The sequence below is a fragment of the uncultured Corynebacterium sp. genome (assembly GCF_947253065.1).
In the GTDB taxonomy this organism is placed as follows: Bacteria; Actinomycetota; Actinomycetes; order Mycobacteriales; family Mycobacteriaceae; genus Corynebacterium.
Window position 1 is genome coordinate 1 of record NZ_CAMXWS010000001.1, and the last position, 57545, is coordinate 57545.

Below are 57545 nucleotides of genomic sequence, written 5' to 3' on the forward strand. Positions count from 1 at the left end.
TCTTTGCTGGTTTCGTGTACATAGTGAAGAATTTTGATCTTCAGCCACCAAAGTCCAGCAGCGGGCTGGGCGGCCCTAGAATGGGGTCCGACTTCTCTTAACTGCAATGCAAAACACCCCTCCGACCTGCGTCGAAAGGGTGTTGTTTTGTGCCCGAGGGGGGACTTGAACCCCCACGTCCGTTAATAGGACACTAGCACCTCAAGCTAGCGCGTCTGCCATTCCGCCACCCGGGCTTTGGGTGTTTCAGCCTTGCGGCTGGGCACTCGTAGAACTATAGGACGAAGCGCACCGCTCCGGCAAATCGCCACGTCAAACGATAGATCACGGTACAAAGGAAACATGACTGTTTCGTATGTATCCGACCGTTTCCCCGGCCCAGACCCGTACGCACCGCTGGTCAGCGTCCCAGCATTTCCCGTCACCTCCACCGACCTGGTCGATGGGGACAAGCTTCCTGACGCACAGACTGGAGACACAGGCATCTCCCCGCAGCTCGCCTGGTCTGATCTGCCGGAAGGTACCAAGAGCATTGCCATCACCTGCTTCGACCCCGACGCACCAACAGCCTCAGGCTTCTGGCACTGGGCAGCGTTCAATATTCCTGTTGACGTGACGGAACTGCCCACGGATGCAGGCTCCAAGGACGGTCTTGGCGTCGGCGCTGTTGTCCTCACCGGAGATTCCGGCGTGCAGGGCTACTACGGCTCAAACCCGCCCGCAGGACACGGCCCGCACCGTTACCTCTTCGCGGTGCACGCAGTAGACACGGAGCTCCCAGCAGAGATCGCTAACCCGACCCAGCTTGGGTTCAACCTGAACTTCCATTCTCTGGGTCGCGCGATCATTTGGGGTTGGGACGAGAACTAATTTTTCCAGCCCAGTCCACTGCCCACGGCTTCGCTGATCGAGCTCAGGCCGTGGGCTTCGACCTGCTTCGCCAACCCGCGGTGGATACGACGGATCCAGCCGAGTCCGCCGTAAATGAACGGCGTGTAGCCCTGTAGCAGGCTCGCGCCAGCGGCGATGCGTTCCCACGCCTGCTCCGGCGTCGAAATACCGCCGACACTAACCAAGACAAGTTTGCCGCCCACACGCGCGTTCAGTTGCTTGAGCACTTCCAAAGATCGCTTCTCGACGGGCGCCCCCGAGATTCCTCCCGCACCCATCTCTTCCACTTCAGTGCGATCCGTGGCTAGGCCTTCGCGACTGATCGTGGTGTTCGTGGCCACGATCCCGTCGAGTCCAAGTTCCACGGCGAGGTCTGCGACGGCATCGATGTCCTCGTCGCTGAGGTCCGGTGCAATCTTGACCAGCACCGGTGTATCAGTCGACTCCTTGACGGCCGTCAGGATCGGACGCAACTCCTCAATGGCCTGAAGGTCACGCAAGCCGGGCGTATTAGGGGAGGAGACATTCACCACCAGGTAATCTGCCAGCGGGCCCAGAAGACTTGCTCCGGTGCGGTAATCACGCACCGCATCATCCGAGGTCTTGTTCTTACCGATGTTGATGCCCACCACATCATTCGACTTACGGCGCTCCAGATTCTTCGCCACCGTCAAAGCTCCGTCATTATTGAAACCCATCCGGTTCAAAATCGCCTTGTCGGCAGGCAGGCGGTACAGACGTGGCGCCGGATTTCCTGGTTGCGGTCGGGGAGTGACCGTGCCCAACTCGGCATAACCGAAACCGAGCGCACCCCAAGCATCGATCGCCGTCGCATTCTTATCAAAGCCTGCTGCCAGTCCCAGTGGTGCAGGGAAACGCACGCCAAAAAGGTTTTGCTCGAGACGCTTGTCATGAACGCGCACGACCTTTTCCATCGCACGATTAGCAGGTGCAACGGAGCTCAACAACCCGACAGCACCGCTGATGATGCCGTGAATACGCTCCGGCGGGAGCAAGAACATGACCTTCAGGAGTGCGTCGTATGCGCGCATGAGACTGACTTCCAATCCTTTAATTTTCTGGAGTGACGATGTGCAGGCCGGCACCGGAGGCGGAACCGATGAGAAGTGTGCCGTCGTCAAGCGACACCATGTTTTGTGCGTCCGCAACTGTGCTTACCTTGCGCTGCTCGCGCGGCACGCCCTTCGAAATATCGTAAGCGGTAGCCGTATTGGCCTCTGTCGATGTGATCCATGCGAACTTGTGCGCCGGATCCCACGCGACCGCCCACGGGGTGGCGTCCGTGGGAACCGTCTGGTGCAGACGCACGACCTCACCCGTCGTGTACACCAACAGCTGGTCACCCGTCGCGTCAGATGCGAGCACCAAACCGTCCTCGCCGAATGCCGCCTGGCCGACGCCAAGCCCCACGCGCAAGGTGCCGCCCTGGCGACTTTTCGCCAGCTGGATGTCCTGAATCGTCGTATCAAATCGGTTCAGACGCACCACCGTGTCCTGTTGTGCAAGGACGAAATCCGATGGACGTGCGACCGTGATGCCGTCAGTCTTCGTCCCATCGGCGTCGTACACCCAGACCTTTGGCTCGTCGACAGAACCGGCGATGACCGCGCCGTTGGGAAGCGCTGCTGCAACCGTGACCGGATCCTCAGGCGTGAACGAATTCTTCTCTGTGCCCTTGAAAACGCGTACCTCGCCATCGCACACCGTCACGAACGCACCGACATTTGCCGTGACATCCCCGCACGACTCCGGGAGCTCGTGCGATGTCCCTGAGCCGTCCTTGATTTCCTCCAACGAGCCAATTTGCAGCTTGCCATCAGCACGAATACCGATGGTGCCGTCCGTGACCTCAATATCTTCGACAGCCGGGAAATCCAACACCTCGCCATTCAACTCACCAGTCGGGGGCGACTGCGCCGGCTCCGCATTGCCCATATCCGGCACCTCCTGCGGCACTCCCGGCGGCTGCGAACACCCAGCAAGAAGCAATGTTGAACCGGCAAGAACAGTCAAAAAACGGCGAAGTTTCACAGCGCTTACCTTATCAAGACCCAGCAGTTTCACCGCGTCGCGCTACGGCCACCGTGCGTGGGAGCTGTAGTGTGTCCCTCTGTGATCGCAGCAAACCCAGAAACCATGTCATGGCTCCAGGTGATCGTCCTATCCATCGTCCAGGGCCTCACTGAATTTCTGCCTGTGTCCTCCTCCGGACACCTGCGCATCGTCTCCCAGCTGTTCTGGGGCCAAGACGCCGGCGCGAGCTTCACCGCCGTGATCCAACTCGGCACAGAGCTCGCTGTCCTCGTATTCTTCGCTAAAGAGATCTGGCAGATTCTCTCCGGCTGGTTCCGCGGCCTAGTCAACAAAGAGGCGCGTGGCTTCGATTACCGCATGGGCTGGATGGTCATTGTCGGCACCATCCCGGTTGCTGTGCTCGGTTTGCTGCTCAAGGACCTGATCCGTGAGAATTTCCGCAACCTTTGGATCACCGCTGCAGTGCTCATCCTGTTCTCTTTCGTGTTCATCTTCGCTGAGCGTTTCGGCAATAAAACCCGTGGCTACGAAGAACTGACCATGAAAGACGCCCTTGTCATGGGCCTGTGGCAGTGCCTTGCGCTCATCCCGGGCGTATCCCGCTCTGGCGGCACCATCTCCGGTGGCCTTTTCCTCGGTCTTGACCGCGAAGTCGCCACTCGCTTCAGCTTCCTGCTCGCCATTCCGGCAGTTCTCGCTTCAGGGCTCTTTTCGCTTCCCGACGCCTTCGCTCCCCAAGCCGGCCAATCCGCCACCGGTGCCCAGTTACTCGTGGGCTCGATCGTCGCGTTCGCCCTTGGCTATGCCTCGATCGCCTGGCTTCTGAAGTTCGTCTCTAATAACTCCTTTGCCTGGTTCGCTGCATACCGCATCCCGCTGGGCATCATCGTGATGATTCTGCTCGCCACCGGGGTGATGAGCGCCGCTGGATAATTTCGGACCCCTGTGGATAACTTCGGTTTGTCCACAGGGGTTTTGTTGTGCGCTTTTCTTGGGGGCCCTCGTCGGTTTAGGTTTTGGGGCATGACACCTTTTACCGCGATGTTGGCCCCGCTTGGTGGGCCGCTTGATGCCCTGGCGCATTTTGACCGCCAGGAAGCCATCGATGCTGGCATCGATCCGGTCGCGGTAGACAAATGGGCCGAGCTTCACACGGTGTATTTCGGTGCGACGCGTGCGACGCGTAAGCAAGCCCAAGCTCTTCGTATTGCGCGTTCGACGTCGAAGTCGTTGGATCAGCTGGTGTTTATTGAGCAGCAGGTCAAAAAGGCCAAGGATCCGTGGAAGACGCGTTTGGCCCTGTTGTCGGTGGAGGGGAACTACGCGACGTTGAAGCGTCGCGCAAAAGACATCGTCGAAGTCCCCGAGAAGCCTGCCCCGAAGACGTCGGTGCGGTTTACTAAATCGCGTAAAGGCAAGCGGTCGTTTACTGCTACGGGTTCTGAGCGTGATATCGCTGCCCTGGAACACGCCCTGCGCCAGAACCTGGATGCCACCCGGCCTGAGGGTCCGCAGATGTATGAGGCGTTTGCCCGCCTGTTGCGTTCTGGTGGTGGGGTGGCCTCTGCGGTGCCACGGCCGTTGGTGGTCGTCCCTCTGGCAGATCATATTTCGATCCTCGGTGGCCGCGGCGATGAAACGATTCTTGGGTTGTCGGATGGCACCACCATGACGGGGGCGGAATACCTTGCCCAGCTTCATGGTGCTGAGCTTGAGGTGGCGTTGTTCCACCCGGCGGAAGGTGCGGTGAACCTGTACCGCACGCAGCGTTTTGCCAACAGCAAGCAAAGAGACCTAGCCCGGGCAACAATGACGACGTGTCCGGTGCCGGGGTGCCGGCATGCTGCGGATCATTGCGAGATCCACCACATCACTGCCTGGGTGCATGGTGGTGAGACGAATATGGCCAATTTGGCGCCGGTGTGTAGGTATCACAACCGCACTAATGATGATGACCCATGGCGCACACACCGCGGGCGCATACGAAGACGACGCGGCAGCCCGATCTGGGTTTCACCACGAGGAAAACCGGTGCCGAATACCACCCACCGGTACGGAGCCATGCACCTACTGTTCGGAGAAGGTGGCGCATAGCACCCACGGCCACGTTGTCATGCCGTAAACCAGCAGCAGGAGGGCGTTCGACCTGCCCTTATTACGTCTGTGCATGCTTGTCTCATCGTGAGCTGTAGGGTGGGCTGCATGCATTCTTGGCCTACTCCTGCGGTTCCGTCGGTTGCTGGTACTCCTGTGCCGCTCGCGTTGTATGACACGGCGGATGGGGGTGTAAGGGTCGTCGATACGCGTGGTGATGAAGTCGGCCTTTATGTTTGCGGCATCACCCCGTACGACTCGACTCACCTTGGTCACGCGGCGACGTATCTCACTTTCGACCTTGTATACCGCCAACTGCTGGCCAACGGGCACAAGGTTCACTATGTGCAGAACATTACGGATGTCGACGACCCGCTCTTTGAGCGTGCTGAGCGTGACGGAGTGGACTGGCGCGAGCTCGGCACCAGCCAGATCGACCTGTTTCGCAGCGACATGGAGATTCTCTCGGTCATCCCGCCGCGCGACTACATCGGCGCGATGGAAGCCATCGACGAAGTCATCGAGATGGTGCAAACGCTGCTGGATAAGGGCATCGCATATACGCTTATCGACGACACCTCCGGCGCCACCGACATCTACGCCCCCATCACCGCGACCGAGCAGTTCGGCTACGAGTCGAACCTGGACCGCGAAGCAATGGAAAAATTCTTCGCTGAACGTGGCGGCGATCCCGACCGCGCAGGCAAACGCGACCCACTCGACGCCCTTTTGTGGCGGGGCCACAGGGAAGGGGAGCCGGCGTGGGATTCTCCCTTCGGTGCAGGTCGTCCTGGCTGGCATATTGAGTGCTCTGCGATTGCGACGAACCGCCTCGGGACCACGTTTGCAATCCAGGGCGGCGGAAGCGACCTGGCTTTCCCGCACCACGAATTCTCCGCGGCGCACGCTGAGGCGACGTACGACATCGACCGCATGGCCGGCCACTACGTACATACGGGCATGATTGCTCTCGACGGCGTGAAGATGTCCAAGTCGCTGGGCAACCTTGTCTTTGTTCACAAGCTCTCCGAAGAGGGACACGAACCCTCCGCGATCCGCCTTGCAGTTTTTGCGGGTCATTACCGCCAGGACCGCGACTTCTCGTACGAGGTCCTCAAGGAAGCAGAAACTCGTTTGTCTACCTGGCGCGAGGCGCTCAAGCAAGAGGTGAGTGAAGGGGAGGCGACGGGGGTCGTCGATAAGCTGCGTGCAGCGCTTGCCGACGATCTCGACACCGTTTCCGCCCTCAACATCGTCGACGAAGCCACCGGCGACCACAACGGAATCATTGCTGATGCGCTCGACGGCTTACTTGGCGTGCAGCTCCGCTGAACTTGGGGAATGATAGCGGGCATGACCATTCGCGCTCAGTTCCAATCCGACGTCGACGAATTCATCGATGACCTGACCACCTTCGCCACCGGCTCCTACCTTCAAGAAAGCGACAAGGAGCTGTGGGAGGAACCTTTCGACCCGGCAGTGCTGCCTGATCTGAAAAAGCTGATCGAAATGTACCTCGACGCGCTGGATCTCCTCGGCGATGATCCGGATGGGCCGAAGCTGCTCTCGGTTGTAGAGCCGTTTTTCAATAACCTCAACGAGTTCAACGCCAAGCATGCTGACGCGGTGCTTGAACCGGAAGAAAAGGCTGACCTGCAGGATCTTGCGTACCGCACGGCCGCTGCGACCGGCGCGGACGATGACGCTTTGAACTCGCTTCCTGAGCTTGACTAGGCCAGCAGCACCCAGCGCTGTTTTCTGGGACATGGACGGCACCATGGTGGACACGGAGCCACTGTGGGGGATTGCGACGTATGAGCTGTCGGAACGTCTTGGTCGACGACTCAGCGCCGAGAAGCGTGAGGAGACAGTCGGCGGCAGCTTCGCCAACACGTTGCGCGTGTGCGCGGATTGGGCGGGCATTTCGCTTGACGACGCCGCCTACACCTCCCACCGCCAATGGATGTACCGCCGCATGGCGCAACTGTTAGAGGGCTCTCTCGAGCCGAACCCGGGTATCCGGGAAGTCTTGTCTTCACTGAAGGCGGCTGGTGTTCCCATGTTCGTGACCACGAACACCGAGCGTGAATTGGCTGACCGCTGCATCGACGCGGTCGGTAGGGACTTCTTCACCGGCTCGGTGACAGGCGATGAGGTGGAACACCCTAAGCCAGCTCCAGACATGTACCTCAAAGCTGCTGCATTGGTGGGTAAAGACCCCACCGAATGCTTGGTGTTCGAGGACTCGTGGGCCGGTATGTCTGCTGCCGCTGCAGCCGGATGTGTCGTTCTCGGCCTCGTCGGGGTCGACCCAGTAACAGGACCGAAAGCTCCGGTTCCTGCAGGCGTCACGCCCTTCGATGCCGGTCACTTTATCGGAGCTACGGCAGAAGACGTCGCTGCCTGGTTCCACGACGCAGCCACCGTCTAGACGCAGCCACCGTCTAGACGCAGTTTGGCGCCGACACCAACACCCGCTTGTCTCAGCAGTTCACTTCAACCTTTTGTGCAGGTCGCCAGAGCTGCACGCTAGGTTTTCAGCGGCTGGGTCGAAGGTTTGTTCATTTCGCTTGGTATGGCATGGATCACGGAAAGAACTTCTAGGTTAAAGTGATCTGCGTGAAGAATTTCGACGATCTTTTTGCTGAATTGACTACGAAGGCTGCCGAACGACCGGAGGGGTCGGGAACGGTGGAGGCGCTTGATAAGGGCGCGCACTTCATTGGCAAGAAGATCATCGAGGAAGCTGGCGAGGTGTGGATCGCTTCCGAGTATCAGTCGGACGCTGAGCTCGCTGAGGAAATGAGCCAGCTGATGTATTGGACCCAGGTGATGATGCTTCACCGTGGTCTGACCCCTGACGATATTTACAAGTACCTCTAGAGGAGCACCCACTTCACCATGATCAAGATTGCTGTGCCCAATAAGGGCTCTTTGTCTGAGGCCGCCACGGGAATTCTGAAGGAGGCTGGCTACAAGGGGCGCGGTGTGAGCAAGGCTCTGAACATCGTCGATGAGGCGAATGATGTGGAGTTCTTCTTCCTGCGCCCGAAGGACATCGCTATCTATGTTGCGGCCGGCCACCTTGATCTCGGTATCACGGGGCGTGATCTTGCGCTGGATTCCCGTGCAGACGTGGAGGAGGTGCTCGAGCTTGGCTTTGGTGGCTCGACGTTCCGTTTCGCAGCACCTGCGGGGCAGAATTGGTCGATTGAGGATCTTGAGGGCAAGCGCTTAGCGACGAGTTACCCCCACCTCGCCGAAGATTACCTCTCTGCGCGTGGCATCAACGCGGAAGTGATTCGTTTGGACGGGGCAGTGGAGATCTCCATCAAATTGGGGGTAGCGGACGCTATTGCTGATGTGGTCTCCACGGGGGCGACCCTTCGCCAGCAGGGTTTGGAGCCTTTCGGGGAGCCGATTGTGGCGAGTGAGGCGGTCGTCGTGAAGCAAAAAGGCCGTGACCTGTCTGAAAACGACGAGGTGCTGTTGTCGCGTATTCGCGGGATCTTGACGGCGCACAATTTCGTGATGCTCGACTACAACATTTCGCGCGATAATTTGGATGCGGCGGTGTCGGTGACCCCTGGTTTGACGGGGCCGACTGTTTCCCCACTTCAGCGTGATAATTGGGTGGCGGTTCGTGCGATGGTTCCGCGGAAAGAAGCGAATCTGTTGATGGACCGTCTCGCTGCCACTGGCGCCGAGGCGATCCTTGCGACGGAGCTACAGATCGCGCGAATCTAACATTCTCTACACTGGAGCCCATGGGTTACAGAACAGAAGAAGACCTGCTGGGCACCGTTGAGGTTCCTAACGATAAGTACTACGGCGTGCACACGATGCGCGCTATCGACAACTTCCAGATTTCTTCGGCAAAGATCCAGGACTACCCGGATTTTGTCCGTGGCATGGTCATGGTGAAAAAGGCTGCCGCGATGGCGAACCGTCGCCTGCACACATTGCCGAAGGAGAAGGCTGACGCGATCATCGCTGCGTGCGACAAGATCATCGACGAAGGTCGCTGCATGGATCAGTTCCCGACGGATGCCTACCAGGGTGGTGCGGGCACCTCGGTGAACATGAACACCAATGAGGTTGTGGCGAACCTTGCCTTGGAGATCCTGGGCGAGGAGAAGGGCAACTACGACGTCATCAACCCGAATGATGACGTGAACATGTCCCAGTCCACGAACGATGCGTACCCGACCGGTTTCCGCCTTGGTCTGTACCACTCGATGCAGACCCTGATTGCTGAGTTCGATGAGCTGCAGCGTGCGTTCCGTGCAAAGGGCGATGAGTTCGCTGACATCCTCAAGATGGGTCGCACCCAGCTGCAGGATGCTGTACCGATGACGCTGGGCCAGGAGTTCACTGCTTTCGGTGCGAATCTTGCTGAGGAGCAGGACAAGCTTCAGCAGGCTGCTGCTGATCTGCTCGAGGTCAACTTGGGCGCTACTGCGATCGGCACTGGCGTGAACACCCCGGGTGGATACCGTGACCAGGTTATCGCAGCGCTCCGTGAGGTCACCAGTCTGCCGATTTCCACGTCTCCTGACCTGATTGAGGCAACCTCCGACACCGGTAGCTATGTCATGGCGCACTCGGCACTTAAGCGTGCGGCCATGAAGCTGTCCAAGACCTGTAACGATCTGCGTTTGCTCTCCTCGGGTCCGCGCGCGGGTCTGAATGAGATCAACCTGCCGGAACGTCAGGCTGGTTCGTCGATCATGCCGGCAAAGGTCAACCCGGTGATCCCGGAAGTGGTCAACCAGGTTTGCTTCAAGGTCTTCGGCAATGATGTCACCGTCTCCATGGCGGCTGAGGCAGGTCAGCTGCAGCTGAACGTGATGGAGCCGGTCATCGCGCGCAGCCTGTTCGGCTCGATTGAGCTGCTGCGCAACGCGGCGAAGACGCTGCGTGAGAAGTGCGTCGTGGGCATCACCGCCAACGAGGATGTGTGCCAGAGCTACGTGGACAACTCGATCGGCATCATTACCTACCTGAACCCGTTCATTGGTCACCACAATGGTGATTTGATCGGCAAGGAGGCTGCCGCAACGGGCAAGGGTGTGCGTGAGCTTGTGCTGGAGAAGGAGCTTCTCGACGAAGACACGCTCGACCAGATCCTCTCCAAGGAAAACCTCATGCACCCGGAGTTCCGTGGAAAGCTCTACCTCGACTAGTTCCGCCCAGCAGCTTTAAATAGCTCAAAGCTGTTATTCCGGACACAAAAACGCATTAATCCGCCCAGCCGTCTTGGTAGGGCGGATTAATGCGTTTCATACTGGATAACGATGTGGTCGCCAGACCGCGGCGGCCCGGGACACAACTGAAAGGTTCCCTCGATGTTGCTCGTTATTCAGCTCATCATTTTGTTCGGCGCGATCGTTCTCGGTGCGCGCTACGGTTCTATCGCGATCGGTTTCGCAGGCGGTTTGGGTGTCCTCTTGCTGGGCGTCACCGGTATGACGGTGTCAGCGGAGGACATTCCTTTTGATGTTATTGGCATCATCATGTGTGTCATCGCTGCTATTTCGGCGATGCAGCTTGCTGGCGGTATGGATTATCTCGTCTATTTGGCCGAGAAATTCCTGCGCCGGGATCCGAAGCGAATCACTCTCTACGCTCCGATCGTGACCTGGTTGATGACGGTGCTCGCAGGTACCGGTCACACCGCATTTTCGACGCTGCCAGTGATTGTCGAGGTGGCGAAGGAAGGCAAGGTTCGGCCGTCACGTCCGTTGTCTGTCGCCGTGATTGCCTCTCAGATGGCTATTGTGGCTTCGCCGATCTCTGCAGCCGTCGTGTTCATGGCTAGCATTCTTGAGCCACTTGGCGTTGGCTACCTCCAGCTTCTCGGAGTGATGCTCCCTGCGACCTTCCTGGCTATTTTCCCGACGGCCTGGATCGCGAACCGCATGGGCAAGGATCTCGTGGATGATCCGATCTACCAGAAGCGACTTGCGGACGGTTTGGTGCGCCCGCCGGCGTCGGAAAGCGGGTATGCGCCGACCAAGGCAGCGAAGGCGTCGGTAAGCATTTTCTTGATCGCGATCGTGGTGGTCATGTTCTACGCGACGCTGATCTCTGAGCAGGTCGGTTTGATCACGGATCCGTCGATCCCGCGTAACGAGGCGATCATGGCGATCATGCTTGCTGCTGCCACCATCATCGTCATCGTGACCAAGATTTCCGCCGCTGAAATCCTGGGCACGCAGGTCTTCCGTTCGGGCATGTCGGCAACCGTGTGTGTGCTGGGTGTCGCATGGTTGGGCACGACGTTCATTAACCACTACATCGAAGACATTCAGAAGATTTCCGGTGACATTCTGCACGCACAGCCGTGGCTGCTCGCTGTGGTGCTGTTCGTTGCGGCGTCGCTGCTGTACTCGCAGGCAGCGACGGCGAAGGCGCTTATGCCTGCGGCTCTTGCGATCGGCGTCAGCCCGCTTACTGCGGTGGCTGCTTTTCCTGCGGTATCTGCGCTGTTCGTCCTGCCGACGTACCCGACGCTGCTTGCCGCTGTGGAGATGGACGATACGGGGTCGACCCGCATTGGCAAGTATGTTTTCGATCACCCATTCATCGTCCCTGGTGTCATTTGCATCGTGATTTCGGTGTTGCTCGGCTACGGCTTCGGCGCAGTCCTCATCTAGGGGAGTTCGGCACCAGTCTGGCCTAGGCTGGGGTGTATGACGCAACCGAAGACTGACGTAGAAATCGCGCAAGCACACACTCTCGAACCGATTGGGGACATCGCGGCTAAAGCTGGGGTGCCTGATGACGCTTTGATCCCGTACGGCCGCTCGATGGCCAAGGTGGATGTGTCGCAGCTTGAGGGCCAACCGGAGGGCAAACTCGTGCTCGTTACTGGCGTTTCTCCGACGCCAGCGGGCGAGGGGAAGTCGACGGTGTTGATCGGGTTGACTGATGCGCTGGCAAGGCTCGGTCATTCGGCTGCGGTGGCGCTGCGCGAGCCGTCGCTCGGCCCTGTCATGGGTATCAAAGGCGGTGCCGCTGGTGGTGGCTATTCGCAGGTGGTGCCGATGGAGAATATCAATCTGCACTTCACCGGCGATTTCCATGCGATTACCAGTGCGAATAATACGCTCGCGGCCATCGTCGACAACCACATTCAGCATGGCAACGAATTGCGTATCGACGCCCGCCGCATCACCTGGCAGCGCTGTCTCGACGTCAACGACCGTTCGCTGCGCAACGTCGTCACCGGACTTGGCGGACCGGGCAGTGGCTCGCCCGCTGAGACTGGCTTCACCATCACCGCCGCCAGCGAGATCATGGCAATTCTCGGCCTGGCCACAGATCTTGAGGATCTGAAGGCCCGTCTTGCACGCATCACCGTCGGCTTGACCTATGACAAGGAGCCGGTCACCGCTGGCGATCTGAAGGCTGAAGGCGCAATGGCCGCGCTGCTTAAGGATGCGATCAACCCGAACCTGGTGCAGACACTCGGTGGGACACCTGCATTCATTCACGGCGGGCCTTTCGCGAATATCGCTCACGGCTGCAACACACTCGTGGCCACTCAGACTGCGCGCAAATGCGCCGATATCGTCCTGACTGAGGCTGGCTTTGGCTCTGATCTGGGCGCTGAGAAGTTCTTCGATATCAAGGCTCGTTACGGTGAACTTGATGTCGCCGGCGCAGTGATCGTTGCGACGATTCGTTCCCTCAAATACAACGGCGGTGTGCCGAAGCAAAAGCTAACCGACGAGAACATCGACGCCCTCAAGTCCGGCGTGGTCAACCTCGAGCGTCACGTGGAGAATATCCGGAAGTTCGGTGTTGAGCCGGTAGTCGCACTCAACCTGTTCACCTCAGATACAGAAGCTGAACGCGAATTCATGCGCACATGGGCCACCGATTTCGGTGTTGCTCTCGAGGAAGCAGATGTCTGGGCCAAGGGTGGCGAGGGAGCGACAGAGCTCGCGGAGACACTCGTCGGCAAGCTTGTTTCGGGATCCTCGAAGCAGCTCTACGACCCGGCGGAGGGCACTGAGGCGTCCATCGAAACCGTCGCTCGTGAGATCTACCGTGCGGACGACGTGCAGTACTCCGCTGCGGCCTTGCGCGACCTGCAGATGCTTAAGGACAATGGTTGGGACACGCTGCCGGTGTGTATCTCGAAGACGCAGTACTCCTTCTCGGATGATCCGACTGCTCTCGGCGCCCCGGAAGGCCACACCCTGCACGTGCAGCGTTTGTTGCCGCGTACGGGTGCAGGATTCGTCGTTGTGCTTACCGGCGATGTGATGACCATGCCGGGTCTGCCGAAGGTGCCTGCGGCCAACAACATCGACGTTGCTGCCGACGGCACGGTCAGCGGTCTGTTCTAAGACTCCGCTGGATCCGCTGTCGACCCTGGCCAACCGGGGTACGGCGGCGGCGTGCCGTCAAAAGCGGGGCAAAGCTCCTGGAATGCGCACCAATTGCACAGCTTGGATGTCTTCGGGCGGAAGTTTCCAGAACGGCCGTCTGCTTCGATTTTCTCCCACAGATCGCCGAGGTCGCGTTCGAAGTATTCGAGTTCCTCCCGCGAGGGGCTAAGGAACATGGAGTCCATGACCTTCAGGTACATCAGGCGCAGTTGGTGCGGGATGGTGCCAAACAGACGCCAGTACACCAGCGCGTAGAAACGCATCTGAAACTGTGCCTCGGCGGAATAGCGGGGCAGTGGTTTCTTGCCGGTCTTATAGTCCACGACACGGATTTCTCCGGTGGGGGCAATGTCGACTCGGTCGATGAACCCGCGGACGGGAACTCCGTTGGGCAGGACAGTATCCACGTACATTTCCTGTTCGTGAGAGTCGAAGCCGAGCGGGTTTTCCATGTGGAAGTAGCCGCGGAGGAGATCGCGGGCGTCGACAAGCAGTTGGTGCTCGTCGGTGATGGGATCGGCGGCGGTGGGGTCGTCGTCGATTAGCTTTGCCCAGGCTGGCTTGAGCCGCTTGACCGCGGCGGGGAAGGTGCGCTGATCGCGTGGCCACGCGTGCATTTCTTCTAGCACCGCGTGGACGAGAGTTCCTTTGACTTGCGCCTCTGTTTTTGGTTCCGGGATGCGGTCGATCGCGCGGAGACGGTATTTCAGCGGGCATTGCTGGTAGTCGTTGGCGCGGGAGGGGGAGAGGGCTAGTGGTCGTGGTGTCATATCGGTCTACATCCTAGAGTAGGGCTCATGCAGATCAGCGATTTCGCAGACTTCCTGGCGGCGAGTCCGAGCGCGTTCCACGCGGCGGAGAATGTGCGCGATGAGCTCGTCGCAGCGGGATTCAGTGAGGACACAGGGACGCAGCCGGGCGGCCATGTGATGGTGCAAGGTGGCGCGGTCATTGCGTGGTGGGTACCGGAGGACCCGCGGCCCGCGTTGCGCATCATTGGTTCCCACACGGATTCACCTGGGTTGATGCTCAAGCCGGACCCTGATGTTGTGCGCGAGGGGTTCCGCCAGCTTGCCGTTGAAGTGTACGGCGGGCCGATCTTGAGCTCCTGGTTCGATCGCGAGTTACGGTTCGCAGGACGCGTCGCGCTTATCGACGGCACCACCCACACCGTTTCCACCCCTCCCATCGCCCGGGTTCCGCATTTGGCGATTCACCTTTACCGGGGTGATATGCCGGAGATCGACCGGCAGGTGCACATGCAACCCGTCATGGGAGTTGACCGGCCGGTCATGGAGATCGTGGCGGCACAGCTGAGGGCAGATGGTGTCGATGTGAAGGCAGAAGACATCGTCGCCCACGAGCTCATCTCTTCTGACGCGCAGCGCCCGGAGGTTCTCGGTGACACCCTGGCTGCTGGACGGATGGATAATTTGAGCAGTGTCCATGCATCGCTGCGTGCGATGTTGGCTGCAGCCCAGGCGGGACAGACGCGGGACGTGCTGGTTCTGGCAGCATTCAACCACGAAGAGGTCGGCTCCGCGTCGACGACTGGTGCTGGCGGCCCGCTGCTCGAGCGCGTCCTGGCGAAGCTCGCCGACGCGATCGGTGATCCCGTTGAGGTGTACGCGAATTCTCTGCTCGTCTCGGCTGACGCAGCGCACGCCGTGCATCCGAACTACCCGGGAAAGCATGATCCGACGCACCGCCCGCTGATGAACCGCGGCCCTGTGCTGAAGATCAATGCGAACCAGCGTTACGCCTCAGATGCTGTGACCGAGGCTGCGTGGATCCGCGCCTGCCGTGCTGCTGATGTGCCGGTGCAGACTTTTGTGGGGCACAACGCGGTGCCATGTGGCTCGACCATCGGGCCGATTTCAGCGACGCGTCTGGGCATCCCAACGGTCGATGTGGGGGTGCCGCTTTTGTCCATGCACTCCGCGCGCGAGCTCGTCGGTATCCAGGACCAACTATGGTTCACCGACGCTCTTACGGCATACTTTTCTGGTTCTTAAAACCACCACGCGCCTGTCCGATTCTTTTAAAGGAGACCGATGTATTCCGGACCGTTCCAACCTGGCGATAAAGTCCAGCTGACTGATGCGAAGCGTCGTCATTTCACCATCGAGCTCACACCCGGTGGGCAGTTCCACTCGCACAAGGGAATCGTGAGCCACGACGACATCATCGGTGCAGACGAAGGAACGGTAGCGAAGTCGACGCTTGGGGCAGACTTCCTTTGCTTCCGTCATTTGCTCGTCGACCATGTCTTGTCGATGCCGCGTGGCGCCGCCGTGATTTACCCGAAGGACGCAGGTCAGATCCTGGTTGAGGGCGATATTTTCATGGGTGCTCGTGTCCTTGAGGCTGGTGCTGGTTCAGGCGCGTTGACCATGTCGCTTCTCCGCGCAGTTGGTCCGCAAGGGCATGTCTTCTCTTACGAGATTCGTGATGACCACCTTGCGTATGCCCGAGATAATGTGGCGGATTATTTCGGCGGTGAGCCGGAGTGGTGGACTCCGAAGCTCGGAGACTTCGGTGAAATCACTACCGAGGAGCTCGGTGGGCCGGTCGATCGAGTGATCTTGGACATGGTGGAGCCATGGCACTTCATCGACACCGTGAAGGACGTGCTCATTCCGGGCGGCGTGTTCATGACCTACGTGGCTACGGTGCCGCAACTGATGAATATCGTGGAAACGATCCGCGAGGCCAAGTGCTTCACCGAACCCCGTTCCTGGGAGACCTTGCTGCGTGAATGGAAGGTCGAAGGGTTGGCGACGCGGCCGGAGCACCGGATGAATGCGCACACTGCCTTTTTGGTGTGGACACGCCGGCTTGCTGATGGGGTGACCCCGCCGCGGCCGCAGCGGAGGGCTCGTCGATAAGCTGGGTTGGTATGACCCGCCCACAAAGCAGTACCGATGGAATCTCTCTTTCTGAGCTGAAAGCTCAAAACCGTGCTCTTTCTGCACGGAATAAGCAATTGGCGGAATTGCTGAAGTCTTCGCGCGATAAGCTGCAGGACCTCAATGCCCAGGTGGAAGCACTTGGCGAGCCTGCGTCGACGTACGGTATCTACCTTGCTCCTGCGCGCCGTGGCACCGAGGCTGAGGTGTTTACGTCGGGCCGCAGAATGCGTCTGCATGTTTCGCCCGCGGTGGAACCGGGAACACTCACTCCGGGTGGTTTGGTGCGCCTTGGCGAAGGTTCAGTTGTCGTCGAGGCCTGCGGGTATTCAAAGACGGGCCACCTCGTCACGCTGTCGGAGCGCATTGGGCACGACCGTGCGATTGTGGCGGATATGCAAGGCACTGAGCAGGTCGTCCACCTGACGCAGGCTCTGCAGGAAAAAGCTCGCGCAGGCGATACGCTGCTCATCGACCCGAAGGCTGGCTACGCATTCGAGCGGATCCCGAAGACGGAGGTCAACCAGCTTTCGCTCGAGGAGATCCCCGACGTCACGTACGACGATATCGGTGGTCTGCGCACACAGATTGAGACCATCCGTGACTCGGTGGAGCTCCCGTTCACACACCCGGATCTGTACAAGACGTATGACTTGAAACCACCGAAAGGTGTACTGCTGTATGGCCCGCCGGGCTGTGGCAAGACACTGATTGCCAAGGCGGTTGCGAATTCGCTCTCCGCTCGCATCGGTGATGGTGGGAAGGCACACTTCCTCAACGTCAAGGGTCCGGAGCTGTTGAATAAGTTCGTGGGCGAGACGGAGCGTCGCATTCGATTGATTTTCGAGCGTGCGCGGGAGCTCGCCGGCGAAGGTCGCCCAGTGATCATCTTCTTCGATGAGATGGAGTCGATCTTCCGTACTCGCGGTTCGGGTGTTTCCTCAGACATGGAGACTACGGTTGTTCCGCAGTTGCTCACGGAGATCGACGGTGTAGAGGACATCGCCAATGTCATCGTGATCGGCGCGACGAACCGTGAGGAGCTCATTGATCCGGCGATTCTTCGTCCGGGACGTCTGGACATCAAGATCCGCATCGATCGACCGAACCGTGAGGAGGCACGGGAGATCTTCGCGCGATACCTCACCGAGGGCGTCCCGCATGAGGAAAGCACTGAGGAGCTTATCGACGCGGCCGTCGACAAGCTTTTTGCCCCTCGTCCCTTTGTAAAACTGACGCTGGTGGATGGCAGTGAGGAGACCTTGCACTATGCAGACTTTGTCTCGGGCGCGATGATCGCGAATATCGTCGATCGTGCCAAGAAGCTAGCGATCAAGGACCAGATCGATGGTGTCGGAAAGGGGGTATCGGCCGATCATCTGCGTCTGGCTGTTCGTGCAGAGCAGGATGAAAGCGAGGACATGCCGAATGTGTCCAACCCGGATGAGTGGGCGCGGATAACTGGCCGTACCGGCAAGCGTGTCGTCGCAGCTGAAGTGCTATAGCAGGGGATTGCCAGGCTTTTGTTATCAAAACTTTAAGTCGATTTGGTTCACAAAAGTACCTCGTAACCGTATCGTGACAAAACAAGTTCGCAAGACCAATTGCGGATGGATACAGTCCAACGAACTGGGCACCCCGCCCGGAATAAAGGAGAACCACATGAAGGCCACCAAACTTACGACTGGAATCGTCGCAGGTCTGCTGACCGCATCCCTCGCTGTCGCGCCGCAGGCAACCGCTGAGACCACCGACAATGGCGGCTCCAGCGACAACACCAACATCAGCGAGGCACTGGGCAAGCTCTCCTCCAAGGATGGCGAGGGCGATGCTAACAACGGTGAGGGTTCCAGCAACGCTGGCGATGGCAAGGGCTCCAGCCTCGATGACAAGCAGAAGAAGATCCTCGGTGGCGTTCTGGGCGGCATCGCTGGTCTGGCACTGCTCGCAGCTCTCTTCAACGTTGTAAAGAGCGGCAAGCTGCCGGTCAACATCCCCCTCTAATTCATAGTTCGGAGTCGAAAACTTTCAGGACCCGGTTGAAATCGGGTTCGGTGAGGTGAGCGAAGCTAAGAATGAGGCCGTCGTCGCGCCCTGTCCACAGGGTGTCGAGGCGGCCGATTTCTATGCCATGAGCCGCTAGCTCATTTGCAAAAGCATCGCGCGCCTTTGGCGTGTTGAAGGTGACGGCCAGGTCCGCTCCGTTGGCCTCCGCCATTTCAGTGACCACAGCACCACGCTGGGATAAACGGGGGATGATCTCAGAGGCGATGATTTCTCGGCGACGGGCCAGGCGGTTATGCACAGCTTTTGTATTCCTGCGTACATGTCCATTTCGGAGGAGATGAGCGATTGCGAGCTGCGTGACGGCAGAAACGGGCATGCCCAGAATCTTGCGTGTGTTCGAGATTTCTGTAGCGAGCTGACCAGAAGTGGCAACGTACCCGGCCGCCACAGCCCTGTTCAAAAGTGTCGAAAACGTACCGAGGGTGATCACGTTCGCCTCGCCGCCTAGTGATCCGAGCGGGGGCACGGGGGATGTGCGGTAGCGAAGTTCCGCATTGAAATCGTCCTCGATGAGCGCTGTTTTTGTCCGTGTGGCCCATGCCAGCAGCTCATTGCGCCTGCCAGCAGGCATGGATGCGCCAAGTGGGTATTGGAAAGATGGGGTCACCAGGAGGGCGTCTAGGTCGTCTGGAAGCGTGTGAATGGACACGCCATCCTCATTAACTGGGCACGGTACGAGAACGTGTCCGGTCATGTCGATGACATTACGCAGCCCTGGGTGTCCTGGATCTTCGATACCGACACGTAGCTTTTTGCCACGCCCAAGAGCCATGAGAACCAGTTGGAGGCCCTCGCGGGTGCCACCTGTGATGACGATATTTCCCGAACTCACTTTCATGCCTCGCCCCATCCGCAAGTGCTCTGCGATCTCGTGGCGAAGAAACTGTTGGCCGGTCGGTTCGGTGACAAGGTGAGGGTCGGCGGCAGCTTCCCGCCAAGCGTGACGCCATGCGGCGGGACGGATGGCGCCGGCGTGGCCTGAGGAAGGCTTCAGGGAAATTATCTGCTTGCGGCGGCGAGGGTTGCTGGTGGAAAGAGATTCCGGTGTGTCTGTTTCTTTCGCGCCACTGGTTGGCACTGTGAGCGCCGGGTTGACGCAGGTCGGGGCGCCTTGGGTGGCTACTAAATATCCTTCACTGACCAATTGGTTGTATGCGGTGACGATCGTGCCGCGGGAGATCCCTGCCTGCCGTGCGAGTTCACGGGTTGACGGGACTTCGTCCCCGGGACGCAGCTCGCCGTTTGAGATCGCGGTGCGGATTGAGGCGGCGACTTGGGTGGTAAGCGGGATGGGGAGGGAGCGGGAGACGTCGATAAGCAAGGCAACTGGTCCAAAGAAATAGTGATCTGCTGGCTCTTGGAATCTACCAGTTGGAGGTGCAGGCTTGTGCCTATGACTTTTTCAACTCAACTGGATAAGACGGAACTGACGGAGACGTTCAAGGGTGGTGTGATCATGGATGTGGTCACTCCTGAGCAGGCGAAGATCGCGGCGGATGCGGGCGCTGTCGCTGTGATGGCTCTGGAGCGCGTGCCGGCTGATATTCGTGCACAGGGTGGCGTTGCTCGTATGTCGGATCCGGACCTGATCGAGGGCATCCTTGGGGCTGTCGAAATTCCGGTGATGGCGAAAGCGCGCATTGGTCACACTGTGGAGGCACAGATCCTGCAGCACCTGGGCGTGCACTACGTCGATGAGTCGGAGGTGCTCAGCCCGGCGGACTACGTCAATCACATCGACAAGCGTTCCTTCGATGTCCCATTCGTGTGCGGAGCGACCAACTTGGGCGAAGCGCTGCGCCGCATCAATGAGGGTGCCGCGATGATCCGCTCTAAGGGTGAGGCTGGCACGGGCGATGTCTCTGAGGCGACGAAGCATCTGCGCACAATCACTGCGGAAATCGCTGGTCTGCAGGCCTTGTGGAATGGCAACCGTGATGAGCTTTTCGTGGCAGCGAAGAACCTGCAGGCCCCGTACGACCTGGTCGCATGGGTGGCAGAGCATGGCCGTCTCCCGGTTCCGCTCTTCGTTGCTGGTGGTGTGGCCACCCCGGCGGATGCTGCGCTGATGATGCAGCTGGGTGCGGATGGTGTGTTCGTCGGTTCCGGCATCTTCAAGTCCGGCAAACCTGCTGAGCGCGCCGCTGCTGTGGTGAAGGCGACGAAGAACTACGACGACATCGCTGCCGTCGCGGAAGCTTCCCGCGGCCTCGGCGAAGCGATGGTGGGCATCAACGTTGCTGATCTGCCTGCACCGCACCGCTTGGCAGAGCGCGGCTGGTAGTCGGACGAGAGCGCTGCCATCTACCAGGGTGCGCAGCGCTGCCCGATAAGGTTGAACCCATGACGCGTTTCATGGGCACTGAGACTGAATACGGGATTACTACTCCGGATGATCTTTCGTTGAGTCCGATCGTGAGCTCGACGCATGCTGTTGTGGCGTATGCGGCAATGCATACGGCAGCTCGTGCACGCTGGGATTATCAGGATGAGCACCCGCTGAAGGATTCGCGCGGTTTTGATTTAAAGCGCTACCAGACGGTTCCGATTGTCGCGCCGAATGCTGTGGGTGTGGCGAATGTGGTGACGGCGAACGGCGCGCGTTTCTATGTGGACCATGCGCACCCCGAGTACTCGTCACCGGAAGTCGCTGATGCGTATAGCGCGATGGTCTATGACGCAGCGGGGGATTTGGTGCTGCGTCAGGCAGCGGAGCGTGTTGCGCAGCTGTATGACGAGGGCGTGTCTGTTCTACAGGGCCATGAGCCGTGCCCACCGTTGAAGATCTACAAGAACAATGTCGATGGCAAGGGCGCATCGTACGGTTCGCACGAGAACTATCAGTACTCGCGCGAGACACCATTTGAGGATATTGCGGCGGGGTTGATTCCGTTCTTCGTCACACGTCAGATTTTCGCTGGCGCAGGTCGCGTGGGCATCGGAGAAGAAGGCGAGCGGGACGGTTTCCAGCTTTCACAGCGGGCGGATTATTTCTTCCAGGAGGTCTCCCTTGAGACGACGCTGAACCGCGGGATCATCAATACGCGTGATGAGCCGCACGCGGATGCGACACAATTCGGGCGCCTGCACGTCATCATCGGTGATGCGAACATGTCGCATTACGCGAATTTCCTCAAGCTCGGCACGACGAAACTTGTGCTCGATGCGATTGAAAAAGGCGTGGATTTCAGCGACCTGCGCCTCAAAGAGCCGGTTGAGGAGCTCAAGAACGTCTCGCGTGATCTTTCGCTTAACCACGAGCTTTCGCTTATCGACGGCTCCACCTGCACCCCCATCGCCCTCCAACGGGAGTATCTGAGGCTAGTGAGTGCGAAGGGAGATGTGGATAAGCGTGTTGTTGAACTCTGGCGCGAGATCCTCGACGACCTAGAACGCGATCCGTTGAGTACTGCGGACCGTTTGGACTGGGCGGCGAAGTATGCGCTGATCAAGGGGTATGTGGATCGTGGTCTGTCGTGGAGTAACGCGAAGCTGAAGGCGGTGGATCTGCAGTATGCCGATATTGATCCGGCGAAGTCGCTGTACCACGCGCTTGTTCGTGCTGGCCGGATGAAGACGTTGGCTACGGATGAGGAGATCGTGGCTGCTGCTGCGTATCCGCCGGAGAATTCACGTGCGTATTTCCGTGGCCGCGTTGCTGCGGAATTCGGTGAGCATGTGATCGCGTCGAGTTGGCAGTCGATTCAATTCGATACGGCGGAAGGCGCACGGACCGTCCCGCTCAATGCTGTTGATGGTTTCACCCGCGCTGATGTGGGTGAGTTGCTTGATAATGCGACGACGCCGGATGAGCTCGTCGCTGCGCTCGTTGATGGAAAGTAGGGTGGAGGTATGGCTCAAGATCAGATCAATATTTCTGGCGGCGGTGGCGACGACTCCGATTCCGGTGACGCCCAGAACGCTGGCCAGGTGAATGTGAATACCACTGGCACGGACGACTTGCTCGATGAGATCGATTCCTTGCTGGACACCAATGCTGAGGAATTCGTTCGTTCTTACGTGCAAAAGGGTGGCCAATAGTGGCAGATCACGCCGCTGAAACATCTACTGCTGAAACACCTACTGTTTATCCACGCCGCATCATGGGCGTGGAGACGGAATTCGGGCTGACAGCTACGCGCGATGGCGCACCTGTTTTGCGTCCGGAAGAGATCGCGCGCTACCTGTTCCGTCCTGTGGTCACTCAGTACAAGAGCACGAATATCTTCACGGAGAATGCCGCTCGGCTCTATCTGGATGTCGGCGCACATCCGGAATACGCCACGGCGGAGTGCGATTCGTTGACCCAGCTGCTCAACCACGACAAGGCTGGCGAGCTGCTGTTTAACGACATGGCGGTGCAAGCGCAGGAGGCACTGGCCTCCGAAGGCATCGGTGGTGATGTCTACCTGTTCAAAAACAATGTGGACTCTGCCGGGAATTCTTATGGCACGCATGAGAACTACCTGATTAGTCGTGAGCTGTCGCTGAAACACTTCGGTAAACGCCTTTTGCCGTTCCTGATCACGCGTCAGCTGCTGTGTGGTGCAGGAATGATCAATAAGGACGGCCAGTTTGTGCTGTCTCAGCGTGCTGATCAGGTGTGGGAAGGTGTGTCTTCGGCGACGACGAGGACACGACCGATCATCAATACCCGTGATGAACCGCATGGTGATTCGAGCCGTTTCCGCCGCATGCACGTCATCGTTGGCGACTCGAATATGGCGGAGCCGACATTTGCACTGAAGGTGGGCTCCACCCAGCTGGTCATTGAGATGCTCGAAGCCGACTGGGAGATGCCGGCCTTTGATGTAGCTGATCCGATCGAGCACATCAAGGAAATCGCACTCGACCCGTCTGGTCAGACTCCACTCACGCTCAAAGATGGTTCCACGGTCACTGCCCTCGAAGTACAGCAGGCTATCTACGCCGCTGCTGAAAAGTGGCTTGCGCAGCGTCCCGATGAGGGCACCCCGAATGAAGAGCTAGCCCAGGTGGTTGAGCTATGGGGACGGGTGCTGGGGTGCGTCGAAAAGCAAGATTTCAGTGCTGTCGCAACCGAGATTGACTGGGTGATCAAGCGCGACTTGTTGGAGCGCTACCGTGCGCGTTTGGGTGGTGATTGGAAGCATCCGAAGCTCGCACAGATTGACCTTGCGTATCACGACATCAACCGCGACCGTGGCTTGTTCTATCTCCTGCAGCGCAAGGGCATGGTGAAGCGGTGGACCACTGATGAGGCGATCGCTGAAGCTGCTGTAACCGCCCCGCAGACGACTCGTGCGGCGCTGCGTGCGAAATTCCTCGCGCGTGCCCGCGAGCTCGGTGCCCGCTACACGGTGGATTGGGTGCATTTGAAGGTGGACCGCCCGGAGCCACAGACGGTTGATCTGCAGGATCCTTTCGCGACGTCCGACGAGCGCGTAGATGATCTGCTTAGCTATATGGAAGCGCACCGTGATCATTTGAATGATGCACCAGGAGGGATTCGTGGCTGAGCAGACCGGCGTTGTCGAGAGGTTGACTAATCTGACCTTCGCTTTGCTCGGTTCCACAAAACCTCGTGAATATGAGTGGGTGCGCGACCATGTTGAGGGATATAAGGACCGCACCGATATCGCTTTGACCAGGATGCTTAACCGTGACGTGCGTTCGCTGCGTCGCGCTGGGGTTCCTGCCCGGATGGAAAATGGTCTGCTCTGGGTGGATAAGGATATCTACGAGCTCCCCCCGATCTCTTTCACTGACGAGGAAGCCTTCGTGCTGGGTCTTGCTGGTGATCTTGGTACCGCCGGAAGTCTCGGCGCTTTTGCGCGCTCAGGATGGACGAAGATCGCTGCGGGTGGTGCGACCCGCACCTTTGATGCGCCACCGATTTCGGCCCTGGACAACGATATTTCGCGTCTGGATGCAGATATCGTCACCGCCGTAACCGCCTGCGTCCGCTCGAATACGCGCATGCGTTTCACGTACCGTCCGTCGCCCTTTGCTCAGACGCAGACACGCACGATGGATCCGTGGGGAATCATCGCACTAAATAATCGCGCATATGTCGTCGGCTACGACGTCGAACGCGATGCTGAACGCAGCTTCCGCGCTGTTCGGGTGAGCGATGTCCGGAAAGTGCAGGCTCACGATTTCCACCAGCCCGACCGGCCTTTACAGGAGGTCGTCGAGGATTCGCTCCGTGGACCGACGGTTGATGCAGTTGTTTCCGTTGACCAAGGAACAGCCCACGAGCTGACTTCAGCGGGCACAGTGCGTGAAGATGGCCGCGTCCAACTCCACAATGTCGAACGAGATTGGTTGGTGCGCACAGCGGCGAGCTTTGCGCCTTTCGCCGTGGTCGAAGAACCCGAGGATGTGCGTGCAGATGTAGCTGCGCTCCTGCGCGCTGCCGCAGAAAATGGGGAAGGGGAGTAGACAGATGGCCGGAGCACGCAAGGACAGCCCCGAGAAGCTCGCCGCTCTAGTGCGCGCACTGAATCTCATTCCGTATGTTCACCAGCACCCGCATGCCACGCCGATGGAGATTGCCCGCGATTTAGGCCACAGTCCGGCAGAGGTGATGGAGGATCTGCGGCGCCTGCAGATGTCCGGGGTGGGCAATGGTCCAGGTGAGTTGATTGATTTGGCAGCAGAATGGACCGGCGTCACTGTCATCGATGATCAGGGGCTGAACAGGCCGTTGCGTCTGACGCCGACCGAGGCGAACGCACTGTTGCTCACTTTGGAGTCTTTGGAGACTATGCCAGGGCTTGTGGATCAAAGCGCTGTGACGTCGGCCGCGCAGAAACTCCGCGAGGTTATGCGCACGGGCGTGCCGGACGCGGAACATCCGCAAACAACAGGCCCGGCTGAGGTGATATCGCAAGCATTGGCGCAGCGTCGGATGCTGGAGCTGACGTATTATTCAGCAACCTCGGACACGTTGCGTACCCGCAAGGTTTCCCCAGTCGGGCTATTCCACCGCGACGGAAACACGTATCTCTCGGCATTCGAGGACGGTGCTGCAAAGACCTTCCGCTTCGATCGCATCAATAAAGCAACGCTTCTCGACGCCCCGTCCACCCCCGCCGATCAGACCCCGTACGACGTTGATGATCCATTTGGGTTCCGACAAGCTAATGTCGCCAAACTGCGGGTTAAGAAGGACGCGACATGGTTGGCGGATTACTGGCAGATTGATATTGATGAGGCCAGCACACAGTCCAACGGCACCTCAGAAAGCGAATGGGTGACCGCGTCGATGCCGTATGGCTCCGATGATTGGCTGATCCGTTTCTGTCTCAGCCAAGCTGATCGTGTCCAGGTAGTTTCACCTTCGCACATCGCCGAGAAGATTGTCGCTCGCAGTAATGCGGCGCTTGGACGTTATGCTTAGTGTTTAATTAATGCGCATCACGCTCAGTTGAGCGAGAACCTCTTCTTTGAAAGGAACTCCAATGCCGAATCTTGGCCCAATGGAAATCCTCCTGATCGTCTTCGTTGTCCTGCTGCTCTTTGGCTCTGCCAAGCTGCCGGACCTGGCTCGTTCTGTCGGGCGGTCGGCACGCATCTTCAAGTCTGAGGTCAACGAGATGCAGAAGGACGGCAAGAAGGGTGATTCTGCTGCCGCTGCGGCAGACGAGACTGCGCAGCAGAACGTCGCACCGCAGCGCGAGATCACCTCTGGCCAGCAGGGCGAGGGCACTGCATGGCAGAAGACGGCTGAGCAGAGCTTCTGGAACCAGCCGCAGAACCAGCAGAACCCACAGCCGGGTTCGAACCCGAACGCTTAAACCCTGGCCCGCATAAGTGACTGTGGGACAAAACATCGAGGGACAACGCCCGAAGAGACAGGGTAAGTCGCGCCGGCGACGTGATCCGGAAGGAATTATGAGCCTGACGGAGCACCTCCAGGAGCTCCGTCGCCGCGTGATCATTTCCTTGCTGGCTGTCCTTGGCGGAACGATCCTTGGGTTCATTTGGTACCAGTGGGCACCTGGTTCGGTCATGCCCCTGGGTGAAATCATTCGCCGGCCGTATTGTTCGCTGCCGGAAGAGCTGCGTGCGGATCTCACATCGGATGGTTCATGTCGCCTGATTGCGACAACACCGTTTGAAATGTTCATGCTCCGTTTGAAGGTCGGCTTCTTGGCAGGCTTGGTCTTCTCCTCACCGGTGTGGCTGTTGCAGATCTGGTCGTTCATTACCCCTGGTCTGCACAAGAATGAGCGACGTTGGACGCTGAGCTTTGTCACGTGCGCTGTGACGCTTTTCGTCGCTGGCGCGGTTCTGGCGTATTTCATCGTTGACCAGGGCCTCCACGTGCTGATGTCGATTGGTCGGGAGTACCAGATCGCGGCGCTTTCAGGTGGGCAGTACTACAGCTTCGTTCTCGCGCTCATCGTGATCTTTGGTGTCAGCTTCGAGGTCCCGCTCGTGATCATCATGCTGAATCTTGCTGGGCTTTTGCAGTATGAGCAGGTCAAGGACAAGCGCCGGATTATCATCGTGGTGCTGTTCATTTTCGCGGCGTTCATGACTCCGGGCCAGGACCCGTTCTCCATGGTCGTTCTCGCATTGTCGTTGACGCTTCTTGTGGAGCTGGCGTTCCAGTTCTGCCGTATCCACGACAAACGGCAAGCCAAGCGAGGCAACGAGTGGGCATCGCTTGACGACGATGAGGCGTCCGGCCCCATCGCAGCCCCCACCCCTGTTGGCGCTGCATCAGGCATCGGCGCGACCGCTCCGATTCAAGATGCACCCACAGTGAGTGCACCAGGGCCGATTGGGGCACCGCAGGAGCGAAATAGGGGAAACGGTGGGGCGTCGATAAGCGAACGCGCTGATATGCCGAACTTCTTCGACGACGTGCTCTAACACTTCAGTTAGGGTGGTGTGCATGCACCTCGATGAGTTCCGCGCGAGCAAACCTTTTCCCCTCGATGATTTTCAGATCGAGGCGTGCGAAGCCGTCGAAGCCGATCGTGGCGTTCTTGTCTGTGCACCCACAGGGTCGGGTAAGACCGTGGTCGGCGAGTTTGCTGTATCGCTCGCGCTGTCACGTGGCACAAAGTGTTTCTACACCACCCCGATTAAGGCTTTAAGCAACCAGAAGTACCACGACCTGGTTGCAGAACATGGCGAGGATGCTGTCGGTCTGCTCACGGGCGATACGAGCATTAATGGCAATGCGGAGATCGTGGTGATGACCACCGAGGTCTTGCGCAACATGATCTATGCGGAATCGCCTGCACTTGATCGGCTTTCACACGTGGTCATGGATGAAATCCACTATCTCGCTGACCGTGACCGCGGTGCGGTGTGGGAAGAGATCATCCTCAACCTGGCGGAATCTGCGCGCATCATTGGGCTTTCCGCAACTGTGTCGAATTCGGAAGAATTCGGTGAGTGGCTCGATGAGGTCCGTGGTGATACCGCCGTGATCGTGTCTGAAAAGCGCCCCGTTCCTTTGAATCAGTTCATGATGGTGCAGCGCAAGATTATGCCGCTGTTTGAGCCTGGTACCGACGAGGTGAACCGCGATCTTGAACGCGCCATTGAACGGATCGAAACCGGCGCAGATGAAGGCCGCCGCGACTTCGAGGAAGGCCGAGGCTTCAGGTCTCGTTCGCGCGGCGCGCACCGTAGTGGGGACCGTCGCCCGCAAGATCGTGTGCGCCCTGTTGGACGGCCGGAAGTCGTTGAAGCTCTCAAGGGACGCGACATGCTTCCCGCGATCGTGTTCATCTTTTCGCGTGCTGGTTGCGATGGCGCGCTTTTCCAATGCCTGCGCTCCCGCAAGGAATTGACCACGCACGAAGAAGCTGAACGCATCCGTCAGATCGCCGATGAGGGAGTGGAGGGCATCCCCGAAGAAGACCTCGAAGTGCTCAATTTCCGCCAGCTGCGCACCGCGTGGTCTCGTGGTTTCGCTGCGCACCACGCAGGTATGCTGCCGGCATTCAAGCACATCGTGGAGCAGCTGTTCGTTGAAGGGCTTGTGCGCGTTGTCTTCGCCACGGAGACACTTGCGCTCGGCATTAATATGCCTGCACGCACGGTCGTGCTGGAGAAGATGGTCAAATTCAACGGCGACGCCCATGTGGATCTCACTCCGGGGCAATACACACAGCTCACTGGGCGTGCTGGTCGCCGCGGGATCGACACGATTGGCAATGCCGTCGTGCAGTGGGCACCCGCGATGGATCCGCGTCAGGTCGCAGGACTTGCCTCCACGCGTACGTATCCCCTGATCTCTCTATTCACTCCGGGTTACAACATGGCGATCAACATGTTGCAGATGAACGGCTTTGACGACTCCATCCGTCTGATTGAGAAGTCTTTCGCCCAGTTCCAGACTGACCGCAGTGTGGTTGGGGAAGTGCGCAAGATTGAACGCCAGAAGAATATCGTGGACAAACTCCGTGACGAACTCGATGCGGCGGTAGAGGAGCTCGGCTTCGGTGAGGCCGACGACGATATTGCTGGTCTGCTCGTTGACTACACGGGCCTGCGTCGCGACTTGGCTGATGAAGAGAAGAAAGCCAAGAAGAATTCAATCGACGAGCGGCACAAAGAGATCCAGAAGGTCCTCGGCCGGCTTCAGGTCGGTGAGGTGATCGCTTTGCCGTCGAAGCGCCGCCCAGAGCTCGCTGCCGTGGTGGCACCCGCTGGGCGTAAGGACGATCCGCGCCCGTGGATCACTACGGAGCGTGGATGGTCCGGCCGCATCGACGCCGCATCTTTCGGGAACGCTCCCGTCGTCGTCGGTCGGATCAAGGTCCCGCGCGATATCACGCACAAACCACGCCGCCACACACGCAGGGTCGTGCAAGAACTCCACCGTGGTCATTTCAAGACGCCGAAGAATTTGAAGGAGAAAGCGAGGACGCGGACGTCGAAAAGCGTGCTAAAGCTTCGCGATGCCATCCGTGCCCACCCCGTCCACTCCTGGCCTGCAGCTGACCGTGAGCGGCTGGCGCGGATCGGGGAAGATTTGGTGCGGGAGGAACGCGCGCTCGATAAGGCGCAGGCAAGCGTGGACACCCAGACTGACACCCTCGGCCGCATGTTTGAGCGCATCATTGGGTTGCTCACGGAGATGGACTACGTCGAGCTTGTCGACGGCGAACCCACCGTCACCGACGAAGGTGAACGCCTCGCGCGGATCCATAATGTGTCGGACTTGCTGGTCGCGCAGTGTTTGAAGCGTGGCATTTGGGATGAGCTCGATCCTGCGGAACTCGCTGGCGTGGCGTCGATGTGCGTGTTCGAAAACCGCAAAGCGACGGGCGGTTATCCTGAGGCCGCTACGGATCGCATGGCTGATGCGATGAATGCGACGCAGCGCATCTACGGCGAGCTGGCCAGCGATGAGCAACGCCATCGCCTCCCACCGACCAATATCCCGGATCCGGGCTTCGCACTGTCTCTTCACCAGTGGGCCGCTGGCGCGCCGTTGGGTTATGCGTTGGCTGCCGCCGCTGAATCTGGTGCAGAGCTCACCCCCGGTGATTTCGTGCGCTGGTGCCGCCAAGTCATTGATCTGCTCGAACAGATCGTGCAGACCGGCTACACCGACGAGATCAAGCACAACGCTCGCCGCGCGGTTGAGGCGATCCGACGTGGCGTGGTGGCGATCGGAAACTAGCGCGCCTGCAACTCTTCCACCAATGCTTGTGGCAGAAGGTTCACCATCGCCAGGTGTGTGTTCCACCCAAACGGATCGACGATGAGCGACTGAATTCCGACGATTTTTCCGTCCGCCAGTACCGGTCCACCGGAATCGCCTTTTCGGGCCGGTCTGCGGTTGAACACGATTCCTGCTGGTCTGACAAGTGAACCGGTGCGCGAGATGGCGATGGGCAGAGGAATGATCAGGTGCCCATCACGTGCCTGGATTCTCCGTGCACGACCGCCGAAACCGAACGTCACTGTGGGCGTACCTGGCCTAGGGATCGCGCTTGCGAGTGAAGGAAATCGAGCATTTTTTAAGTGCTCAAATGGTCGGATCCGGACAATCGCGATGTCTGTTCCAGCGATGTGTTCGACGGCAGTGATCGTCCTGATCTGATTTCCAGCGCGCGCGGTGGCATTGGCTGCATGGTCGCGAAAGAAGTGGTGGCAGGTCAATACCGTGTCCGGGGCGAGCAACGTACCGCTGCAATATGCGCCGCGAGCGGCGATGCGAACGAGCACGTCAGGAAACATGCACCCGATGGTAGGCGGAGGCGTTCTACGATGAATGGCATGACTGAACGAAACGGTTCTGCAGCCTTGCCCGTGACTTTCCCGCCGGCTATCTACCGCCAGCGACTGAGCCGTGTCCAGGCGCTTGTCCATGAGCGTGGGCTCGGTGGGGCGATTATCGGTACCGGGGCTGAACTGGCGTATCTGACCGGCTCGTGGACGTCGTCTCATGAACGGTTGACCGCGCTGGTCGTGCCACCAGCGGGGGACATCCGTCTTCTGGCTCCCACTACTGATGCCACAGCGCTTGGGCCTGTAGCTGAAGAAATCGGCATCCAACTGTCTACCTGGCGTGACGGCGAGAACCCATATGTACTCGCAGAAAAAGTCTGTGGCAGTGGCCGCATCGCTGTTGGGTCCTCGTTGACCGCAGATCATGTTCTACGCCTGCAAGAAGTCGCTGGGGACGTAGTGCTCGCTACCGACGTTCTCGCGGAAGCATTCATGGTCAAGGGGACAGAAGAGATTGAACAGCTCGCATTCGCTGCAGCGGCGATCGACCGTGTTCATGACCAGGTGCCTGATCTGCTTCAGGCTGGCCGAACGGAACGTGAGGTCGCGGCAGACCTGGATGAATTGATTCTTCGCGAGCACTCTCGCACAGATTTCATCATCGTTGGTTCGGGACCACATGGGGCAGACCCGCACCATGACTTCTCTGACCGAGTGCTCGAGGAAGGCGTCCCGGTGGTGGTGGATATCGGTGGCACCGTCGGTGCGGGTTATCACTCGGATTGCACGCGCACATTCGTCGTGGGCGGTAAAGAGAAAGCTTCAGCTGAGTTTTCGCGTGCTTATGACGAACTGCGCCGTGCACAGGCTGATGCTGTGGCGGCAGCCCGACCAGGAATGACGGCTGGAGACCTTGATGCGGTTGCACGCGGGCGGATCAATGAGGCAGGTTACGGTACCTATTTCACCCATCGTCTTGGGCACGGCATTGGGCTTGGGCTGCACGAAGAACCTTTCATCATTGCCCGCAGCGAGATGGTCCTTCAGCCCGGAATGGTCTTTTCTATCGAGCCGGGCATCTACATTCCTGGGAAGTGGGGCATGCGGATTGAGGACATCGTTGTTCTGGAGGATGGCGGCGCGCGGAGTTTGAACGCAACGCCGAAATAGAGCTCGAAAGATAGAGTTAACCAGCATGACTTCGAAAGACCACGACTCATCAACGGTTTTGCTGCTTGGCGGCACCAGTGACATTGGCGGGGAGATCGCTGAGCGGATCTGCAATGGCCATAACGTGGTGCTCGCGGCACGGAATGTGGGGGCGCTGGGGGACGTCGAAAAGCGAATGCGTGACGCTGGTGCTTTGAGTGTCCGTGCGGTCAAATTCGATGCTGTGAACCTGGATTCACACCGCGAAGTGGTGGAAGAAGTCGCGAAATCAGGGCCGATCACCGCCGCGATCGTGGCTTTCGGGATCTTGGGCGACCAAGCGCGCGCGGAGCACGATGAGGCACATGCCGCGCAGATCGCCCTTGTCGATTACGCAGCACAAGTGAGCATGCTGACAGTGCTTGCCGACGTCATGGATTCCGGCCACATTTTCGCCTTCTCATCTATTGCTGGCTGGCGTGCCCGGCGAGCCAATTATGTCTACGGCTCCACCAAGGCAGGTCTGGATGCGTTCTGCCAAGGACTCGCTGACCGGTTGCACGGTACTGATCTCTCGCTGATCACCGCGCGCCCGGGATTCGTGATCGGATCGATGACTGAAGGCATGAAGCCAGCCCCTCTTTCAGTCACCCCCGACCAGGTCGCCGATGCTGTCGTGGGAGCAATGGGGAAGGGGAGCCGCACCATTTGGATCCCACGCGCATTGCAGCTTCTCGCGTGGGTGATGCGCTGTGTTCCGCGCCCCATCTGGCGTCGCATGCCACGTTGAGAGCTTTCGGGCAGGTAGTCTGTGCCTCATGCCTCTACTCGCGTATTTCCTCATTGAAGCCCTCGCGTTTTGGGGAGTGAGCCAGCTCATCGGCGTCGGTTGGGCCCTCGTCGGTATTTTCGCGCTCATGCTCATCGGCGGCCTGACGGCTTCGAGCGCGCTGCGTTCAGAGCTTGAACGTGCTTCTGCTGGCTCCGGCACCGTGGGACAGTTCGCCGGCGGTACAGCATTGGTGGCGGCAGGTTGGGCGCTGGCGATCCTTCCTGGCTATGTCACCTCGATTACCGGTTTGCTGCTTTTGATTCGACCTGTCCGCGAGCTGGTCCGGAAGTCCATGGCTAATTCGTTGCGCAAGCGGATCGAGGACTTCGGCGTACAGGTTTATGAAGCTTCACCAATGACACGCCGTAGCACCTCATATGGCTCTTTCGGCGATAGCAATACCGTGATCGACGTCGAACCTGATCCGAGCGATGAGGATATTGAGAGCTGGTCGCAGCACGCACGCCCGGAGGATTTCGGGGATCCACAGAAATGACGACTGCGCTCAAGGCTGAACCTCAACCCGATTTTTCCGCTCGCGTGTTCATACTCGCCCGAACTCTGCTCGCTGGTCTTGGTGGCGTATTCGTTTATTTCTCTTACGAGCCACACGGTATTGCCGCTGCGGGCATCGCGGGCATCATGCTGTTCTATGTGGCGCTCGCCCCATGGCCGCTTAACGACGACAACCCAGTCCCCAGCCCTTCCGGCAAAGCCGGCGCGCTCATTGGCTTCGTGCATGGCTTCTGTGCCTACGTTCTGTTGCTTCCGTGGGTAGGGGAATTCGTCGGTGCTTTGCCATGGATCGCGTTGTCCATCACGTTGGCTCTCTGGTCTATCGCTACTGGGGTTTTCGGTGTCTTGGTGACCCGCTGGCGCTTAGGCTACATCGCTTTCGCTTTTGTCTACGTCACCGTTGAATTCCTGCTTTCTTCTTTCCCGTTCGGCGGATTCTCCTGGGTGCGTCTTGCTTGGGGCCAGATCAATGGGCCGCTGGCGCATCTAGCGCCGTGGGGTGGGCCAGCATTGATCACTTTCTCCGCATCACTTCTTGGTGCGGCCTTCGGTGCGCTCTTTCTCTCTCTGTTGAGGAGAAAAGCGCACAGTATTCAGTTATCCGGTGCGGTGGCTTCCCTGGTTATTGGTTTAAGCCTGTTGGCTGGATTGGCAGTGAATAAGCCAAGTGCAACCACTGGGGAAGTCACTGTTGCAGCGGTGCAGGGAAATGTTCCCCGCATGGGGCTTGATTTCAACGCTCAGCGTCGCGCTGTGCTGAACAACCATGTGAATGTGACAAAGGAACTCGGGGCAAGTGGTGCGAATGCTGACCTGGTTTTCTGGCCCGAGAATGCTTCAGATGTGAACCCTTTCCGTGACCGGGAAGCACGCGACCTGATCACTGGTGCGGTTCAAGCCGTCGATGCACCAGTTCTCGTGGGAACCTTGACTGTAGATGAGGTCGGGGACCGCAACACGGCGGTCGTTTTCGATCCAGATACTGGCGCAGGGGATATCCACCACAAGCGTTACCTGCAGCCTTTCGGCGAATGGATGCCGATGCGCGACTTCTTCCGTTTGTTCTCCTCCTATGTGGACATGGCGGGTGATTTCAAGCCAGGTAACGGCGATGGAACAGTCCACATGGGCGACCACGTTGTCGGTGTGGCGACCTGTTACGAGGTGGCTTTCGACGCTGCCTACCGCGATGCAGTGAAAGCGGGCGCACAGATCCTGACGACTCCGACGAACAACGCTACTTTCGGCTTCACCGACATGACCTACCAGCAGCTAGCGATGAGCCGGATGCGCGCCATGGAGACTGATAGGGCAGTAGTTGTTGCTGCGACATCTGGTGTCTCAGCGATTGTTCATCCCGACGGTTCTGTGTCGCAGGAAACGGAGATTTTCAAGCCGGGTTATCTCGTCGAAAAGCTTCCGCTGCGTGACTCGACGACGTTTGCCGTGCGCTATGGACAGTTCATCCAGTGGTTGCTGGCGCTCGGTGGTGCTGCAGTGATGCTCACCGCAGGGCTACGTGCACGACGGGGGTATGCTTCAAACAGGAGTCAGGCACCGTCTAACTAGCGGTGTTCTGACAAGGAAAGATTTCATGACCCATTGAGGGCGAACGAAACGGAGACACAGTGGCAGAGAAACCGACCGACTCGACTCTGGTGATCATTCCGACTTACAACGAGGTAGAGAACCTGCCTTTGATCACTGGGCGTGTGCGTGAAGCGACTCCGGATGTGGACATTCTCGTCGTTGACGACAATTCCCCGGACGGCACGGGCGAGAAGGCCGATCAGATGGCGGCAGAGGATAGCCACATCCACGTCATCCACCGTGAAGAGAAGACCGGTCTTCTCGGCGCATACACCGCAGGCTTCAACTGGGGGCTGGAGCGCGACTACGCGGTCCTGTGCCAGATGGATGCAGATGGTTCTCACGCGCCTGAGCAGCTGCCGCGTTTGCTGTCTGCGATTGATGAGGGAGCTGATCTGGTCATTGGTTCCCGCTACGTTGATGGCGGAGAGGCAGTCAATTGGCCAAAGGAGCGTTACCTGTTGTCCAAGCTGGGCAACCTGTACATCTCCCTTGCGCTTGGTGATGACGTTGCAGACATGACGGCTGGCTATCGCGCGTTCCGCCGTGAGGTGCTTGAGACTGTCGATCTGGAGACTTTGTCCAAGAAGGGCTACATCTTCCAGGTTGAGCTCGCTGACCGTGCTGTCCAGGAGGGCTTCGATGTCCGCGAGGTCCCGATCACCTTCGTCGATCGCGAACTGGGTGAATCGAAGCTGGACGCAAGCTTCGCCGGCGAATCTCTCGCTGAGGTGTCCAAGTGGGGCTGGCAACGTCGCTCCAGCCAGGTCGCTGAGGTGGCAAGTGAGCTTGCTCGTCTGGGCCGCTACCAGCTCGATGAGCTCGGTGTGAAGAAGGTTCCGGGTAAGGTTTCCCGCGCGTTCACCATGGCTGGCGACCTCGTCGAGGAAGGCGTCAAGCTGGCGAAGTACGAGCTGAATCGCTCCGTGCAGAACCGCCACTAAGAAGGCAAACTGAAAGCCGGCAGGGAAGTGGCCCTGCCGGCTTCTTTATGTGCAGTTAGCACAGCTTATTTGCTGTTTTCCTGAGCTTCCTTCTGCTCCTTAGCGATGCGTGCGGCGGCACGACGACGCTTACGCAGCTGCTCGAGACGCTCTTCGAGGAGCTCGTCGAGCTCTTCGAGGCTACGGCGTTCACGGAGCATGTCCCAGTGGGTACGCGGTGGCTTGACCGGCTTCGATTCGACGCCTTCACCTTCAACCAGGGTGCCCACCTGACCGTTCTTGCACGGCCATTCTTCGGGAATCTCAGCGTCGTCAGCGAACGGGATCTCAAAGACCTCGCCGTTCGGGGTGCGGTATTTCGCCATCCTGCGCGGCGCAAGATCGTGGTCACGATCAGTTTCGTAGCTTACTGCGCCCATGCGGCTACCACGTAGCACCCGATCAGCCATGCTGTATCTTTCCCTTCGTCGATTATTTGTCGCGAGCCTTGATTATAACGGCCGTGATGTTCAACGTGCCGAACGCGTGGTTTGTTCCACGATGGCTATGATGAACCGCGATCATGAAGCAGCTTATCGACGACACGCCGAAGTGCCAGTACTGCGGTAAGGAAGTCCGCCAGACACCCGGTCGGGGACGGCCACGCAAGTACTGCAGCGACTCTTGCAAACAGCGTGCTTACGAGCAGCGACACCCAGTTTCCACTGGTCAACGCGCTGGGCGTATCATTGAAGGCGATAGTTTGCGAGACAAACTGTTCGAGCTTCGTTGCGCCGCGGAAGACATTGCTACGGCGACGCGCGAGGGCGCTGAGGCCGATGAGATTCAATCTCTATGCGACGAGCTGGTTACCATGGCTAAGAAGCTTGAGAGACTGCAATAAGGCGTCGTCTCAGCGCAGTTTAGGCGCGAGAGTTCATTTTGAAAGCAGAGAGGATTACTCATGCAGACCCGGAAACAGAAACTGATTGTTTTTGGCGGCGTGGCAGTCATTATCATTTTGGCGCTGGTGGCGCTCGTTCCGCTGGCAATCAACTTGCTTTCTCATCCAGGTATCAAGACTGAAGGTATCGATGCGGACGGCGCTAAGCCGGCGTCGACTGATGTTGACGGTACATGGGTGGTGACGAATAAGCCGGGCAAGAATGTGACATCAGCCGGCTTCACATTCCAGGAGCTGCTCCCGGGCGACGAACGGATTACGTCAGGTTCAACTCAAGGTGTCAAGGGCGAAATGTCTATCGAAGGAAGCTCGTTGACTGCCGGCGAGGTGACTGTAGACATGACTAATATCGTCACGGATCGCGATGTCCGAGACGAAAATGTGCGGAGGAAGATCCTTCACACGGAGGAGTACCCGGAAGCGACTTTCGTCCTGACTGAGCCGGCAGACGTCTCGCAGCTGCCAGATGATGGAACTATGGGTTCGGTGACGCTCACGGGCGATCTGACAATCCACGGTGAGACCAATTCCGTGACACAGGAATTCAACGTTCTGCGCACCGGGGACAACGTGATTGTTCACGCCGACATTCCGATCAAGCGCAGTGAATACGGAGTGGAGTCGCCAGAATTTGTCGCGGCGAAGATCGCCGAGGATGGCGAAGTGAATATTCGACTGAAGCTGGAAAAGCAGGATTAGAAGAATGCGACCGAGGAGTGGTCATTGTGGCGCGGGCAGGTAATGCCCGCGTCTTCTTCCTTATCTGCAGTTATCCATTTCTGTCCGATAATGTACATTATGTCAAGTAACGTTCGACGACGTGAGCACAGCTCTTAAAACTCACTCCCCGCCCTTTAGCGGACACCCCGACGATTTCGGTGCGTAAGAGTCAACTGCACCACGTCGAGCATCCCGGCGTGCGCCAGAGCTTCCTTCAAAGCGAGTTGCCACATCCACAGGCGGCGGTACACGACATCGAATCCGTCTGCGGCGGCTTCCCGGAGTTGACTTTGGAAAATGGTTCGCTGGTGCTTGAGCGACAATTCCAAATGGTCCGGAGCATGCGTCTGCGCAATGACTCGCAAGCCACTACGGGAATCGATGATCTTTCGGAGATCATCGACCTTTTGGTACCTAAGGGTCGGCCAAATATATGCGCGTAGCGATTCAAGGGCTGATTCCGCTGTTGGTGTGAGCTTCCCTGTCGACACCACCGTCTGCATGGCAGCACGCCCGGAACGGGCTAACAGGCCGTCGATAAGCGTGAAGTAGTGCGGCCGGAGGTTGACTGGCATGGTTTCGATATATTCTGCTGACACGATCGCGTCGTAGCGTGCCTTGCGGCGTTCCATGCCCCGCGGAAAGTGCTCCACGACGTTGAGGTGTACTGCGTCTTCTACCCCGCCGAGGGTGAGGCGCTCGCGCAAGGCATGCATGATCCCTGGGTCAGTGACGATGGAATCAACCGTGGCGCGCCTGCTAGCTGCGGCGATAGCAATCGCTCCACCTGAATTCGGCGTCTCGGCGACGTGGCTGCCAGGGCGGACCCCTGCGGCGTCGAGAAGCATGCCCACGCTGCGCGCTTGAGCATCAGCCAGGTCGAGCTTCTCCGTTTCAAGTGGCGCACTAAAATTTGTCTCCGAAACAAAATAATTCTTCGGCTCGCGTCCTCTGCCCGCTCCCGGTGAATGCGATGGGACGCTGATGCGCTCCATAGTGGGCACCCCGGTAGCGAAATGCCCGGCGAATGCACTCATTCCGTCGCCTGAGAACTTAGCGACGAGCTCTGCAGGAACCTCGCCCCCACTGAACCTTGCGGCGTGATCGAGCTTCGTTCGCGGATTGTACTCATGAGCAATGAGAGCACTCAGAACACGAACGAGGTCCCCGGGCGTTTCTGTGTGCCACTCTCCTGCCATGTACCCCTCAGCCAGGCCGATCCAGCCGTTTGCCGCAATACGTAGAAAAAGCTCGGCACGATCAACAACTAAATCGGGTGAACCTTCCGGGTCAAGATCTAGACCGGCTTGAGCACACGTGGCAGCAAAGGTTGCCTCCGCACGTCGTGCACGCAAGCTCATGAGGCGACCAGCCGGCAACGAAGCGATATTGGGCCACTGGTCTGCATCAACGTGGCTTAAGTGCATGGGGATCGCGGGGTTGTCGGACACGCCGTCTACCATAGACCGACGGGAGCCCGCCTCATGGGAGCCACGTCGCGCGCACAGAATAAACGGGCGTATGATCTCATGGCGGATAAAGCATGCAATTGCTACAAGGAGAGCTTAAAAATTGTCCGATAAACCATATCGTCCGGCAGGAAACCGTCACCACGTCGTCATTATCGGTTCCGGTTTCGGCGGTCTTTTCGCCGCTCGTGAACTAGATGGTGCTGATGTTGACGTCACGTTGATCAGTCGCACCAACTTCCACCTCTTCCCGCCACTGCTCTACCAGGTGGCAACCGGCCTGCTGTCCACTGGTGAGATCGCTACCTCGACTCGCCAGATTTTGGGCAAGCAGAAGAACACGGACGTTGTTCGTGGCGATGTCACTGACATCAACTTGGACAGCAACACTGTCACCTTTGAGGAAGGCGAGTTCACTCGTACCTACGAGTACGACTCCCTGATCGTTGCTGCAGGTGCTGGCCAGTCCTACTTCGGCAATGACCACTTCGCCGAGTTTGCACCGGGCCTGAAGACTCTGGACAATGCTCTGGAGATCCGTTCCCGCCTGGTCACCGCTTTCGAGCGCGCCGAGGTCGCTGAAGACCCGGCTGAGCGTGAGCGACTGCTCACCTTCGTCATCGTCGGCGCTGGCCCGACCGGCGTTGAGCTCGCTGGTCAGCTCGCCGAAATGGCACACCGCAGCTTCCGTGACGAGTACTCCAATTTCCGGCCGTCGAGCGCCAAGATCATTCTTCTTGATGGCGCACCGCAGGTCCTGCCTCCGTTCGGCAAGCGTCTCGGCCGCAAGGCTCAGCGTGAGCTGGAGAAGATGGGTGTCACCGTTCGTCTGAACGCAATGGTCACCAACATCGACGAGAAGACGGTCACTTACAAGGACATGAAGACCGAGGAAGAGACCACAATCGAGTCCTACACCAAGATCTGGTCCGCTGGTGTCTCCGCTTCCCCGCTGGGCAAGATGGTTGCTGAGCAGGCTGGTCTTGAGGTCGACCGTGCTGGCAAGGTCCCGGTCAACAATGACTTGTCCGTCGGTGAGCACCGAAACGTCTTCGTCGTTGGCGACATGATGAGCCTGAACCGTCTGCCGGGCCTGGCACAGGTAGCTATCCAGTCTGGTGAGTACGCCGCTAAGGCTATTAAGGCTGGTGTGCACGATGGCCAGGAGCCGGATCAGCGTGAGGACTTCGACTACTTCGACAAGGGCTCGATGGCGATCGTGTCCCGCTTCCACGCTGTAGTAAAGATGGGCAAGGTCGAAATCGCTGGCTTCCTCGGCTGGATCATGTGGCTGCTCGTCCACGTTTCCTTCCTGGTATCCAAGCGCAACCGCATCGTCTCCATGTTCACGTGGACGTTGAATGCGCTGACGCCGAAGCGCTACAACCTGCCCACCACTCTGCAGCAGATGCATGCTCGCACTGCCCTGCTGAACCTGGGCAAGGAGTCAGGCGACAACGCTGAGAAGTACCCCGAGCTCCGCGACACCAACGGCGAGAACTAAACCTTCTCTTACCTCTCCCCTTCCAGCAAGGATCGAGCACGATAGAAGCACGGTCGGGGCGTATGATCTGTTTAGTTCAAAGCCGGACTGGCTGGATTCGCCCCAAAGCGGATGCGAAACCACGCTTGGGCTGTTTGATTCCGAGTCTGTGATCGAAGGGGGTCGCAATGTCACCGAAAATTCCTCTGCCCCGCAATAAGGCGAAATCACAGGCGAAGCAGAAACAGGCGCATCGCCCCATTCCAGTGCCAGTAGAACGGTCGGTGGATTTCTGCCGTGTCTTCGTTGAGGGCAAAGCTCTGCCGGGTTCGATGCACTACACCAGCGCGATGGAACGCGTTAAGGAAGCAGCGAACGGCTACGTTTGGCTCTCGCTGCACGAACCGAGTGCGGAGCAAATGGAACGCGTTGCCGAGGAATTCGGCATTCACGATCTAATTGTGGAGGACGCGGTTGCTGCGCACCAGCGCCCCAAGGTGGAGCGTTTCGGCGAGCAGCTGTTTATCGTTATCCGCACGGTTGTTTACCGCGATGACGAAGAAGTGGATGACCTTCGTGAAATCATTTCCACTGGTGAGGTGCAAATGCTGGTGGGCGAAAACTTCGTGATCACCATCCGCCACGATGCGGAGCTGCCCAACCTCACCCAGGAGCTCATTGAAGATCAAGAGATCGCGTCGCTTGGCCCTGCCGCTGTTGCGTGGAAGGTTGCTGACCACATCGTGGAGAATTATATGAAGGTCACTGCCTTTCTCTCCAGCGACGTGGATGAGCTCGAGAACGAAGTATTCACCCCACGTCAGCTGATCAACATCGACAAAATCTACATGTACAAACGTGAGGTTTTGGAGATGCGCCACGCAACTGACCCGCTAGGCCCAGCGCTTCGATCAGGACTTGCGCTGCACAAAGACCTATTGAACAAGCCACTGCGCTCATATCTGCGCGATGTTCAGGACAACGCGATGATTGTCAGCGATAACGTCTCCGCGTTTGATGAGCGGCTTTCTTCGCTTCTCAACGCATCGGTGGCCAAGGTTTCCATGCAGCAGAACTCCGACATGCGCACGATCTCCGCCGTCGTCGGTATGGCAGCGCTGCCGACGATGATCGCCGGTGTTTACGGAATGAACTTTGAGAACATGCCGGAGCTCAGCTTCCAGTACGCCTACCCCATCGTCTTATTGGTGATGTTCGGCTCAATTTTGGGTATGTACTGGTGGTTCCGGAAAAACCACTGGCTCTAGAAGCAGCCAGCGTGGTCTCATGCTTTAGGAGCCCATCACCATTGTGCGCAGGCTGCAGATAGCGGCGAGCTTGCCCTCGGAGCGCATCTCAATGCGCCACAGCTGTGTACGACGGCCAACGTGTACTGGTGTGACCTCCGCTTCGATCTCACCGTCGGTGACGCTGCGCAGAAGATCGGTGCTGTTGTTCATACCAACAACGGGTGCTCCCGCTGCGACAAAGCCAGCGAACGAACCCATTGTTTCGCCGATGGAGCAGAACACTCCGCCGTTGACCACGCCCGCTGGCTGGTGGTGCTTCGGTTGCGCCTGGACGGTAGCAACCATCTTTTCTGGACCGAATTCGGTGAATGTCAGGCCGATGAATTTGTCGAATTCAGTGGCTGCCGAGTTGAGCAGTGCGAGTTCTTCGTCATTGAGCTGGCGGTTTTGCAAGTGCTTCAGATCATTGATGTCCATGTGATGTGACCTTAGCAACAAAACAAGTTTTTAAAGTCAGACAATCACATCTGTATTCAGAAATTCATTTCATGCTTTGCTCCACCGGGAAAATCACGTGCGTATGCTCAAGGACATGACTTCGAACGACGCATCTTCCACCAACGCTGCCCCTAACAGCACTGACACCGCTTCCGCCACCAGTCAGGCTCAAATCGGTGTCGTCGGCATGGCCGTGATGGGCTCGAATTTGGCCCGCAACTTCGCTTCCCGCGGCCACACTGTGGCCATCTTCAACCGCTCTCCGGAAAAGACTCGCGCGGTGATGGAACAGTACGGGGATGAAGGAGCCTTCATCCCATCTGAAACGATCGAGGAATTTGTAGCTTCTTTGGAGCGTCCCCGTAAGGCCGTGATCATGGTGCAAGCTGGCAACGCCACTGATGCTGTGATCAATCAACTCGTCGAGGCGATGGATGAGGGCGACATCATCATTGATGGTGGCAATTCGCTTTTCACTGACACGATCCGACGTGAGAAGGAAGTCGCTGCAGCTGGACGCCACTTCGTCGGAGCCGGCATTTCCGGCGGTGAGGAAGGTGCACTGCGCGGCCCATCGATCATGCCGGGTGGCCCGAAGGAGTCGTGGGAGACCCTCGGTCCCCTGCTCGAGGACATCTCCGCGAAAGTCGATGGTGTTCCTTGCGTGACCCACATCGGCCCGGACGGCGCCGGCCACTTTGTCAAGATGGTGCACAACGGCATCGAATACGCAGACATGCAGGTCATCGGCGAGGCCTATCACCTGTTGCGCTACGGAGCAGGCATCGAACCGGCTGAGCTGGCGGAGATCTTCTCTGAGTGGAACCAGGGTGATTTGGATTCTTACTTGATTGAGATCACTGCCGAGGTCCTGCGCCAGGTAGATGCGAAGACCGGCAAGCCGTTCATCGACATTATTGTCGACGCTGCAGGTCAGAAGGGCACCGGCCGCTGGACGGTGAAGGAAGCGCTCGATTTGGGTGTTCCGACCACGGGTATCGGCGAGGCGGTCTTTGCACGTGCGCTGTCTTCCGCTCTCGCCCAGCGCGAGGCGGTCAAGGAAACCGGCTTGCCTTCTGGCGAGACTGCAACACTCGAATCGCTCGGCGTGGACAAGGAACAGTTCGTCGAGGACGTTCGTCGCGCCCTCTACGCATCGAAGCTGGTTGCCTACGCGCAAGGGTTTGATGAGATCAACGCTGGCTCGCAGGAATACGGTTGGGGCCTGAAGCCACAGGATCTGGCCACCATTTGGCGTGGCGGTTGCATCATTCGTGCGAAGTTCCTCAACCGCATCACTGAGGCATACAACAACGATCCGCAGCTGCCGTCGCTGCTGCTGGATCCATACTTCCGTGGTGAGCTGGAGAATGGTCTGATCGACTCCTGGCGTCGTGTCGTCATTACGGCCACCCAGCTGGGTCTGCCGATCCCGGTCTTTGCTTCGAGTCTCTCCTACTACGATTCGTTGCGTTCTGATCGTTTGCCGGCGGCCCTGATTCAGGGTCAGCGTGACTTCTTCGGCGCGCACACCTATAAGCGCGTGGATATGGAAGGCACCTACCACACGACGTGGTCAGGTGAACGCGAGGAAATCAGCTACTAATAGCACCAGCACTGCGCGTTGCGCAGACTCAGGCACCGCGGGTAAGTCACTAGACTTCCCTCGGTGCCTTCTTTTTCTGAATTGGGGCTTCCACGCCCCCTGGTCGATGTCCTGAACAAGCAGAGCATCACCGAGCCATTCCCTATTCAGGCCGCAGCGATTCCCGCTGTCCTTGACGGACGCGACGTTCTTGGCCGTGGCCCTACCGGTTCGGGCAAGACATTCTCATTTGGTCTTCCCATGCTTGCGCTCTTGAGCGGCAAGCCGTCGGGTCCGGGACGTCCACGGGGGCTTGTTCTTGCGCCGACGCGCGAGCTTGCTGCGCAGATCCGTCAGCGTCTCGATGAGCCCGCGGCAGCTCTCAACCTCCGGGTTATCGAAGTCGTTGGTGGGGTGAATATCAACCACCACATTCGCTCTCTCGCCGCCCCGGTAGATTTGCTCGTGGCTACACCTGGGCGCGCCCAGGACTTGATCAATCAGGGCAAGCTGAGCTTCGATGACGTCGCCATCACAGCTATCGACGAGGCCGACCAGATGGCAGACATGGGCTTTTTACCTCAGGTGCGCAAGCTTCTCGACGCCACACCTGAAACCGGGCAGCGGCTGTTGTTCTCGGCAACGCTGGATGGCGACGTCGATAAGCTTGTGCGCAGTTATCTCACAGATCCGGTGACGCACTCGACTGCGCCTGTTGCTGCGGCTGTGGATTCGATGGAGCACTACGAGTTACTCGTGGGTACGCGTGAAGCGCGCAATGAGATCGTCCCCTTGATCGCTGCGCGTGAGGGCAAAACGATCATGTTCATGCGCACGAAGCATGGCGTAGATCGCCAGGTGAAAAAGCTGCGTCGCGTCGGCGTGAATGCGCAAGGAATCCATGGTGACAAAAGCCAGGGTGCGCGCACTCGTGCGATCGAAGGTTTTGCTGATGGCAGCCTTCCCGTGCTGGTGGCGACGGACATCGCTGCGCGTGGTATCGATATCAGCGATGTGTCGCTCGTGGTTCACGTTGATCCGCCTGCTGAGCACAAGGCCTACCTGCATAGGGCCGGACGAACCGCACGTGCTGGTACCTCCGGTACGGTGGTCACCCTCGTGATGGATGAGCAACGCAAGGACGTAGACCAGCTCCTGCGTAAAGCTGGAGTGAAAGCGGAAAAGGTCGAGGTTAACGCGGGGTCTGGTGAGCTTGCTAAAATCACGGGAGCGCGTGAGCCGAATGGTGAACCGCTTCCCCCGCCGGGCCAGACTGCAGCTTCCCTTTCATCCCGCAATCAGCGTTCGGGAAATTCGCGGCGTGGACGGCAACGACAAAACGGCCAATCTAAATCTAACGGTGGGCGTCGCCGACAAAGGAGTTCCCGGCGCCAGGGCGGGTCCCGCCCAAGCTCAGGACGCTGAGCTGTAAAGCGTTAAACCACTCATGGACATATTGATTTCCATCCTTGCCTTGATCGGCTTCGTGCTGCTCACGGCTTCTACCGGCCTCTTCGTGGCCATCGAGTTCGCGATGACGGGTCTAGAACGATCGACCATTGAAGCCCACGTCCAAGAAAAGGACGATAAAACTGCACGTGCGGTGCAGCGCGATCACAGTAATCTGTCCTTCGTGCTCTCCGGTGCGCAGCTGGGCATCACGGTGACCACACTTGCTACGGGCTTTCTTGCCGAGCCGGTGCTTGCCCGGTTCTTCACTCCCCTTCTGGAATTGTTTGGGCTTAGCGAATCTGCCTCGCGCCCCGTGGCGTTGATTCTCGCCCTCATCGTGGCAACAACGTTGTCGATGGTGTTTGGTGAGCTGGTGCCGAAGAACCTTGCCATTACTCACCCACTCCCGACTGCACGCTTTGTTGTTCCTCCAGTGAATGCTTTCAACACTGTCTTCACGTGGTTCATCAAGGGCATGAATGCTTCCGCGAACTGGTTCGTGCGCAAGCTCGGTATCGAGCCTGCAGATGAGCTGGCTTCGGCCCGTTCTGGCTCTGAGCTCGGCGCCATGGTGCGTAGCTCCGCTGAGGCCGGTGGCTTGGACGCAGCTACGGCACAAATGCTTGATCGCTCTCTCCAGTTCGGGGAGACCACCGCGGAGGAAGTCATGTCTCCGCGGTCAACGGTGAATTCTTTGGATGTAGACGACACTGTCAGCGATCTCATCGCCCTCGCGATAGAAACTGGCCACTCGCGCTTCCCAGTGCGCCGGGGCGACCTTGACGACACTGTCGGTCTGGTCCACATCAAGGACGCCTTCTCAGTTCCCCGTGATGAGCGCGCCACCACTCGGCTGGGTAGCTTGGCTAAGCCAGTTTCCTTCGTTCCCGGCACCCTCGACGGAGATGCAGTGCTCAACCAGGTGCGTTCTGCTGGTTCTCAGATGGTTCTCGTCGCCGATGAATATGGCGGCACCCAAGGCATCGTCACCATTGAGGATGTCGTCGAAGAGATCCTCGGCGAGGTGTACGACGAATACGATGATCGCGAGTCGGAGCGGGACTTCCTCCGCTTTGGTTCATCGTGGGAAGTTTCCGGCCTCGTGCGTCTCGACGAGCTCGCCGAGCGCACAAGCTACCTTGCCCCTGATGGGCCATATGAGACCCTGGGTGGTTTGATCATGTTCGCCCTGGGCCGTCTCCCCCAGGTCGGCGATTCCGTGGTCCTGCCTGTGTCTGGGAACGAACTGCAGGATGATTTCGAAAGTGGCAATGCTGGCCGCTGGGTCGCCCGGGTATCGGTAATGGAAGGACGCCGCTTGGATAAGGCGATTCTCACTCCGATTTCTAATGAAGAAGCTGCGGGGTGGAACCAATGAGCATTTGGGTAGCCATTCTCCTCATCATCGGCCTACTACTGGCGAATGCCTTCTTCGTAGCATCCGAATTCGCTCTCGTGTCATCCCGCCGCGACCGCCTCGAATCCATGCTTGCTCAGGGCAAAACTGGTGCACGCCGTCCTTTGGAGGCGACTGAACACCTTTCTTTGTATCTGGCTGGTGCTCAGTTCGGTATCACGATTGCCTCGTTGATCTTGGGCAAGGTTGCTGAGCCAGCGATTGCTCATTTCCTCGAGGAGCCGTTCACTGGGCTTGGACTCCCGGAGAATCTTCTCCACCCCTTCTCCTTCATCATCGCACTGCTGCTCATCACGGTTTTGCACATCATTTTCGGTGAGATGATCCCGAAGAATATCGCGATCGCGGGTCCAGAAACCCTCGCTGTGTGGCTGACTCCGGCGATGGACTTGTGGGTGAAGGTCACCCGCCCGTTGATCTACGCATTGAACGAGCTCGCGCGACACACGCTCAAGCTTTTCGGCGTCGAGCAGCGCGATGAGCTCGATACCACTGTTGACCAGGAGCAGCTGGCCAACATGATTCAGGAATCCAGGCAGGAAGGGCTTCTCGACGCAGAGGAGACCGCCCGCCTTGCTAATGCACTGTCCTCCGAATACCGCAGTTTGAAGGAAGTAATGATCCCGATCGCGGATGTGGTGACAATCCCGTATTCCCGCGGTGGTATCGCGCTTTCGGCTTTGGAGCGCGCTGTACAGGACACCGGCTTCTCCCGTTTCCCCGTTGCGGGTTCCGATGGCGCACTGCTCGGGTATATCCACGTCAAGGACGTACTGGACCTTCTGGAATCGGAGGCTGCTAACCCAATCATTCCGCAGAACCGCGTGCGTCGACTGAGCATTGTCGATGGCTCCGGCACACTGGATGAAGCTTTGACATCCATGCACCGTCGCTCCGCGCACTTGGCACAGGTTCGTGACAATGGAGAGTTGGTTGGTGTTCTCGCGCTCGAGGATCTCATTGAGGAATACGTGGGCACCGTGGCTGACTGGACCCACGAAGGCAACTGATGTCTGTCGATGTCGCCCATAAGCTCACTCGTAACGAGTGGCAGGACCAGATGCGCGCGCACGAGGAGCGCGCTGCACAGTGGATTGATCCGCATCTGGCACGCCGTTCGCGGGGGCAGAAACATCCGATCTGGGACTTCCTCTTCGACTATTACGCAGTGCGCCCAGCGCACGTCATGCGTTGGCATCCAGGGCTGAACACAGCGCTTATCGACGCCGCCGATGCGCCGCACGCCCATTGGCGCGACTACCGGGTGGAGTCGGATGGGACGGTAAGTACGGTAAGTGCGGACGTCGAAAAGTTCTTAACGCACCGCGGCAATGCGATGGACAAAGTGCTGACCTTGCTACGTGCTTCTGAGTCCAATCGCGCGCAATTCGACTGTTTCGGTCTTCATGAATGGGCGATGGTCTACCGCACCGATACTCCGCGGCATGACCTGCCGCTTCGCCTAGGAGCTGAAGGAACCAACGCAGTTGTAGAAAGCCACGATATTAAGTGCACGCACTACGACGCGTTCCGTTTCTTCACTCCCCCAGCTAGACCCCTGAATCTCACGGTGCTCAACAGCACAACGCGCCCTGAGCACGAACAAAAAGGCTGCCTGCACGTGGGCATGGACTTATTCAAATGGGCAGTGAAAATGGAACCGCTCGTGCCTGGCGATCTGCTTTTGGATTGCTTCGAGCTCGCCCGCGATATTCGCCTCTTGGACATGGAGGCCTCTCCATACGACTGTCGTGGGCTCGGCTATGGCGTTGTAGCTATTGAAACCGCAGAGGGTAAAGCGGAATATGTTTCTCGCCAACGAGCATTCACCGAGCGCGCAGATCTCTTGCGACACCAGCTCATAGCGATCCTTGAGCACGTGTGCGAGGGCTAGACTAGGTGGGACGAAGTCTGCTCGAAAGGGGCTTGCGCCATGGGACGGCACTCCACCGGTAAGAACAACTACTCGCTGTCTAAGGGGCTCATCGCGCTCCTTGTTGTGATCGCACTTGTGATCGCAGCCGTCGTGTTGTGGTTGATGCAGCGCGGCGACAGCAATTCCAGCGGCGAGGGCAACGCTGCTGGTGAGCAGCAGGAGTGTGTCTCAGGCGAGTTGGAACTTCCACTCGCGGCGGCAAACAAAGCAATCGGCGAAAAGCTCGTCGGGGAATACGCCGCTTCGAACCCGGTGGTGCGTGATTACTGCATCAAACCGACGTACGTCGACTCCATTGAAGATGCAGCGGTCTACATCGCCCCGCGCACCCCGATTTCCGAAGAAGAAATTAAGGCTGCCGGACGCAGTGCTGCAACCAATGAACCGCCAGCAGTTCATGCCTCACCCGTCGGTCTCGCTGCGCAGGATGATGCTGTTGCAGACGCAGCTTCATCCGACATCTCAAAGGTAGTCTTCGCCACTGATGAGCAGCCTGAAGCTTCAGCACTTGTGGCTAACCAGGTGGCAGATTCCGAGGAAGCAGCCACCGAGGCGCTCGACAAACAGCGCGTTGGCACCACAGCTGAAGGTGCAGGCAAACCTGACGCCGCGGTAGCTACCACTGAAGACAACGCTCCTGAAGGATCAGCCTTCACCGCTCTCGATGGTGCGGACCTGGTATACAACGCAATCCCGTTGAACACCACCGGGAACGTTAACGAAGAACAGACCCGTGCTGCCCAGGCATTCACCGATTACGCCGGCAAGATGTTCATTGATGCTTCCGGCGAAGCAGAGCACACCGATCTAAGCACTATCGGTGCACCTGTTTGGAAGGCAGCCGCACCCGCGAATGGCACACGCGTGACCGGTGATGAGAAGGCTCCTGAGGAGCAAGCTGATGCCGAGCAGACTGCTTCCGGTGAACCTGCGAATACGATCTTCGTGCTTGATACATCTATCCACATGTCGGAATTCAATGACACAGCCGCGACCGCGATCGACGAGATCGCGCCGATGCTTACCGACGGCGGCAACCAAGTCGCCCTCTGGAACTACTCCTCCCCGCTCACCCCGGGCGTGACCAAGGGCTACCGTGCAAATGTCGCCCTCACTGATGATCCGAATTCTGTAATCGGCACTGCTCATCGCTTCATCAACGGCGGCCAGCCGCAAACCCGCGAGGCTGTGCGTGCTGCAGTGGACTATGCTGTCACCGAATCAGCACCTGATCATCCGGTGCGCATTGTCCTGATCACCTCCGGTTCAGCCGACATCGCCGATGACTACGCATTGCAGGCTCTTGCCGATGCTAAGGACAATGGCGTGTCCCTGACCATTGTCCGCACCGGCAACGGCGAGCCAGATGAGAAGCTCGCCGAAACCGCTGAGCGCACTACCGACGCGGCTTCGCCGGCCGATCTCAACGCAGCCATCCGCTCCGCTGCCGGGGTGAACTAGCCATAGCCCTCTTGGTCAAGGCGCGCTTGTTCGCCAGGCACGCCGAGTGACCGGTGGATTTAGATTGCATCTGCCCGACTGGGAAGCTCTAAAAGTCCAGGTCAAAACTACTTCACGATGAAACTACGTAATCTAGATCCACACCAGTCGGTAAGAACCCAGCATGCAATTACTTCCGCCTCCGCCTGAGACATAGCAAAAAGGTGCGGCCCCGCTATGGGGAACCGCACCCTATGTACTTGGGAGTAACTAAGACTTTTTAGGAGCTACGACGGCGACGGCGATCAGCCAGCTCGTCAATAGCGACGACATTCTCACCCTCGTCTTCGGCAGAGCCACCAATGCGCTCGGACGGGAAGGCGGAAATGGTGCCAGTGAGTTCCTTGACGATCTGTGGCACAGCAATACCGAAGACGCCCTGACCACCACCGAGAAGATCGATGATCTCATCGTTGCTGCGGCACTCGTAAACGGTGGTGCCGTCGGAGACGAGAGTGATCTCGGAGATCTCATTGATGCCACGGTCACGCAGCTTGTCCACTGCGAGGCGGATATTCTGCAAGGAGATGCCGGTATCCAGCAGGCCCTTGACGATCTTCAGGACAAGGATGTCCTTGAAGGAGTACAGGCGCTGGGAGCCAGAGCCGGTTGCATTGCGAATGGACGGCCGCACAAGGTCGGTGCGCGCCCAGTAATCCAGCTGGCGATAGGTGATTCCAGCGACCTGACAGGCAATCGGGACGCGGTAGCCCACCTCATCAGAGGGGCCCAGATCAAAAAGCGATTCTTGAACTGGTGCTTCAACGCCTTCGGTGGCGGTGAGGTTCTCAATCGTACTCACGTAATTACTCCCATGAAGTTTAGGAAAGAGCCTAATGATTATTTAAAGGCAAGCATATGCTGTGGTCAAGACCACGGCGATCAACACGCCGAAGTTTTAACCTCAACTTTAACTTTAGAGTTACTCTTCCCCACTGTCATCTTGAGTCCCATCAGACTCAGGAAAATCGCCGAAACCGAGATCTTTTTCCTCAACGCCCAGTTCACGCATCAGTTTCTCGAAGTCACGGTCAGCCTGCGCATCACCAACAGCGGAATCCCCCTGCCCCATACCGTTGGATGCTTCTGCCCCGCTTGGAAATTCTGAATCAAATTCGATATCGAAGTAATCTGCGGCATCTTCTGCACTCATCCAGAGCGATGCTTGATTGATTACGTCTTCGTCTACCTCGATCGGCAAATCAAGCATGACGGAGAGAATCAATGCATCGGTTGGGCGACAATCGAATTCAGCGCCGTCTTCCATGGCAACTTGGGCGATGAAGACACCGTTGTAGTAGCTAGTCAATTCGATTGAGGACACGCCAGCCGTGGATTGCCGGATCATGTCGACCAGCAGATTGTGTGTATCCGGCCGGGTCGGCTCCCATTCACCAATACGGCTCAGCAGTTGAGCTCCTCCAACTGGTGGCAACCATACGGGAAGGAACCGACGGCGTTCTTCCCACAGCAAAGCGGCACAGAGGTAGTTCTCTGGACCAATGGGAAAGACACCGCACAGTCTGACTGGAACAGTACTCATAGTGGATTAAGCCAAACCGCGACGCAGCTCGTTCTTCACCAATGCAGCGTGCAGGGAAACAACCAAAGCGCTCATCTGCTGATTAATCTCGCTGGCTTCCTGCTTAGCGGCGGTACGCCCGGACTTAGCAACCGGACCAGTGACCTGTGCAATCAGGTCCGCCTGACGGGTAGCGGATTGGCGGATGCTCTTGAGGTGGCGGGCATCAAAACCGAAATCAGTCAAGGAGACTGCGGTAGACACCACGTTCACGTCATCAACAGTGAACAGTCCGGAAGAGTCCGGGACAATCAAACCAGCACCAATACAATCTGCAACTACGGATTCATCACAGCCAGCCTGCTCGGCGACATCCGCATCAGTCAGGCGGGTGGATGCTGGAGCCGCGAATTTCTCGGGAGCAATGATCGGATCAGCATTATTCTGACCGGCCAGAACAGCTGTGACCTTGCCAGAGTCCATGGCTTCAAGCTGCTCACGGATCACTTTGAGCGGCAGGTAATTATCACGCTGGGTGATCAGAATGTAGCGCAGACGCTCAACATCAGCTTCGGTGAAGCGACGGTACCCAGACTGGGTGCGCTCCGGGGTGATCAGGCCCTCTGATTCAAGGAAACGAATCTTGGACACGGTGACATCCGGGAATTCCTCGCTGAGGCACTTGATCACGACACCAATCGACATGGTCTTCGTGCCCGAGCGGGGTGCCTGATTGCTCGGTTTTGTTTTCCGGATTGCGCTCACAGTGTCTAACTCTGTCTAACTTGGGCCAACTCTGCTTGGTTTTCGCCTGAAATATTCAACAGGCGAGGGGTTTCGCTTCTCGTGGGCGCTCCCCGCGCCGTCGGATAAGCGAAAGTCTTTTAGTCCTCGTCGGCGATAAAGACGAGACGGAATTTACCGATCTGAATCTCGTCGCCGGTGGACAGCGTCTGAGAGTTGCGCGGCTCACGGTTGACATAGGTGCCGTTGAGGGATCCGACGTCAACGACCTCGAACTCGCCCTCATTGCGGCGGAACTCAGCGTGGCGACGGGACACGGTGACATCATCGAGGAAGATGTCTGCCTCCGGGTGGCGACCAGCGGTCGTGGTGTCGCGGTCAAGCAGGAAGCGTGCGCCAGCATTCGGGCCACGCTTGACTACCAGGAGCGCCGCGTCCTGCGGCAGGCCATCTGCTCCACCAACGTGGTCAGAGGCGGTGGTTGCTCCCGTCTCCATCTCTTTCAGAAGATCCGCACGGAAGACAGAGGTGGTCTCTACCTGTGCCTCCGGTGTACCGGTGTTCTCGCTCATCTCTTCTCCTGACGTTTTAGACGGATACAAATCAATTTAAGTCCACGATCATCATACTGACAACTGGCTGCAACGCGCGTTTGAGACACCGCCAAGCGCCCAGATATCAACGGAAAATGCTGGCAATGCCTGAAATAACGGAATTTCCGCCGCCGGAAAGTGGGTTGTCAGAAACCATGTAAGTCCACGTCGCATTGGGTCGAACCCAGCCTGCATCCTCAAGATGCGCACCATTGGAATCAATTATGACTGTGTTGAATGTCTCAACCGCGCGTTCGACAGCTCGGTTCGCCAATTCTTTGAACTCACGCACTGCGATGCGGTGGTACTCCGTGATTGGCGTTTCACGCGCGATCGCACGCAAGTGAATGGACTCGCGCACATCATCCATCAAAGCGAGGTGCTCAGACCACTCATCGTCGAGGTGGAACAGCATTATTTCGCGTGCAGCTTGTTCGAGCACTCCCCGATCAATCCCCTGCGCCTCAAGCTCAGCTGCACGCTCCGGGCTCCGCTGGGCCAACTCATTCCAGGCTTGATCGGTATCCAGCAAAGAAACACGTCGCTTATCGACGATCTCCCTGTGGTCCGCCAACAACTGGTTGTACTTCCACGTCTGTGCGTGGATTTCCAGCAATTGCCCCTCAGTGACTCGCTGGCAGTGTTCGATGAAGTCCTGGACACGCTTGGAATCAATCAAACCGCGTTCATCTGGCTGTGCACTGACGCGCTCATCCGCACCGCCGGCGGTCACAATATCGTCTTCGAGGGAGACGAAGAACAGGCTTAAACCCGGATCGCCCTGACGGCCAGCACGGCCACGCAGTTGATTATCCAGTCGTGCAGTTCGGTGGCGAGCAGTACCGATCACGGCAAGGCCACCAAGTCCGACCACTGCGTCGCGGTCCGATTCATCAGCGCCGCCCAGGCGAATATCGGTACCACGACCTGCCATCTGGGTAGAGACAGTCACTCGACCAAGATCGCCAGCTTCAGCGACAATGCGCGCCTCTTCCGCATCGTTTTTCGCATTGAGCACATTGACCGAGATGCCCTTTTGCTCCAAAGCCTCAGCCAATGCCTCAGACTCGGCAACGTCATGTGTACCCACGAGAACAGGTTGACCTGACGAGTGAATGTGCGCGATCTCTTCAACGATCGCTGCGAACTTCTCCTCCATCGTGGCGTAGATCCGGTCTGCCTCATCAAAGCGTCGAAGTTCCTTCGCGCGGTCGATGACAGAGACGTGAAGATCATAGAACTGACGCAGCTGATCAGTGGCCTCGACGGCGGTGCCGGTCATGCCGCAGACCAATGGGTAGCGTCGCATGAGCGCCTGCAACGTGACCTGGTCCAGGATGCGCCCGCCTTCGGAGACGTCCAGGCCTTCCTTCGCTTCCACAGCAGCTTGAAGTCCATCTGGCCAACGCTGCAGTTCAGCCACGCGTCCGCGCGAAGCATCAACAAGGTCGATCTTTCCATCTTGGACGATGTAGTGAACGTCTCGAATCAGAAGGGCCTTGGCGTGCAAAGCCAGATTGACGCGCACCAGGATCGTGCCGATATTTTCGTCCGAGTACAGCGAATCAATGCCCAAGCTGCGCTCGATCTTGTTCGCTCCCTCATCAGTGAGGAAGACATTTCGGCGGTCCGAATCGATCGTGTAGTCCTTGTTTTCCACAAGGTGGGACACCGCCTCAGTGATCTGACCGGTGGCCTGCTCCCCCGGTTTCGCGCCGGCGAGAACGAGGGGTACCAAGGCTTCGTCGACAAGCACGCTGTCTGCCTCGTCGACGAGCGCGACGTCTGCCGCGACCTGGACTGTCTGTTCGCGGTGCGTGATTTGGTTATCGCGCAGGTGATCGAAGCCGATTTCAGTGACAGGCCCGTAGACAATGTCGCTGCGATACGCGCTCACGCGCTCTTCGCGTGTCGACGCTTCCGTCACCGACGCCACCGACAGTCCGAAGAACTCTACGAGTGGTCGCATCCAGTCCGCGTCACGAGCCGCGAGATAGTCATTCACCGTAATCAGGTGGACCTTCTTGCCCGTGAGAGCAAAACCAGTCGCCGCCATCGCTCCAACGAGAGTCTTACCCTCTCCCGTAGCCATCTGGATGACATCGCCTTCCAGCAGGCGCAGCACGGCCTGGTTCTGCACCTCAAACGGTGTCATGCCGAGCGTGCGAGTTGAAGCGACCGTGAGCACCGCTAGAAACTCTGGCTTTTTCTTGATCTGGCCTGCCTCAACGGTCCCCCGAACCGCATCAACCAGCTCAGCATCGCTGCGGTGCTCATAGTCCGCAATCAGCTCGTATGCCTGCGTCACGATGCCTTTCGACTTCTTGTCGTTGCGCTCGGCGGACGCGCCCATCGCTTTCCAGAACCAGTCAAACTTGCCCATGAGGCAACTTTACGTGACCAGCCGATTACATCAATCACTCGCCCGTACGGTAATCTATCCGTCGTTCGACGCGAGCATGCCCCGCGCATGCACCGCAACATGAACATCGGGCTGTGGCGCAGTTTGGTAGCGCACCACACTGGGGGTGTGGGGGTCGCAGGTTCAAATCCTGTCAGTCCGACAAAACAGCAAGAGGGGTTCCGGCACAGCACCGGAACCTCTCTTCTATTGTCGTATTCTCCGTTATTCGTCTACCTCTACCACGCGGTAATTCGCTCCACTGACGGCCTTTGACGTTGCACGCTTCGAAACGAGGAGACCGATGAAGCCGATTGCCCACACGGCAAAGACGGCAATCCAGGCAATCCGGAAGGAGTCCCAGGTGTAGTTGCCACCACTGGAGTTCAGGTCGAGCAGGAAGCCCACGCACGGTGCCGCGATCATCGTGGCAACGAAGCCACCCATATTGGCCAGTCCAGTGCCTGTGGCGAGAATCTTGCGATCGACCTCTTCACGGACGGAGTCGAAGCCGAAATTCGACTTAGCGCCAAAAGCAGCCATCAAGATATTCAGAACAATGATTGCCCAATAAGTCGGCGGTTCTGTAGGAACGAAGAACGCCACCCAGACCAAAAGATCCAGCACGGCGATGACGGCGACGACATTGATTCGGCTACGGCCGGTGCGCGCGGAAACTATGCCCATGAGCGGGCCAGCCACGATGACCGAGAAGGTGTTGATCACCAGCACCAGACTTGCCTGGCTCGGGCTGAGGCCCAGACCCAAAGTCATAAGTGGCATGCCCCACAACAGCGTGAAGATGCACTGGTACATCAGCCCAGTCCAGTGCGTGAAAAAGCCCTGCCAACATACCGGATCTGTCAAAACGCGCTTCAAGGTCTCACCAATGCTGAGTCGCTCAGAAGCGGGACTCTTGTGGGCTTTCTTCTTGCTTTTGCGTTCCCCGGGGGCGTCGGCAAGCGCGATCAAACCCACGACCGCGATGATCAAACCAGCAGTGGTGAGTGAGATGAATGCTGGCACCCATCCTGCGGCATGAAGAATAGCCAGGAAAGGCACTGCGGAAATGAATTGCCCCAACTGGCCCAGCCCAGCGGTGAGCTGGGTAAACAGTGGGGTAAGACGCAACGGGAACCAGAGTGGAAGCAAACGCATCGCGCCCAAGAAGGCCGACGCATCGCCAGCGCCGATGAGCACACGTGCTGCCACCGCGAGCGGGTAAGACGTAGAAAATGCGATGATCACCTGGCCTAGAGCCATGATCAAAGCGCCCGCAACCATCGTCTTCTTCGGGCCAATGCGGTCAATGACTATGCCGGTGGGAATCTGCGCAAATGCATAGACTCCAACCTGAACAGCAGTAAACACTGCAAGCTGCGAGGCATTGATATGGAAGCGATTAAGCGCATCGACGCCCGCCACACCGAGTGACGTGCGACCCACAATGGCAACAATGTAGAGCGAAAGCGCCGACAACCACACTGCGATGGCGCGACCAGTGAGCTGCTCGCGCGGATCCTGAGCTGTGGAGTTGGCAGGTTGGGACTGCGACGACCCCTGATCACTAGTATTGAGCTGCTTTTCCACGGGTCTCATGCTAGACCTCACCAACACTCCCCCTTCCCGATGGGTCAGTCCCCCCCTTCGGGGGATTACGTGTTTTATGACGCATGAATGAGCTTTGATCCGGCAGACTGCAATCCGTGGAACTCCTGTTGACTTACCTCGCTGTGGTGTTCGGATGTGGCCTGATTGCTTGGGCTGTGCGCCTACCACCGCTCATTGGCTTTCTCGTCGCTGGTTTCGCTCTTAATGCTTCCGGTGTCGAGCATGTTGGCTCACTGAATCTCTTCGCGGATCTCGGTGTGACCCTCATGCTATTTGCTATCGGTCTCCGCCTTGATCTGAAAGCGCTGACCGATAAAGCGATATGGCTCACGGCAAGTGCCCATGTTTTGGTGATGACGCTGATCGGATCGGCCTTCATTACTGGGCTCGGTGCGCTGGGTGCCTTCGGCCCAACCAGCTTTGGGGTCGCAGTCAATATCGCCGTTGTATTGAGTTTCTCCAGCACGATTGTCGTGATCAAGATCCTGCAGGATCGTGGCGACGAGCAGGCCCTTTACGGCAATATCTGCATTGGTGTGTTGATCATGCAAGACATTCTTGCTGTCGCTTTCATGAGCATTCTCCGTGGTGAGCCACCACACCTTGCTTCCCTGTTGTTGATTCCAATCGTCCCATTGCTCGCCTTGACCACGCGGCGTTGGTACAAACTCGGACACGGTGAGCTTGGCGCGATGTTCGGCATCGTCATGGCGCTGCTTCCCGGCTATGCCCTTTTTGAACTTGTTGGGCTCTCCGGCAGTCTTGGTGCGTTGATCATGGGCG

54 protein-coding genes and 2 tRNA genes (1 of these 56 running past the window's edge) are annotated in these 57545 nt (G+C 58.3%); 41 read left to right on the forward strand and 15 right to left on the reverse strand.

The window, feature by feature from the left end; translation table 11 throughout:
- Window positions 1-150: 150 nt before the first annotated feature.
- A tRNA-Leu gene (locus Q0X21_RS00005) sits at window positions 151-236 on the reverse strand.
- Window positions 237-342: 106 nt separating this feature from the next.
- Between Q0X21_RS00005 and Q0X21_RS00010 the strand changes: the two genes are divergently transcribed.
- Window positions 343-870: a YbhB/YbcL family Raf kinase inhibitor-like protein gene (locus Q0X21_RS00010; protein WP_297849644.1), complete on the forward strand. Its 528-nt coding sequence runs from the start codon at window positions 343-345 to the stop codon at window positions 868-870.
- Here the strand turns inward: Q0X21_RS00010 and Q0X21_RS00015 are convergent.
- Both Q0X21_RS00015 and Q0X21_RS00020 read right to left on the reverse strand, forming a co-directional pair.
- The gene (locus Q0X21_RS00015; protein ID WP_297849645.1) at window positions 867-1943 is read right to left on the reverse strand and encodes a quinone-dependent dihydroorotate dehydrogenase; all 1077 of its coding nucleotides are present in this window, start codon (window positions 1941-1943) and stop codon (window positions 867-869) included. The genes Q0X21_RS00010 and Q0X21_RS00015 overlap by 4 nt on opposite strands.
- A 19-nt stretch (window positions 1944-1962) precedes the next feature.
- Entirely contained in the window at window positions 1963-2943 is a 981-nt protein-coding gene (locus tag Q0X21_RS00020; protein ID WP_297849646.1) for a hypothetical protein, read from the reverse strand.
- 105 nt (window positions 2944-3048) lie between these two features.
- Between Q0X21_RS00020 and Q0X21_RS00025 the strand changes: the two genes are divergently transcribed.
- From Q0X21_RS00025 to Q0X21_RS00070, 10 genes are all read left to right on the forward strand, one after another.
- Window positions 3049-3879, forward strand: coding sequence for an undecaprenyl-diphosphate phosphatase (locus Q0X21_RS00025; RefSeq protein WP_297849789.1), 831 nt, complete (start codon window positions 3049-3051; stop codon window positions 3877-3879).
- Window positions 3880-3969: 90 nt separating this feature from the next.
- Window positions 3970-5040 carry an HNH endonuclease signature motif containing protein gene (locus Q0X21_RS00030; protein WP_297849647.1) on the forward strand — a complete coding sequence of 357 codons (1071 nt, stop codon included), beginning with the start codon at window positions 3970-3972 and terminating at the stop codon, window positions 5038-5040.
- 108 nt (window positions 5041-5148) lie between these two features.
- Window positions 5149-6372 carry a cysteine--1-D-myo-inosityl 2-amino-2-deoxy-alpha-D-glucopyranoside ligase gene (mshC, locus tag Q0X21_RS00035; protein ID WP_297849648.1) on the forward strand — a complete coding sequence of 408 codons (1224 nt, stop codon included), beginning with the start codon at window positions 5149-5151 and terminating at the stop codon, window positions 6370-6372.
- A 21-nt stretch (window positions 6373-6393) separates the two neighbouring features.
- Entirely contained in the window at window positions 6394-6774 is a 381-nt protein-coding gene (locus Q0X21_RS00040) for a hypothetical protein (protein WP_297849649.1), read from the forward strand.
- A complete protein-coding gene (locus Q0X21_RS00045; protein ID WP_297849650.1) occupies window positions 6767-7471 on the forward strand; it encodes an HAD family phosphatase in 705 nt (234 codons plus the stop codon). The genes Q0X21_RS00040 and Q0X21_RS00045 overlap by 8 nt, the downstream gene beginning before the upstream one ends.
- A 188-nt stretch (window positions 7472-7659) precedes the next feature.
- Window positions 7660-7923, forward strand: a complete 264-nt coding sequence (locus Q0X21_RS00050; RefSeq protein ID WP_297849651.1) for a phosphoribosyl-ATP diphosphatase — start codon at window positions 7660-7662, stop codon at window positions 7921-7923.
- Between the two features lie 18 nt (window positions 7924-7941).
- Window positions 7942-8787 carry an ATP phosphoribosyltransferase gene (gene hisG / locus Q0X21_RS00055; RefSeq protein WP_297849652.1) on the forward strand — a complete coding sequence of 282 codons (846 nt, stop codon included), beginning with the start codon at window positions 7942-7944 and terminating at the stop codon, window positions 8785-8787.
- Between the two features lie 20 nt (window positions 8788-8807).
- Window positions 8808-10226, forward strand: a complete 1419-nt coding sequence (gene aspA, locus Q0X21_RS00060) for an aspartate ammonia-lyase (RefSeq protein WP_297849653.1) — start codon at window positions 8808-8810, stop codon at window positions 10224-10226.
- 162 nt (window positions 10227-10388) lie between these two features.
- Complete coding sequence (locus Q0X21_RS00065) at window positions 10389-11699, forward strand: anaerobic C4-dicarboxylate transporter (RefSeq protein WP_297849654.1); 1311 nt, start codon at window positions 10389-10391, stop codon at window positions 11697-11699.
- Between the two features lie 36 nt (window positions 11700-11735).
- Window positions 11736-13400 (forward strand): formate--tetrahydrofolate ligase, encoded by a 1665-nt coding sequence (locus tag Q0X21_RS00070; protein WP_297849655.1) that lies wholly within the window; start codon window positions 11736-11738, stop codon window positions 13398-13400.
- Here the strand turns inward: Q0X21_RS00070 and Q0X21_RS00075 are convergent.
- Window positions 13397-14212: a RecB family exonuclease gene (locus Q0X21_RS00075; protein WP_297849656.1), complete on the reverse strand. Its 816-nt coding sequence runs from the start codon at window positions 14210-14212 to the stop codon at window positions 13397-13399. The genes Q0X21_RS00070 and Q0X21_RS00075 overlap by 4 nt on opposite strands.
- 27 nt (window positions 14213-14239) lie before the next feature.
- On the opposite strand from Q0X21_RS00075, the gene Q0X21_RS00080 reads away from it, so the two are divergent.
- From Q0X21_RS00080 to Q0X21_RS00095, 4 genes are all read left to right on the forward strand, one after another.
- Window positions 14240-15457, forward strand: a complete 1218-nt coding sequence (locus Q0X21_RS00080; RefSeq protein WP_297849657.1) for a M18 family aminopeptidase — start codon at window positions 14240-14242, stop codon at window positions 15455-15457.
- Window positions 15458-15496: 39 nt separating this feature from the next.
- Window positions 15497-16330 (forward strand): tRNA (adenine-N1)-methyltransferase, encoded by an 834-nt coding sequence (locus tag Q0X21_RS00085; RefSeq protein ID WP_297849658.1) that lies wholly within the window; start codon window positions 15497-15499, stop codon window positions 16328-16330.
- An 11-nt stretch (window positions 16331-16341) separates the two neighbouring features.
- Window positions 16342-17856 (forward strand): proteasome ATPase, encoded by a 1515-nt coding sequence (arc, locus tag Q0X21_RS00090; protein WP_297849659.1) that lies wholly within the window; start codon window positions 16342-16344, stop codon window positions 17854-17856.
- Window positions 17857-18013: 157 nt separating this feature from the next.
- Entirely contained in the window at window positions 18014-18355 is a 342-nt protein-coding gene (locus Q0X21_RS00095; protein WP_297849660.1) for a hypothetical protein, read from the forward strand.
- Window position 18356: 1 nt separating this feature from the next.
- Here the strand turns inward: Q0X21_RS00095 and Q0X21_RS00100 are convergent, their stop codons facing one another.
- Window positions 18357-19739 carry a PLP-dependent aminotransferase family protein gene (locus tag Q0X21_RS00100; protein ID WP_297849661.1) on the reverse strand — a complete coding sequence of 461 codons (1383 nt, stop codon included), beginning with the start codon at window positions 19737-19739 and terminating at the stop codon, window positions 18357-18359.
- A 72-nt stretch (window positions 19740-19811) separates the two neighbouring features.
- Here Q0X21_RS00100 and pdxS point away from each other — a divergent pair, with 72 nt between their 5' ends.
- From pdxS to Q0X21_RS00145, 9 genes are all read left to right on the forward strand, one after another.
- Window positions 19812-20702, forward strand: a complete 891-nt coding sequence (gene pdxS / locus Q0X21_RS00105; RefSeq protein WP_297849662.1) for a pyridoxal 5'-phosphate synthase lyase subunit PdxS — start codon at window positions 19812-19814, stop codon at window positions 20700-20702.
- 59 nt (window positions 20703-20761) lie between these two features.
- Complete coding sequence (gene dop, locus Q0X21_RS00110) at window positions 20762-22261, forward strand: depupylase/deamidase Dop (RefSeq protein ID WP_297849663.1); 1500 nt, start codon at window positions 20762-20764, stop codon at window positions 22259-22261.
- A gap of 9 nt (window positions 22262-22270) precedes the next feature.
- Window positions 22271-22459 carry a ubiquitin-like protein Pup gene (locus Q0X21_RS00115; RefSeq protein ID WP_297849664.1) on the forward strand — a complete coding sequence of 63 codons (189 nt, stop codon included), beginning with the start codon at window positions 22271-22273 and terminating at the stop codon, window positions 22457-22459.
- Window positions 22460-22521: 62 nt separating this feature from the next.
- Complete coding sequence (gene pafA / locus Q0X21_RS00120; protein WP_297849790.1) at window positions 22522-23916, forward strand: Pup--protein ligase; 1395 nt, start codon at window positions 22522-22524, stop codon at window positions 23914-23916.
- Window positions 23909-24841 carry a YafY family protein gene (locus tag Q0X21_RS00125; RefSeq protein ID WP_297849665.1) on the forward strand — a complete coding sequence of 311 codons (933 nt, stop codon included), beginning with the start codon at window positions 23909-23911 and terminating at the stop codon, window positions 24839-24841. Before pafA ends, Q0X21_RS00125 begins: the two co-directional genes overlap by 8 nt.
- Before the next feature lie 4 nt (window positions 24842-24845).
- Window positions 24846-25802 carry a YafY family protein gene (locus Q0X21_RS00130; RefSeq protein WP_297849666.1) on the forward strand — a complete coding sequence of 319 codons (957 nt, stop codon included), beginning with the start codon at window positions 24846-24848 and terminating at the stop codon, window positions 25800-25802.
- Between the two features lie 61 nt (window positions 25803-25863).
- A complete protein-coding gene (gene tatA, locus Q0X21_RS00135) occupies window positions 25864-26199 on the forward strand; it encodes a Sec-independent protein translocase subunit TatA (protein ID WP_297849667.1) in 336 nt (111 codons plus the stop codon).
- A gap of 97 nt (window positions 26200-26296) precedes the next feature.
- Window positions 26297-27283 carry a twin-arginine translocase subunit TatC gene (gene tatC / locus Q0X21_RS00140; RefSeq protein ID WP_297849668.1) on the forward strand — a complete coding sequence of 329 codons (987 nt, stop codon included), beginning with the start codon at window positions 26297-26299 and terminating at the stop codon, window positions 27281-27283.
- A gap of 13 nt (window positions 27284-27296) precedes the next feature.
- Window positions 27297-30056 carry an RNA helicase gene (locus Q0X21_RS00145; RefSeq protein ID WP_297849669.1) on the forward strand — a complete coding sequence of 920 codons (2760 nt, stop codon included), beginning with the start codon at window positions 27297-27299 and terminating at the stop codon, window positions 30054-30056.
- Here the strand turns inward: Q0X21_RS00145 and Q0X21_RS00150 are convergent.
- A complete protein-coding gene (locus tag Q0X21_RS00150) occupies window positions 30053-30616 on the reverse strand; it encodes a serine protease (protein ID WP_297849670.1) in 564 nt (187 codons plus the stop codon). The two genes, Q0X21_RS00145 and Q0X21_RS00150, sit on opposite strands and share 4 nt — an antisense overlap.
- Before the next feature lie 39 nt (window positions 30617-30655).
- On the opposite strand from Q0X21_RS00150, the gene Q0X21_RS00155 reads away from it, so the two are divergent.
- The 5 genes from Q0X21_RS00155 to Q0X21_RS00175 are packed head-to-tail and all read left to right on the forward strand — an operon-like array spanning window position 30656 to window position 35638.
- Window positions 30656-31777 carry a Xaa-Pro peptidase family protein gene (locus tag Q0X21_RS00155; protein WP_297849671.1) on the forward strand — a complete coding sequence of 374 codons (1122 nt, stop codon included), beginning with the start codon at window positions 30656-30658 and terminating at the stop codon, window positions 31775-31777.
- A 25-nt stretch (window positions 31778-31802) separates the two neighbouring features.
- Window positions 31803-32546, forward strand: coding sequence for an SDR family oxidoreductase (locus tag Q0X21_RS00160; protein ID WP_297849672.1), 744 nt, complete (start codon window positions 31803-31805; stop codon window positions 32544-32546).
- Window positions 32547-32574: 28 nt separating this feature from the next.
- Entirely contained in the window at window positions 32575-33084 is a 510-nt protein-coding gene (locus tag Q0X21_RS00165) for an FxsA family protein (RefSeq protein WP_297849673.1), read from the forward strand.
- Entirely contained in the window at window positions 33081-34673 is a 1593-nt protein-coding gene (gene lnt, locus Q0X21_RS00170; protein ID WP_297849674.1) for an apolipoprotein N-acyltransferase, read from the forward strand. Before Q0X21_RS00165 ends, lnt begins: the two co-directional genes overlap by 4 nt.
- A gap of 59 nt (window positions 34674-34732) precedes the next feature.
- A complete protein-coding gene (locus tag Q0X21_RS00175; RefSeq protein ID WP_297849675.1) occupies window positions 34733-35638 on the forward strand; it encodes a polyprenol monophosphomannose synthase in 906 nt (301 codons plus the stop codon).
- 65 nt (window positions 35639-35703) lie between these two features.
- Here the strand turns inward: Q0X21_RS00175 and Q0X21_RS00180 are convergent, their stop codons facing one another.
- A complete protein-coding gene (locus Q0X21_RS00180) occupies window positions 35704-36087 on the reverse strand; it encodes an RNA polymerase-binding protein RbpA (RefSeq protein ID WP_297849676.1) in 384 nt (127 codons plus the stop codon).
- 113 nt (window positions 36088-36200) lie between these two features.
- Here Q0X21_RS00180 and Q0X21_RS00185 point away from each other — a divergent pair, with 113 nt between their 5' ends.
- Window positions 36201-36521, forward strand: a complete 321-nt coding sequence (locus Q0X21_RS00185; protein WP_297849677.1) for a hypothetical protein — start codon at window positions 36201-36203, stop codon at window positions 36519-36521.
- Between the two features lie 60 nt (window positions 36522-36581).
- Entirely contained in the window at window positions 36582-37280 is a 699-nt protein-coding gene (locus Q0X21_RS00190; protein WP_297849678.1) for a YceI family protein, read from the forward strand.
- A gap of 155 nt (window positions 37281-37435) precedes the next feature.
- Here the strand turns inward: Q0X21_RS00190 and Q0X21_RS00195 are convergent, their stop codons facing one another.
- On the reverse strand, window positions 37436-38752 hold the full coding sequence (locus Q0X21_RS00195; protein ID WP_297849679.1) for a class I SAM-dependent methyltransferase: 1317 nt from the start codon (window positions 38750-38752) through the stop codon (window positions 37436-37438).
- A gap of 121 nt (window positions 38753-38873) precedes the next feature.
- Between Q0X21_RS00195 and Q0X21_RS00200 the strand changes: the two genes are divergently transcribed.
- Together Q0X21_RS00200 and Q0X21_RS00205 are read left to right on the forward strand one after the other, a co-directional pair.
- Window positions 38874-40274 carry an NAD(P)/FAD-dependent oxidoreductase gene (locus Q0X21_RS00200; RefSeq protein ID WP_297849680.1) on the forward strand — a complete coding sequence of 467 codons (1401 nt, stop codon included), beginning with the start codon at window positions 38874-38876 and terminating at the stop codon, window positions 40272-40274.
- 167 nt (window positions 40275-40441) lie between these two features.
- Entirely contained in the window at window positions 40442-41521 is a 1080-nt protein-coding gene (locus Q0X21_RS00205) for a magnesium and cobalt transport protein CorA (protein WP_297849681.1), read from the forward strand.
- A 24-nt stretch (window positions 41522-41545) separates the two neighbouring features.
- Here Q0X21_RS00205 and Q0X21_RS00210 read toward each other — a convergent pair whose 3' ends face one another.
- Window positions 41546-41980 (reverse strand): PaaI family thioesterase, encoded by a 435-nt coding sequence (locus Q0X21_RS00210; RefSeq protein WP_297849682.1) that lies wholly within the window; start codon window positions 41978-41980, stop codon window positions 41546-41548.
- A 115-nt stretch (window positions 41981-42095) separates the two neighbouring features.
- Here Q0X21_RS00210 and gndA point away from each other — a divergent pair, with 115 nt between their 5' ends.
- The 6 genes from gndA to Q0X21_RS00240 all read left to right on the forward strand — a co-directional run bounded on the left by gndA (window position 42096) and on the right by Q0X21_RS00240 (window position 49852).
- Complete coding sequence (gene gndA, locus Q0X21_RS00215) at window positions 42096-43607, forward strand: NADP-dependent phosphogluconate dehydrogenase (RefSeq protein WP_297849683.1); 1512 nt, start codon at window positions 42096-42098, stop codon at window positions 43605-43607.
- Between the two features lie 63 nt (window positions 43608-43670).
- The gene (locus Q0X21_RS00220) at window positions 43671-45011 is read left to right on the forward strand and encodes a DEAD/DEAH box helicase (protein WP_297849684.1); all 1341 of its coding nucleotides are present in this window, start codon (window positions 43671-43673) and stop codon (window positions 45009-45011) included.
- 22 nt (window positions 45012-45033) lie between these two features.
- Window positions 45034-46416 (forward strand): hemolysin family protein, encoded by a 1383-nt coding sequence (locus tag Q0X21_RS00225; protein ID WP_297849685.1) that lies wholly within the window; start codon window positions 45034-45036, stop codon window positions 46414-46416.
- Entirely contained in the window at window positions 46413-47465 is a 1053-nt protein-coding gene (locus Q0X21_RS00230; RefSeq protein ID WP_297849686.1) for a hemolysin family protein, read from the forward strand. The genes Q0X21_RS00225 and Q0X21_RS00230 overlap by 4 nt, the downstream gene beginning before the upstream one ends.
- Window positions 47465-48349: a 3-methyladenine DNA glycosylase gene (locus Q0X21_RS00235; protein WP_297849687.1), complete on the forward strand. Its 885-nt coding sequence runs from the start codon at window positions 47465-47467 to the stop codon at window positions 48347-48349. The genes Q0X21_RS00230 and Q0X21_RS00235 overlap by 1 nt, the downstream gene beginning before the upstream one ends.
- A 39-nt stretch (window positions 48350-48388) precedes the next feature.
- The gene (locus Q0X21_RS00240; RefSeq protein WP_297849688.1) at window positions 48389-49852 is read left to right on the forward strand and encodes a vWA domain-containing protein; all 1464 of its coding nucleotides are present in this window, start codon (window positions 48389-48391) and stop codon (window positions 49850-49852) included.
- 259 nt (window positions 49853-50111) lie between these two features.
- On the opposite strand, the gene Q0X21_RS00245 is transcribed toward Q0X21_RS00240, so the two are convergent.
- The 5 genes from Q0X21_RS00245 to secA2 all read right to left on the reverse strand — a co-directional run bounded on the left by Q0X21_RS00245 (window position 50112) and on the right by secA2 (window position 55133).
- A complete protein-coding gene (locus tag Q0X21_RS00245) occupies window positions 50112-50684 on the reverse strand; it encodes a MerR family transcriptional regulator (RefSeq protein WP_297849791.1) in 573 nt (190 codons plus the stop codon).
- A gap of 129 nt (window positions 50685-50813) precedes the next feature.
- Window positions 50814-51434 (reverse strand): bifunctional nuclease family protein, encoded by a 621-nt coding sequence (locus Q0X21_RS00250; protein WP_297849689.1) that lies wholly within the window; start codon window positions 51432-51434, stop codon window positions 50814-50816.
- Window positions 51435-51440: 6 nt separating this feature from the next.
- Window positions 51441-52178, reverse strand: a complete 738-nt coding sequence (locus tag Q0X21_RS00255) for a MerR family transcriptional regulator (RefSeq protein ID WP_367172597.1) — start codon at window positions 52176-52178, stop codon at window positions 51441-51443.
- A 119-nt stretch (window positions 52179-52297) separates the two neighbouring features.
- On the reverse strand, window positions 52298-52729 hold the full coding sequence (gene odhI, locus Q0X21_RS00260; protein WP_297849690.1) for an oxoglutarate dehydrogenase inhibitor Odhl: 432 nt from the start codon (window positions 52727-52729) through the stop codon (window positions 52298-52300).
- A gap of 106 nt (window positions 52730-52835) precedes the next feature.
- Window positions 52836-55133: an accessory Sec system translocase SecA2 gene (gene secA2, locus Q0X21_RS00265; protein WP_297849691.1), complete on the reverse strand. Its 2298-nt coding sequence runs from the start codon at window positions 55131-55133 to the stop codon at window positions 52836-52838.
- Between the two features lie 107 nt (window positions 55134-55240).
- Between secA2 and Q0X21_RS00270 the strand changes: the two genes are divergently transcribed.
- Window positions 55241-55314 (forward strand) — tRNA-Pro (locus tag Q0X21_RS00270).
- 62 nt (window positions 55315-55376) lie between these two features.
- Here the strand turns inward: Q0X21_RS00270 and Q0X21_RS00275 are convergent.
- The gene (locus Q0X21_RS00275) at window positions 55377-56750 is read right to left on the reverse strand and encodes a nitrate/nitrite transporter (protein WP_297849692.1); all 1374 of its coding nucleotides are present in this window, start codon (window positions 56748-56750) and stop codon (window positions 55377-55379) included.
- 107 nt (window positions 56751-56857) lie between these two features.
- Between Q0X21_RS00275 and Q0X21_RS00280 the strand changes: the two genes are divergently transcribed.
- Window positions 56858-57545, forward strand: the beginning of a protein-coding gene (locus Q0X21_RS00280; protein ID WP_297849693.1) for a cation:proton antiporter family protein. It continues 935 nt past the right edge of the window; only the first 688 of its 1623 coding nucleotides appear in the window; it begins with the start codon at window positions 56858-56860; the stop codon falls past the right edge of the window.

Excerpts from the sequence above, each read along its gene's own strand:
- Q0X21_RS00240 (WP_297849688.1), top strand. The coding sequence starts at position 48,389 with ATGGGACGGCACTCCACCGGTAAGAACAACTACTCGCTGTCTAAGGGG.
- Q0X21_RS00040 (WP_297849649.1), top strand. The coding sequence starts at position 6,394 with ATGACCATTCGCGCTCAGTTCCAATCCGACGTCGACGAATTCATCGAT.
- Q0X21_RS00150 (WP_297849670.1), bottom strand. The coding sequence starts at position 30,616 with ATGTTTCCTGACGTGCTCGTTCGCATCGCCGCTCGCGGCGCATATTGC.
- aspA (WP_297849653.1), top strand. The coding sequence starts at position 8,808 with ATGGGTTACAGAACAGAAGAAGACCTGCTGGGCACCGTTGAGGTTCCT.
- Q0X21_RS00165 (WP_297849673.1), top strand. The coding sequence starts at position 32,575 with ATGCCTCTACTCGCGTATTTCCTCATTGAAGCCCTCGCGTTTTGGGGA.
- Q0X21_RS00155 (WP_297849671.1), top strand. The coding sequence starts at position 30,656 with ATGACTGAACGAAACGGTTCTGCAGCCTTGCCCGTGACTTTCCCGCCG.
- pdxS (WP_297849662.1), top strand. The coding sequence starts at position 19,812 with ATGACTTTTTCAACTCAACTGGATAAGACGGAACTGACGGAGACGTTC.
- Q0X21_RS00085 (WP_297849658.1), top strand. The coding sequence starts at position 15,497 with ATGTATTCCGGACCGTTCCAACCTGGCGATAAAGTCCAGCTGACTGAT.
- Q0X21_RS00250 (WP_297849689.1), bottom strand. The coding sequence starts at position 51,434 with ATGAGTACTGTTCCAGTCAGACTGTGCGGTGTCTTTCCCATTGGTCCA.
- Q0X21_RS00095 (WP_297849660.1), top strand. The coding sequence starts at position 18,014 with ATGAAGGCCACCAAACTTACGACTGGAATCGTCGCAGGTCTGCTGACC.
- Q0X21_RS00030 (WP_297849647.1), top strand. The coding sequence starts at position 3,970 with ATGACACCTTTTACCGCGATGTTGGCCCCGCTTGGTGGGCCGCTTGAT.
- Q0X21_RS00190 (WP_297849678.1), top strand. The coding sequence starts at position 36,582 with ATGCAGACCCGGAAACAGAAACTGATTGTTTTTGGCGGCGTGGCAGTC.
- Q0X21_RS00160 (WP_297849672.1), top strand. The coding sequence starts at position 31,803 with ATGACTTCGAAAGACCACGACTCATCAACGGTTTTGCTGCTTGGCGGC.
- arc (WP_297849659.1), top strand. The coding sequence starts at position 16,342 with ATGACCCGCCCACAAAGCAGTACCGATGGAATCTCTCTTTCTGAGCTG.
- gndA (WP_297849683.1), top strand. The coding sequence starts at position 42,096 with ATGACTTCGAACGACGCATCTTCCACCAACGCTGCCCCTAACAGCACT.
- hisG (WP_297849652.1), top strand. The coding sequence starts at position 7,942 with ATGATCAAGATTGCTGTGCCCAATAAGGGCTCTTTGTCTGAGGCCGCC.
- Q0X21_RS00205 (WP_297849681.1), top strand. The coding sequence starts at position 40,442 with ATGTCACCGAAAATTCCTCTGCCCCGCAATAAGGCGAAATCACAGGCG.
- Q0X21_RS00015 (WP_297849645.1), bottom strand. The coding sequence starts at position 1,943 with ATGCGCGCATACGACGCACTCCTGAAGGTCATGTTCTTGCTCCCGCCG.
- Q0X21_RS00185 (WP_297849677.1), top strand. The coding sequence starts at position 36,201 with ATGAAGCAGCTTATCGACGACACGCCGAAGTGCCAGTACTGCGGTAAG.
- odhI (WP_297849690.1), bottom strand. The coding sequence starts at position 52,729 with ATGAGCGAGAACACCGGTACACCGGAGGCACAGGTAGAGACCACCTCT.
- pafA (WP_297849790.1), top strand. The coding sequence starts at position 22,522 with ATGGGCGTGGAGACGGAATTCGGGCTGACAGCTACGCGCGATGGCGCA.
- tatA (WP_297849667.1), top strand. The coding sequence starts at position 25,864 with ATGCCGAATCTTGGCCCAATGGAAATCCTCCTGATCGTCTTCGTTGTC.
- tatC (WP_297849668.1), top strand. The coding sequence starts at position 26,297 with ATGAGCCTGACGGAGCACCTCCAGGAGCTCCGTCGCCGCGTGATCATT.
- secA2 (WP_297849691.1), bottom strand. The coding sequence starts at position 55,133 with ATGGGCAAGTTTGACTGGTTCTGGAAAGCGATGGGCGCGTCCGCCGAG.
- lnt (WP_297849674.1), top strand. The coding sequence starts at position 33,081 with ATGACGACTGCGCTCAAGGCTGAACCTCAACCCGATTTTTCCGCTCGC.
- Q0X21_RS00070 (WP_297849655.1), top strand. The coding sequence starts at position 11,736 with ATGACGCAACCGAAGACTGACGTAGAAATCGCGCAAGCACACACTCTC.
- mshC (WP_297849648.1), top strand. The coding sequence starts at position 5,149 with ATGCATTCTTGGCCTACTCCTGCGGTTCCGTCGGTTGCTGGTACTCCT.
- Q0X21_RS00130 (WP_297849666.1), top strand. The coding sequence starts at position 24,846 with ATGGCCGGAGCACGCAAGGACAGCCCCGAGAAGCTCGCCGCTCTAGTG.
- Q0X21_RS00080 (WP_297849657.1), top strand. The coding sequence starts at position 14,240 with ATGCAGATCAGCGATTTCGCAGACTTCCTGGCGGCGAGTCCGAGCGCG.
- Q0X21_RS00180 (WP_297849676.1), bottom strand. The coding sequence starts at position 36,087 with ATGGCTGATCGGGTGCTACGTGGTAGCCGCATGGGCGCAGTAAGCTAC.
- Q0X21_RS00210 (WP_297849682.1), bottom strand. The coding sequence starts at position 41,980 with ATGGACATCAATGATCTGAAGCACTTGCAAAACCGCCAGCTCAATGAC.
- dop (WP_297849663.1), top strand. The coding sequence starts at position 20,762 with ATGACGCGTTTCATGGGCACTGAGACTGAATACGGGATTACTACTCCG.
- Q0X21_RS00010 (WP_297849644.1), top strand. The coding sequence starts at position 343 with ATGACTGTTTCGTATGTATCCGACCGTTTCCCCGGCCCAGACCCGTAC.
- Q0X21_RS00225 (WP_297849685.1), top strand. The coding sequence starts at position 45,034 with ATGGACATATTGATTTCCATCCTTGCCTTGATCGGCTTCGTGCTGCTC.
- Q0X21_RS00230 (WP_297849686.1), top strand. The coding sequence starts at position 46,413 with ATGAGCATTTGGGTAGCCATTCTCCTCATCATCGGCCTACTACTGGCG.
- Q0X21_RS00115 (WP_297849664.1), top strand. The coding sequence starts at position 22,271 with ATGGCTCAAGATCAGATCAATATTTCTGGCGGCGGTGGCGACGACTCC.
- Q0X21_RS00275 (WP_297849692.1), bottom strand. The coding sequence starts at position 56,750 with ATGAGACCCGTGGAAAAGCAGCTCAATACTAGTGATCAGGGGTCGTCG.
- Q0X21_RS00235 (WP_297849687.1), top strand. The coding sequence starts at position 47,465 with ATGTCTGTCGATGTCGCCCATAAGCTCACTCGTAACGAGTGGCAGGAC.
- Q0X21_RS00065 (WP_297849654.1), top strand. The coding sequence starts at position 10,389 with ATGTTGCTCGTTATTCAGCTCATCATTTTGTTCGGCGCGATCGTTCTC.
- Q0X21_RS00075 (WP_297849656.1), bottom strand. The coding sequence starts at position 14,212 with ATGACACCACGACCACTAGCCCTCTCCCCCTCCCGCGCCAACGACTAC.
- Q0X21_RS00025 (WP_297849789.1), top strand. The coding sequence starts at position 3,049 with ATGTCATGGCTCCAGGTGATCGTCCTATCCATCGTCCAGGGCCTCACT.